General features: G+C 42.4%; 51 protein-coding genes and 1 tRNA gene (1 of these 52 running past the window's edge). 28 read left to right on the top strand and 24 right to left on the bottom strand.

What is annotated here, in order from left to right:
• A protein-coding gene (locus AK822_RS09760) for a hypothetical protein (RefSeq protein ID WP_060491498.1) crosses the window boundary here: on the bottom strand, positions 1–151 show its start. 1706 nt of this gene lie to the left of the window's left edge; 151 of the gene's 1857 nt are visible here — the first part of the coding sequence; the start codon lies at positions 149–151; its stop codon lies off the left edge, out of view.
• A gap of 415 nt (positions 152–566) precedes the next feature.
• Between AK822_RS09760 and AK822_RS14695 the strand changes: the two genes are divergently transcribed.
• The 4 genes from AK822_RS14695 (at position 567) to icmH (ending at position 4617) form a co-directional block, all read left to right on the top strand.
• The gene (locus tag AK822_RS14695; protein ID WP_228139009.1) at positions 567–1616 is read left to right on the top strand and encodes a M15 family metallopeptidase; all 1050 of its coding nucleotides are present in this window, start codon (positions 567–569) and stop codon (positions 1614–1616) included.
• 31 nt (positions 1617–1647) lie between these two features.
• Positions 1648–2334, top strand: a complete 687-nt coding sequence (locus AK822_RS09750) for a hypothetical protein (RefSeq protein ID WP_060491497.1) — start codon at positions 1648–1650, stop codon at positions 2332–2334.
• A 9-nt stretch (positions 2335–2343) separates the two neighbouring features.
• Positions 2344–3690, top strand: a complete 1347-nt coding sequence (gene tssK, locus AK822_RS09745; RefSeq protein WP_157292391.1) for a type VI secretion system baseplate subunit TssK — start codon at positions 2344–2346, stop codon at positions 3688–3690.
• A gap of 114 nt (positions 3691–3804) precedes the next feature.
• Positions 3805–4617, top strand: coding sequence for a type IVB secretion system protein IcmH/DotU (gene icmH / locus AK822_RS09740; protein ID WP_060491495.1), 813 nt, complete (start codon positions 3805–3807; stop codon positions 4615–4617).
• A gap of 254 nt (positions 4618–4871) precedes the next feature.
• On the opposite strand, the gene AK822_RS09735 is transcribed toward icmH, so the two are convergent.
• Positions 4872–4947: transfer RNA gene (locus AK822_RS09735), tRNA-Asn, on the bottom strand.
• Positions 4948–5247: 300 nt separating this feature from the next.
• The gene (locus AK822_RS09730) at positions 5248–6450 is read right to left on the bottom strand and encodes a pyridoxal phosphate-dependent aminotransferase (RefSeq protein ID WP_060491494.1); all 1203 of its coding nucleotides are present in this window, start codon (positions 6448–6450) and stop codon (positions 5248–5250) included.
• A 541-nt stretch (positions 6451–6991) separates the two neighbouring features.
• Here AK822_RS09730 and AK822_RS09725 point away from each other — a divergent pair.
• The 8 genes from AK822_RS09725 (at position 6992) to AK822_RS09690 (ending at position 15272) form a co-directional block, all read left to right on the top strand.
• Entirely contained in the window at positions 6992–7729 is a 738-nt protein-coding gene (locus AK822_RS09725; RefSeq protein ID WP_060491493.1) for an SDR family NAD(P)-dependent oxidoreductase, read from the top strand.
• Positions 7730–7786: 57 nt separating this feature from the next.
• Positions 7787–9538 carry an NAD(P)/FAD-dependent oxidoreductase gene (locus AK822_RS09720; protein ID WP_060491492.1) on the top strand — a complete coding sequence of 584 codons (1752 nt, stop codon included), beginning with the start codon at positions 7787–7789 and terminating at the stop codon, positions 9536–9538.
• A gap of 41 nt (positions 9539–9579) precedes the next feature.
• On the top strand, positions 9580–10560 hold the full coding sequence (locus tag AK822_RS09715) for a DUF1365 domain-containing protein (RefSeq protein ID WP_060491491.1): 981 nt from the start codon (positions 9580–9582) through the stop codon (positions 10558–10560).
• An 83-nt stretch (positions 10561–10643) separates the two neighbouring features.
• Complete coding sequence (locus AK822_RS09710; RefSeq protein WP_087945621.1) at positions 10644–12137, top strand: SAM-dependent methyltransferase; 1494 nt, start codon at positions 10644–10646, stop codon at positions 12135–12137.
• Between the two features lie 101 nt (positions 12138–12238).
• On the top strand, positions 12239–12649 hold the full coding sequence (locus tag AK822_RS09705) for a DUF2177 family protein (protein ID WP_060491490.1): 411 nt from the start codon (positions 12239–12241) through the stop codon (positions 12647–12649).
• A 126-nt stretch (positions 12650–12775) separates the two neighbouring features.
• Positions 12776–13321: an acyl-CoA thioesterase gene (locus AK822_RS09700; protein ID WP_060491489.1), complete on the top strand. Its 546-nt coding sequence runs from the start codon at positions 12776–12778 to the stop codon at positions 13319–13321.
• Between the two features lie 106 nt (positions 13322–13427).
• A complete protein-coding gene (locus AK822_RS09695; protein ID WP_060491488.1) occupies positions 13428–14549 on the top strand; it encodes a cation diffusion facilitator family transporter in 1122 nt (373 codons plus the stop codon).
• A 15-nt stretch (positions 14550–14564) separates the two neighbouring features.
• A complete protein-coding gene (locus AK822_RS09690; RefSeq protein ID WP_060491487.1) occupies positions 14565–15272 on the top strand; it encodes a DUF2059 domain-containing protein in 708 nt (235 codons plus the stop codon).
• Positions 15273–15453: 181 nt separating this feature from the next.
• Here AK822_RS09690 and dps read toward each other — a convergent pair whose 3' ends face one another.
• A complete protein-coding gene (gene dps / locus AK822_RS09685) occupies positions 15454–15936 on the bottom strand; it encodes a DNA starvation/stationary phase protection protein Dps (RefSeq protein ID WP_060491486.1) in 483 nt (160 codons plus the stop codon).
• A gap of 371 nt (positions 15937–16307) precedes the next feature.
• On the opposite strand from dps, the gene uvrB reads away from it, so the two are divergent.
• The gene (gene uvrB, locus AK822_RS09680) at positions 16308–18419 is read left to right on the top strand and encodes an excinuclease ABC subunit UvrB (RefSeq protein ID WP_055123841.1); all 2112 of its coding nucleotides are present in this window, start codon (positions 16308–16310) and stop codon (positions 18417–18419) included.
• Positions 18420–18495: 76 nt separating this feature from the next.
• Here the strand turns inward: uvrB and AK822_RS09675 are convergent, their stop codons facing one another.
• Entirely contained in the window at positions 18496–19050 is a 555-nt protein-coding gene (locus tag AK822_RS09675; RefSeq protein ID WP_060491485.1) for a hypothetical protein, read from the bottom strand.
• 397 nt (positions 19051–19447) lie between these two features.
• Here AK822_RS09675 and AK822_RS09670 point away from each other — a divergent pair, with 397 nt between their 5' ends.
• From AK822_RS09670 to AK822_RS09660, 3 genes are all read left to right on the top strand, one after another.
• Positions 19448–20500, top strand: coding sequence for a pyridoxal phosphate-dependent aminotransferase (locus tag AK822_RS09670; protein WP_060491484.1), 1053 nt, complete (start codon positions 19448–19450; stop codon positions 20498–20500).
• Positions 20501–21046: 546 nt separating this feature from the next.
• On the top strand, positions 21047–22099 hold the full coding sequence (locus tag AK822_RS09665; protein WP_228139008.1) for a pyridoxal phosphate-dependent aminotransferase: 1053 nt from the start codon (positions 21047–21049) through the stop codon (positions 22097–22099).
• Positions 22100–22376: 277 nt separating this feature from the next.
• On the top strand, positions 22377–22754 hold the full coding sequence (locus AK822_RS09660; RefSeq protein WP_045445293.1) for a hypothetical protein: 378 nt from the start codon (positions 22377–22379) through the stop codon (positions 22752–22754).
• A gap of 153 nt (positions 22755–22907) precedes the next feature.
• On the opposite strand, the gene AK822_RS09655 is transcribed toward AK822_RS09660, so the two are convergent.
• The 3 genes from AK822_RS09655 to AK822_RS09645 form a co-directional block, all read right to left on the bottom strand.
• A complete protein-coding gene (locus AK822_RS09655; RefSeq protein WP_060491483.1) occupies positions 22908–23297 on the bottom strand; it encodes a hypothetical protein in 390 nt (129 codons plus the stop codon).
• Between the two features lie 196 nt (positions 23298–23493).
• The gene (locus AK822_RS09650; protein ID WP_060491482.1) at positions 23494–23727 is read right to left on the bottom strand and encodes a hypothetical protein; all 234 of its coding nucleotides are present in this window, start codon (positions 23725–23727) and stop codon (positions 23494–23496) included.
• A gap of 257 nt (positions 23728–23984) precedes the next feature.
• Positions 23985–24500 carry a hypothetical protein gene (locus AK822_RS09645; protein WP_055123847.1) on the bottom strand — a complete coding sequence of 172 codons (516 nt, stop codon included), beginning with the start codon at positions 24498–24500 and terminating at the stop codon, positions 23985–23987.
• 320 nt (positions 24501–24820) lie between these two features.
• On the opposite strand from AK822_RS09645, the gene recJ reads away from it, so the two are divergent.
• Complete coding sequence (gene recJ / locus AK822_RS09640; protein ID WP_060492261.1) at positions 24821–26650, top strand: single-stranded-DNA-specific exonuclease RecJ; 1830 nt, start codon at positions 24821–24823, stop codon at positions 26648–26650.
• A 73-nt stretch (positions 26651–26723) separates the two neighbouring features.
• On the opposite strand, the gene AK822_RS09635 is transcribed toward recJ, so the two are convergent.
• The 7 genes from AK822_RS09635 to AK822_RS09600 all read right to left on the bottom strand — a co-directional run bounded on the left by AK822_RS09635 (position 26724) and on the right by AK822_RS09600 (position 34238).
• The gene (locus AK822_RS09635; RefSeq protein WP_060491481.1) at positions 26724–27389 is read right to left on the bottom strand and encodes a trimeric intracellular cation channel family protein; all 666 of its coding nucleotides are present in this window, start codon (positions 27387–27389) and stop codon (positions 26724–26726) included.
• Positions 27390–27501: 112 nt separating this feature from the next.
• On the bottom strand, positions 27502–28137 hold the full coding sequence (locus tag AK822_RS09630) for a trimeric intracellular cation channel family protein (protein ID WP_060491480.1): 636 nt from the start codon (positions 28135–28137) through the stop codon (positions 27502–27504).
• A 121-nt stretch (positions 28138–28258) separates the two neighbouring features.
• On the bottom strand, positions 28259–29413 hold the full coding sequence (locus AK822_RS09625; RefSeq protein ID WP_060491479.1) for a multidrug resistance efflux transporter family protein: 1155 nt from the start codon (positions 29411–29413) through the stop codon (positions 28259–28261).
• Positions 29414–29474: 61 nt separating this feature from the next.
• Entirely contained in the window at positions 29475–30206 is a 732-nt protein-coding gene (gene queE, locus AK822_RS09620) for a 7-carboxy-7-deazaguanine synthase QueE (protein ID WP_060491478.1), read from the bottom strand.
• A gap of 241 nt (positions 30207–30447) precedes the next feature.
• The gene (dapD, locus tag AK822_RS09610) at positions 30448–31269 is read right to left on the bottom strand and encodes a 2,3,4,5-tetrahydropyridine-2,6-dicarboxylate N-succinyltransferase (protein ID WP_060491477.1); all 822 of its coding nucleotides are present in this window, start codon (positions 31267–31269) and stop codon (positions 30448–30450) included.
• Between the two features lie 143 nt (positions 31270–31412).
• Positions 31413–32369: an alpha/beta fold hydrolase gene (locus tag AK822_RS09605; protein WP_060491476.1), complete on the bottom strand. Its 957-nt coding sequence runs from the start codon at positions 32367–32369 to the stop codon at positions 31413–31415.
• A 135-nt stretch (positions 32370–32504) separates the two neighbouring features.
• Positions 32505–34238, bottom strand: coding sequence for an amidohydrolase (locus tag AK822_RS09600; protein WP_060492260.1), 1734 nt, complete (start codon positions 34236–34238; stop codon positions 32505–32507).
• Between the two features lie 535 nt (positions 34239–34773).
• Here AK822_RS09600 and arsS point away from each other — a divergent pair.
• From arsS to AK822_RS09580, 4 genes are read left to right on the top strand one after another with little or no spacing between them, the layout of a single operon-like run.
• A complete protein-coding gene (gene arsS, locus AK822_RS09595; RefSeq protein ID WP_060491475.1) occupies positions 34774–35772 on the top strand; it encodes an arsenosugar biosynthesis radical SAM (seleno)protein ArsS in 999 nt (332 codons plus the stop codon).
• Positions 35773–35784: 12 nt separating this feature from the next.
• Positions 35785–36633, top strand: a complete 849-nt coding sequence (locus AK822_RS09590) for a DUF547 domain-containing protein (protein ID WP_060491474.1) — start codon at positions 35785–35787, stop codon at positions 36631–36633.
• A gap of 39 nt (positions 36634–36672) precedes the next feature.
• Entirely contained in the window at positions 36673–37383 is a 711-nt protein-coding gene (locus AK822_RS09585) for a TIGR04283 family arsenosugar biosynthesis glycosyltransferase (protein ID WP_228139007.1), read from the top strand.
• A 17-nt stretch (positions 37384–37400) separates the two neighbouring features.
• A complete protein-coding gene (locus tag AK822_RS09580) occupies positions 37401–38039 on the top strand; it encodes a TIGR04282 family arsenosugar biosynthesis glycosyltransferase (protein ID WP_060491472.1) in 639 nt (212 codons plus the stop codon).
• 113 nt (positions 38040–38152) lie between these two features.
• Here the strand turns inward: AK822_RS09580 and mtnP are convergent, their stop codons facing one another.
• Positions 38153–39058, bottom strand: coding sequence for an S-methyl-5'-thioadenosine phosphorylase (gene mtnP / locus AK822_RS09575; protein ID WP_060491471.1), 906 nt, complete (start codon positions 39056–39058; stop codon positions 38153–38155).
• Positions 39059–39568: 510 nt separating this feature from the next.
• Between mtnP and AK822_RS09570 the strand changes: the two genes are divergently transcribed.
• From AK822_RS09570 to AK822_RS09560, 3 genes are read left to right on the top strand one after another with little or no spacing between them, the layout of a single operon-like run.
• Complete coding sequence (locus tag AK822_RS09570) at positions 39569–40588, top strand: TAXI family TRAP transporter solute-binding subunit (RefSeq protein WP_060491470.1); 1020 nt, start codon at positions 39569–39571, stop codon at positions 40586–40588.
• The gene (locus AK822_RS09565) at positions 40569–41129 is read left to right on the top strand and encodes a DUF1850 domain-containing protein (protein ID WP_227690234.1); all 561 of its coding nucleotides are present in this window, start codon (positions 40569–40571) and stop codon (positions 41127–41129) included. Before AK822_RS09570 ends, AK822_RS09565 begins: the two co-directional genes overlap by 20 nt.
• 10 nt (positions 41130–41139) lie before the next feature.
• Positions 41140–43191, top strand: coding sequence for a TRAP transporter permease (locus AK822_RS09560; RefSeq protein WP_372886586.1), 2052 nt, complete (start codon positions 41140–41142; stop codon positions 43189–43191).
• Positions 43192–43318: 127 nt separating this feature from the next.
• Here AK822_RS09560 and lipA read toward each other — a convergent pair whose 3' ends face one another.
• The gene (lipA, locus tag AK822_RS09555; protein WP_060491468.1) at positions 43319–44362 is read right to left on the bottom strand and encodes a lipoyl synthase; all 1044 of its coding nucleotides are present in this window, start codon (positions 44360–44362) and stop codon (positions 43319–43321) included.
• 174 nt (positions 44363–44536) lie between these two features.
• Positions 44537–44947, bottom strand: a complete 411-nt coding sequence (locus AK822_RS09550) for a carboxymuconolactone decarboxylase family protein (protein ID WP_060492258.1) — start codon at positions 44945–44947, stop codon at positions 44537–44539.
• Positions 44948–45432: 485 nt separating this feature from the next.
• Here AK822_RS09550 and acnB point away from each other — a divergent pair, with 485 nt between their 5' ends.
• The 3 genes from acnB to AK822_RS09535 all read left to right on the top strand — a co-directional run bounded on the left by acnB (position 45433) and on the right by AK822_RS09535 (position 49288).
• On the top strand, positions 45433–48036 hold the full coding sequence (acnB, locus tag AK822_RS09545; RefSeq protein ID WP_060491467.1) for a bifunctional aconitate hydratase 2/2-methylisocitrate dehydratase: 2604 nt from the start codon (positions 45433–45435) through the stop codon (positions 48034–48036).
• A 177-nt stretch (positions 48037–48213) separates the two neighbouring features.
• On the top strand, positions 48214–48666 hold the full coding sequence (locus AK822_RS09540) for a DUF805 domain-containing protein (protein ID WP_227681782.1): 453 nt from the start codon (positions 48214–48216) through the stop codon (positions 48664–48666).
• Between the two features lie 178 nt (positions 48667–48844).
• Complete coding sequence (locus tag AK822_RS09535; RefSeq protein ID WP_205628045.1) at positions 48845–49288, top strand: PACE efflux transporter; 444 nt, start codon at positions 48845–48847, stop codon at positions 49286–49288.
• A 124-nt stretch (positions 49289–49412) separates the two neighbouring features.
• Here AK822_RS09535 and AK822_RS09530 read toward each other — a convergent pair whose 3' ends face one another.
• Positions 49413–50210: an enoyl-CoA hydratase/isomerase family protein gene (locus AK822_RS09530; protein ID WP_060491465.1), complete on the bottom strand. Its 798-nt coding sequence runs from the start codon at positions 50208–50210 to the stop codon at positions 49413–49415.
• A 471-nt stretch (positions 50211–50681) separates the two neighbouring features.
• On the opposite strand from AK822_RS09530, the gene AK822_RS09525 reads away from it, so the two are divergent.
• On the top strand, positions 50682–51494 hold the full coding sequence (locus AK822_RS09525) for an alpha/beta fold hydrolase (protein WP_060491464.1): 813 nt from the start codon (positions 50682–50684) through the stop codon (positions 51492–51494).
• A gap of 197 nt (positions 51495–51691) precedes the next feature.
• On the opposite strand, the gene AK822_RS09520 is transcribed toward AK822_RS09525, so the two are convergent.
• The 5 genes from AK822_RS09520 to AK822_RS09500 all read right to left on the bottom strand — a co-directional run bounded on the left by AK822_RS09520 (position 51692) and on the right by AK822_RS09500 (position 57578).
• Positions 51692–52756, bottom strand: a complete 1065-nt coding sequence (locus AK822_RS09520; protein WP_087945620.1) for an HpcH/HpaI aldolase/citrate lyase family protein — start codon at positions 52754–52756, stop codon at positions 51692–51694.
• Between the two features lie 224 nt (positions 52757–52980).
• The gene (locus AK822_RS09515) at positions 52981–54177 is read right to left on the bottom strand and encodes a cysteine protease StiP domain-containing protein (protein WP_060491463.1); all 1197 of its coding nucleotides are present in this window, start codon (positions 54175–54177) and stop codon (positions 52981–52983) included.
• A gap of 63 nt (positions 54178–54240) precedes the next feature.
• Positions 54241–55068 carry an HAD hydrolase family protein gene (locus AK822_RS09510; RefSeq protein WP_060491462.1) on the bottom strand — a complete coding sequence of 276 codons (828 nt, stop codon included), beginning with the start codon at positions 55066–55068 and terminating at the stop codon, positions 54241–54243.
• An 82-nt stretch (positions 55069–55150) separates the two neighbouring features.
• The gene (locus AK822_RS09505; RefSeq protein ID WP_060491461.1) at positions 55151–56458 is read right to left on the bottom strand and encodes a phosphoribosyltransferase domain-containing protein; all 1308 of its coding nucleotides are present in this window, start codon (positions 56456–56458) and stop codon (positions 55151–55153) included.
• Positions 56459–56504: 46 nt separating this feature from the next.
• Positions 56505–57578 carry a J domain-containing protein gene (locus AK822_RS09500; RefSeq protein ID WP_060491460.1) on the bottom strand — a complete coding sequence of 358 codons (1074 nt, stop codon included), beginning with the start codon at positions 57576–57578 and terminating at the stop codon, positions 56505–56507.
• Positions 57579–57671: the final 93 nt, after the last annotated feature.

The raw sequence follows: 57671 nt of genomic DNA, 5'->3' as shown, positions 1-57671 counted from the left end.
ATAAAGGGATGGTAACAAACCATAGTAATAAACCAGATGAGGTCAGCTGTCGCGCATTGTCTTTAAAGTACATCCAGACCAAAATGAGATACAACACCAAAAGCATGACTAAAACAGATCGGCCGTATGACAGTATTTTTTTTGCGCCCACTTATTTAAACTCCCTATTTGTTGGGTTTTATTATGATTATTACCATGTAGACAAGCTTTTCGATCCAAATTTGTGATATCTATAAGCTTATTTTTACTATAATAGTTAACTTTATTTGTCTTTTTTATGATTCGGTTGTAATGATAGGAATCACTTTGAAAATGTTGTTAAACTATAAATTCGATAACCAGTGAGGTTTTTAGGCATTATTAAGTAAATTTTTATAATGAAATGGTATTTTCAAGCTGTCTATAAATAAGCTAACGGATAGGAATAAATAAAAATTAGTGTAATTAAGTTAGCTTTATTTTAAAAGGAGATGATTTGTCTATATAATACTGACGAAATCGTAATTATCAACGCCTGTTTATTATTATTTTGTTTTTATCGTCTCAACTGTCGCTGACTCTTGCCTATGATTTACTTGACTGTATCGGTCTTTACATTGCTCTCTATCCTCATGATGGTCATGCTTTTTGATCGGCAGCTATGTGGGCGACTATTAGATAAGGTAATGGTGTTTTTTCATCGATTGTCTAGCCTAAAATTCAAGCGTCCATCAATAAAGACACCAAAGAAAGCATTTCATTATCGTATCAAGCAGTTTATTCGTTTTATTTCGGACATAGATGTTTCTCGTATTCCAGTGATATCGGCATTGTCTTTTTTGATTGTCATGGCAACGGTTGGATTGTGTTATGCCCTGATTACTAATCATTCTCTGGAGGTTTATCATGCCAACGATACCGTGGCTAGCACGACAAATCTGCAAATCAGCCAACTACTCATAGGAGAGCGTCTGCGTCCGCCGTCGCCTCCGCCAGAGGAGCTGTTTGCTGAACTAGAAGCTGAGATTGCAAGCTATCAAGCTGACAAGACAGAGGAAGGGTATTGGCCGGATAATCAGACAAATATACCTCAGATTGATAGGCCGCTAATGCTCCCTGAGCCTGACTTGTCTGACTTAGACACGCAAGATCATAGCACTGGCTATTCAGGTGACATGTTGGCTGCACATCTAAACAATGGTCATATCAATATCAAAAATGCTGACCGTAATTGGCAAAAAATGAACTCGGATTTCGTCCAACGGCTGTTGACTGTGTATAAAGTAATGAGTGATCAATATGGCTATGACATGGTGCTGTTAGAAGGCTATCGTAGCCCTGCAAGGCAAGCAAGACTATTGAAAAAAGGGACTCATGTAACGAAGGCAGGATCATACAAGAGCTATCATCAGTTTGGTTTAGCGGGCGATAGCGCCTTTATCAGAAATGGTAAAATTGTCATAAGCGAAAAGGATCCTTGGGCAATGCGGGGCTATAAATTATATGGTAAAGTAGCCAAATCTGCCGGACTTGTGTGGGGTGGTGATTGGCGTATGATGGATCTTGGGCATGTCGAGCTGCGCAAAAAAGGCGTGCTCGGTCGCCCAGAAATGGCTGAGATTTTGACCAGTCAATAATGATAATAAAAAGCTAAGGTAAACTGAAAGTATGAATAAATGTATGACATTGCCAGTATCATTAATCGCCGCCACTTGCTTGCTAACTGGTGCGATCGCCGGATGCAGCACTGATAAATTGAGCAAGTCAAATGACAAGGTATCAGCATTGGCAGGCGAGACTCCTACTATAGATGCCATGAGCCATATCGTTGATAATGGCAAAAATAGTGCCGATTTGCAAAGTCTAAAAGCACAGCTAGAACTGCAGCAACAGCAGCTAGCGACCATGAGTGCTGAGCAGCAAGCATTGCAAGAAAAATTAAAGCGTCAGCAGATTACCCTAAATATCAAACCCACCACTAATGCCAATGCAGGGCGTACCAAAGTAGGCACAGCAAGTACTGCCTATATCGCATTTTTGGAGGAGGAGAGTCAGTTTACGGATATTGAAGCACTGGCTGCCAAAGAGATCAGTATTATCCCAAATCGTGAGAGCAGTCTGACTGTGAACATTCCACAAGACGCGCGCTTTATCGCTATTAAAGTGGGGCTGAGATATACCAAAAAGCGCTCACAGTTTCTTATCCCACTTGGCAGTCTCAATTTTGATACGCCACTGGCGATCAATATTGGTGGATGCGATGTCAGCATTACTGAAGGTGTTGACCCAGCACTGGCACCTACATTTACCACCAAACTTAAATATTATCAGCAGCCACTAGTCAGCTGTTCTTAGGAGATTGTCTTGAGTAAACACAGGGTATTATGGGGAGAAGGGTTGTTTTTGCGACCCCAACATTTTCAGATTCAAGACACTTATCATGACTCGCAACGCGCTTTGAGTATGATGCTGGTGCATCCTTATGCTTATGGCGTATCTGATGTTCAGATTGATAAGCAACTTTTGGAAAGCAATTTACTAAGCTTTCAAAGTATTTATGCGGTATTGCCCGATGGTACGATATATCATGCGCCTCGTACCGACACCTTACCGAAAGCCATTACCTTAGATACCCAAGACAATGGCGATGAAATTTTCGTATTTTTGAGTTTAGAGATTGTCCATAGTGGCGGCAGCAATATACAGACGGATCGTAGTGACAACCCAGCACGCTATGCAAGGGGTGCTATTGAGGCACAAGATCTATATAGCCAAGCGGCTGAAGCAGTCATTGACGTGATTAAGCTGTCGCCAAGTTTGCAATTAAGCCATTCTGCGCAAGCGCCTAGCCAAGATACCGTGTCCTTATTGGTAGCCAAGCTCGTGCGTACCACTCAAGGCGTCTATCAAGTCGATGATGATTATATTGTCCCAAGTGTGCATATTACGAGTAACCCTGCGCTTATTGGTCACGTATATCGTTTGATGACGATGATTAATACCAAGTCCACGTCACTGTATGACCATCATCGTCAGTCTAACAATGACTTACTGGAATTTCGCTCCTCAGATATTGCCTCTTTTTGGCTATTACATACGCTAAATACCGCATACTCTCAGCTCAGTCATCTATATAATAATGCCAAACTACATCCAGAACGCCTTTATGAAGCATTATTAAATGTCGCCAGCCAATTGGCTACTTTTAGCTCATTATATAAGGTGGGCGACTTACCTTCTTATCATCACGATAATGCCAATGACTCATTTGTTAGTATCATTTTGATTATTCGTGAGCTACTCAATACCGTCATTGCCAGTAACTTTATCTCGATTCCATTACGTCAAAATAAGCCATCTTATTATACAGGCGAGCTAAGTAGTGACAAGATCACGCGTGGCTCACAGCTGTATCTGTCTGTTAGCTCATCATTGCCGATGCACGAGCTCATCGATATCGTACCACGCCGATTTAAAATTGCGACGCCTGACTCAGTAGAGAAACGTGTGTTGTCAGCGCTGCCAGGCTCTTCTATTTCACATGTCAGCCAAGTACCCAGTGCGATACCAGTGAGACCAGGCTTTAGCTACTTCACCATCGAACCGGTAGGCGAGCTATATGACGAAATGCTCAAATCTGAATCTATCTGTATTTATGTGCCAAATGGCTTTGATGATTTAAAAATAGAGCTGATGGCTATCGTACAGTAGTTCTTTTTGTCTCTAGAGGTGCTGAGGTTACAAGATGAGTATGCACTAGGGCGCGCTCTCATTTTGAGGATACGCCCTCAATAGTATTTGAAATAATAAGCATTAGGAATAATCATGTCAGGGAATAATTCAATGGGTTCTGCACCTTCGTTGTTAGATTCAGGCGAGGTGGCTTCAAAGGTCTCAGCAACTGGTCTAGATAAGCGTATCAGTAGTCAGTCGCTGGTAGACATCATGTATGACGGCTTTTACTTGGTGTTTTTATTGCGTAATCATTATTTCAGTACAGAGCCGCGACAATTTCGTCAAAAAATATATGATTTTTTAGATAAGTTCGAGATGAATGCGCGCAAAAAAGGATTTCTGTCAGAAGATATCCATGAAGCCAAGTATGCGTATTGTGCGTTGATTGATGAGACCATCATGACCTCGCAAGAGCCCGAGTTTCAAACTCTCAAAGATGCTTGGGAGCTAAATCCTTTGCAGTTAGATTTATTTGGCTCACAAATTGCTGGTAATGAGTTCTTTGAGCGTTTAGATGGGCTACGCGAGCAAGGAGAGAGGCGTCTACCTGCTCTGGAGGTCTATCACTATGCGATGCTACTTGGTTTTCAAGGGAAGTATCGTTTAGAGGCGCCAGAGAAAATTCGTTATCTTATCTCACGCTTAGGGGATGAAATTGAGCATCTACGGGGTAATAAGAACGAGTTTTCGCCTTTTTGGGCGATACCCGACCAAATCAAACACACGCTCACGAGCGAAACGCCATTATGGGTCATACTCACGGTCATGGCAGTGTTGTTGACCGCGATATTTGCTACCATGTGGCAGTTTACCAATAGTTTCTCGAATGAGCAGCTGTCAGCATACGACAATGTGATTCAAGAAAACAAAGAGCAAGCACATATCTCAATTTTCCTACCTTAATTATTTTCCTTACTTTAAATGCTAACTTCTTTAACAGTTTTTATTTCAGCTGCATACGTTGTGCTGAAATAGAAACTGTTAGGACAGCCCCGATTGTTATATCGTTGGCTACTTATTTTTCTACTGAGTTTTATATAAATTTCTTCATGCCAATAAAAACAATAGCCATAAAAAAACCCTCATCAAAGAGATGAGGGTTTTGGCAAATGCCATAATTGAATTAAAGATAATTCAAGAAACTTACAACTAAAATGTGGCTCTCCAACCTGGGCTCGAACCAGGGACACACGGATTAACAGTCCGTTGCTCTACCAACTGAGCTATTGGAGAATAAGCTGCAAGTATTTAAAACCTTACAACGAGCCTTAGAAGCCTCTAACGAGTTCTTGCTAAGTGGGGCGTATTCTAGCAAAAATAAAAAATACGTCAAGCCTTTTTTGCATAATTATCAAAGATAATTATTTTAATAAGGGGATAAGGCGTTTTTCGACGTTTTTTGCCAAAAAATCCATCAATCACGAGATAAATAAAAAAGACGCCACATAGAGGATAGGTGGCGTCTTCGTTTATAAGCACATGTTTAAGCACATACTTAAGCGTAGTAATTTTAAGACAGTGGCTGTTTATTTATTATTCAGCAATGTCTAAATCAGCTACCGCTTTTTCGATACGTGATAAGGCGTCTTTTAGCGTTGCTTCATCAGTCGCGTAAGAGATGCGCATATAGCCACCAAGACCAAAGGCGTCACCAGGCACCACTGCTACGCCAACCTTCTCTAACAGCCATGCTGAAAATTCAGTACATGATGACAGACCAGCGGCTTTGATGAGTGGTTTGATGTCAGGATATACGTAGAAAGCGCCATCAGGACGCAGGCAGGTAATACCTTTAATCTCGTTCAAACCATCAACGACTAGATCACAACGCTTTTCAAAGGCTTCTACCATCGGCGTGAGCACGCTTTGATCACCACTGATAGCGGCTTCGGCAGCCACTTGGCTGATCGATGTTGGGCATGAGGTTGACTGTGATTGTACTTTTTTCATCGCCCCAATCAGCTTGGCAGGGCCACCAGCGTAACCAATACGCCAGCCAGTCATCGCATATGCTTTTGACACGCCATTTAAAATAATCGCCCGCTCTTTTAGCTCAGGTGCGGCATTCAGAATATTGTAGAACTTATCACCCGTCCAGCGGATGTGCTCATACATATCATCTGAAACGACATAAACTTGTGGGTGCTTTTTCAGCACGTCAGCGATTGCTGTTAGCTCATCCAACGTGTAAATCATACCGGTTGGGTTAGAGGGGCTGTTCAATACCAGCATTTTAGTTTTGTCAGTGATGGCGTCTTCTAACTGCTCAGCGGTGATTTTGAAATCTTGCTCAGCGGGGCATTTGACGATGACTGGCACACCTTCTGCAATGATGACCATGTCAGGATAGCTGACCCAGTAAGGTGCTGGAATGATGACTTCATCACCTGGATTGATAAAGGCTTGCGCAAGATTAAAAAATGATTGTTTACCACCGACCGATACTAGGATTTCATTGGGCTCATAGCTGATGTTGTTATCACGTTTGAACTTCTCAATGATGGCTTTTTTGAGCTCTGGCGTACCATCGACAGCGGTGTATTTGGTAAAACCGTCATTAATGGCATCGATTGCTGCTTTTTTGATGTGCTCTGGCGTATCAAAATCAGGTTCACCCGCACCCAGACCGATTATGTCTTTACCAGCTGCTTTTAGCTCTTTGGCTTTATTGGTAATCGCTAGCGTAGGCGATGGCTTGATGTTGTTGACGCGGTCAGAGAGTTGCAATTCGCTCATGAGAGATCCTTTTTATAGTGGAATGGGATTGGTGAAGCACTATCATTAATTGTATAACGTTTGAGATGTTATTAGGACACGATATCAGGCAGCTTCAAAAACTGTCGCAATGGAAGTTGATTTTTGAAAATAAATAACCGTTAATAAAGACAAGCGCTTTTAACAGGTTGGATATTTTCATGATAAATACGCTGACTAATCAGCCCTTTAATGTAAAGCTATTTTTGATTTTTAGTATTGTAGCATGCCGTAATTAGGCTGTCTTATAAGGCTAGTAACATAAAACGACAGACCTAAGAGCAATTTTTCCAGTGCGCGAGAGTAGACAGGTTCAGTCAATTGAGAGACGCATTGATTGCGAAACCACAACAATAAATTGATAGCCTTGCGCTATGATTGTTTAGATTTAATAAATAAAATGGATGATACCTTAATAAAAAAAGGTTAATGCCATCAGCTGACTAAAGATGATAAGCAAGTATTTGACACCTGAATGCATGGTAAGTTTTGTACTATCAGCACACATAAAAGGACGTTTACGATGACTGATTCTACTAAGAAATTACATATACTTATTACTGGCGCGACGTCTGGTATTGGCAATCAATTGGCAAAAGACTATCTACTAGAAGGTCATCATGTCTATGCCGTTGGTCGAGACGATAGCGCATTGGCTGAGCTTGAATCGTTAGGCGCAGAAACGGTTGACTTAGATCTCATGGATCGGGATAAAGTTATCGACGCTTTTGGAAAAATTGAAGAGGTTGATTTGGCGATTTGTGGCGCTGGCATGTGCGAATATTTGGACATGCCAAACTTCGATAGCGCCTCGTTTATGAAAGTGATGTCGGTAAATATGGGTACGTTGTCACATGCTATCGAAGGGATATTGCCAAAACTAATCGCCTCAAAAGGTCGCTTGGTTGGCATTGGTTCAGCATCTGCTTATGTGCCATTTGCTCGTGCCGAAGCTTATGGCAGCTCAAAGGCTGCCATCCATTATCTAATGAAAACTTTGCAAATTAGCCTTGCACCGCATGATGTGTCGGTAAGCTTGGTCGTACCTGGTTTTGTCGAGACGCCAATGACTAAGCAAAACGATTTTCCCATGCCCTTTATCCAAACAACAGCGCAGGCAAGCCAAGCTATTCGTGATGGTATCGCGAGTGGTCACGATGTGATTGAATTTCCCAAGAAGCTCACATTACCGCTAAAGGTATTGGGTACGTTGCCAGATTTGGTGTGGCAGCAAGTCAGTGAAAAAATTAATAAAAAATAGCTTATATTGAAAAACGGCTAAGAACAAATTACTAAAAATATGGAAAGGAACGCATCAATGCTGTTTAACTGCCGTAAACGTAAGAACCTAGAGACAGTCTCTCATGAAGCCAGCAGCCTCTCAAAACAGACGACTAACGCTCAAGCTAAAAAACGTATTGCTATCATTGGCTCAGGTGTATCAGGATTGACTTGCGCTCATTATCTGGTAGCGCAACATGAAGTGACAGTGTTTGAGGCTAATGATTATATTGGCGGTCATGTAAATACCATCGATGTGGCGCTACAAGACGGCAAAAAAGCAAAGAGCAGCAATGTGGAAAACAGTGCCATAGATACTGGCTTTATCGTCTTCAATGAGCGTACTTATCCCAATTTCTTTCGTCTACTGCATGAGCTGCAAGTGCCGTTTCAATCGACTGACATGAGCTTTTCGGTAAAGAATACGGCGCGCCATTTTGAATACAATGGTCACACGCTCAATACTTTATTATCGCAGCGTAAGAATGTTTTCAATCCAAAGTTTTGGCAATTTATCAAAGATATTCTACAGTTCAATAAACATATCAAGCAGCTACGCCAAGACTACGAAATAGCACGTGTTAAAGGGCAAGATGTTAGCATTTTTACTGAGCAAACACTGGGCAGCTATCTCACAGAAAAAAGCTATGGCAAGCTGTTTATAGGCAACTATCTGCTGCCAATGGTTTCTGCCATTTGGTCAACCAGTCTGCATGAAGTACAAGACTTCCCACTGGTGTTTTTTGCACAGTTCTTTGACAATCATGGCTTGCTCGATGTGGTTAATCGTCCGCAGTGGTTTACGATCAAAGGTGGCTCAAAACAGTACGTCAATAAGTTGATTCCACGCTTCATCAAAGCGGGCGGTAAGGTGAGAGTAAACAGTCCCGTACAGTCTGTGGTTCGCGATGGTGAGCAAGTATTATTGACGGTTCAAAATAAAGGTGTTACTGATAATAATATCGAAAGCTTGAACGAAAAATTGGTATTTGACGAAGTTATCTTTGCTTGTCATGCAGACACCGCGCTCAAAATTTTAACAGACGCCAGTAAGGATGAATATGAGGTACTCAGTCATTTTCGCTTTACCAAAAATACCGCCGTATTGCATACCGATATCAGTGTCCTACCGAACAAGCCATTGGCATGGGCCAGCTGGAATTATCTGATAGATGAGAATCTCGTAAATAAAACTGCGCGACAATCAGCTGCTGAAAACCATACTAAAAAAGCACAAACATCAGCAAAACCAGTGCTGACTTATCACATGAATATTCTGCAACGCCTGACCAAAAAGCACAATTATTTGGTTACGCTGAATCCAGAAACCGCTCATGAAAATGTTGATGATAAGCACGTCATCAAGCGCATCGACTATAGCCATCCTGTGTTTGATAAAGCGATGATTAAGGCGCAAAGCAAATGGTCGAGTATCTCTGGTAACGGCATGCACACACATTTTTGCGGTGCCTATTGGTTTAATGGTTTTCATGAAGATGGTGTACGTAGCGGTCTACGTGTCTGCCAGGCACTTGGCCATGATATTGCCATAAAAGACGAGGTTGATCCGACTCATCTGCCTGATGCCGAGAGCGCACGTACGCCGTTTCGTTATAAGGACCTGCCGGTAAAGGCAGATAGCAAATTGCGCACACTTAATAAGCGTGAGGTGGTCACGGCGCTCACCAATCAAGAGCTGATTGAGTACATTGAACGTTTACAATCGCCTGTTAAAAGTGATGAACCAAAGCGAAAGCGTCGCTTATTCGGTCGTCATAACGTGCAGTGATTTTGGCCGTGAGATCAACGAACACTATTGAAGAGAATGCTATGTCTATTGAAACCGACACGCCTAATAAGCTGTTACCCCATCAGTTGTTTCATGGGACGACTTGGCACAGTCGGTTACTGCCAAGTGTACATAAATTTGCGTATCCATATCGTTATTGGGGCATCAATATCAGCGCATTGACTAAAGGGCTGGAGCTTCCTGAAATAAGTACAGGTATTAGTAGCAGAAATAAGCTTTTAAAAAAGTTGCTTTCAAAAGGACGGCTGGTCAAAGGATTGCCATTATTTTCAGCAAAGAAAAAAGCCTTGCAGCAGTTTTGTCCTGATGATTACTTACAAGGTCTACCTTTACAAGAGTCAAATAGCCTAAGTAATTTATCAATGAATAATAAGCAGGATAATTGTCGTTCAAATTCTGTTCAAGCACTTAACCATCGCTTAAACCAATCGTTTACTGAGCAAACGGGTAGTGCGCCAACAGGCGATATTATTGGGATGCTCGTTTGCCGCAATGCGGGCATATATTTTAGTCCAGTCAATTTTTACTTAGGTTTCGATGAGCAGCAGATACCATCCCATTTATTGGCTGAAGTCTCTAATACACCGTGGGATAAGCGCCATTATTATGGGTTTACACTCAATGGTGGGAATACTGAATTTTGTCATAATAAAGATTTTCATGTCTCACCTTTTAACCCGATCGATCAGCTATATCGTTGGCAAGTTAAGGTAAAAAAGCAGCCGGATAATTGCTTGCAAGTTCGTATTGCTATCGATATCAGCGATGAGCGCGGTGAGGTATTAAAAACGGGTATAAAAATGGCTGGCGTTCCAATGACTGCCACAACGATTCGCAACAGTTTGCGAAAAAATCCGCTAATGAACATGACCTCTGTAACCCGTATTTATTGGCATGCTTTCAAGCTTTATGCGATTAAAAAAGTGCCTTATATTCATTATGATGAAAAACTGGCCGATAGCCAACAGAACAAAGCACCGACTCCAAAAGATATTCTTTGATAGTTGAAGGGCTAACGATCAGCCAAAGAAATTTATCAGCTTAACGCTTAAGCATAGAGCATTTAAACAAGGATGAATATACGATGTCAGCACGACCAACCGACCGAGCACCCGTTTCGACATTAGGAAAATTGACCGCACAGATGAGTAAGGTCGTCAATGAGAGCGCCATTTTTCAGCCCGTCAGTGCGGGAATGAATCAATTGGCAAGAAAATTCATCTTTCGCGCATTAGCGCATATCCAGTTTGGTAGCTTGACTATAGTCGAAGTATTCGATGAGCAAGCACCTAATACCGTCAGCTTTGGTAAAGTATCCGATAGTGTCGCGAGCAGTTCGGCAGTGGGTCGCCATTCACTACACGTTACCTTGATGATTCATGATCCTACTGTCTATCGGCAGCTGTTGCTTGGCGGCTCTATTGCGCTAGCAGACAGCTATATCAATGGTGAGTGGGATACGGACGATTTGACAGGGCTGATTCGGTTGGCAGCGCGTAACTTGGCGGTGTTGAATAAGTTAGAAAATCGCTTTGCAGGTGTGAGTAAGGCGTTTGAAAAAGCGAAGCATCGGCTACGTAGCAATGATCAGTCTGGTGCCAAGTCCAATATTTTAGCGCATTATGACTTGGGCAATGATATGTATCAGCGGTTTTTGGACGATACGATGATGTATTCAGCAGCAGTCTATCGTACGCCTGATGTATCACTGAGCGCAGCGCAGCAGCATAAACTGGCGCTCATTTGCCAGCGATTACAATTGACGCCTGATGATCATGTGATAGAAATTGGCACAGGGTGGGGTGGTTTTGCTATTTATGCCGCCACACATTATGGCTGTCACATAACGACGACGACCATCTCTGACGCCCAGTATGATGAGGCGCAGCGCCGAGTCGATGCGGCAGGACTGTCTGATAAAATCACCCTGCTGAAGCAAGACTATCGTGAGCTGACAGGGCAGTATGACAAGCTAGTCAGTATCGAGATGATTGAAGCCGTTGGGCACGAGTACTTACCGACGTTTTTTGCCAAATGTAATAGCTTGCTCAAACCCACAGGGCTGATGGTGCTGCAAGCGATTACTTTTAACGATCAAAACTACCAAGATTATGTTAATTCAGTTGATTTTATCCAGACGCACATTTTCCCTGGTGGTTGTTTGCTGTCTAATCAAGAGCTGAATACACAGTTTACGGAACAAACCGACATGGTCATCAAGCAGCTACATGATTATGGTTTTGACTATGCTCATACCTTGCGCGACTGGCGTGCAGCGTTCATGGCACAGCGTGAAGAAATTAAGGGGCTTGGTTATGATGATGCCTTTATTCGCTTGTGGGATTTTTACTTTTGCTACTGTGAAGGTGGGTTTTTAGAGCGCACCATCGGCGTGGTACAGTTGACTGCAGTGAAGCCGGATAATATTGATGTGATGCATTTCTCTGATTTGTCTTCTCATGACACTCTCACCGATGAGCAAAGCAGCCGCCTGATTCACGATATTATGAATTCTAATGAAAGCGGTAATGCCAACAGTGATGGCCAAGACGCCTCCAAACGACATATAGCGTCTTAACAAGTTGCGTTTCAACAGGTAGTGTCTTAACAAGCACTGACTTAACAAGCGCTGATGAAAATAAGCTGAGATCAAAAAACGCTAATTAAAAGGATGTGGTTATGGGTTATGTATTTATATATCTGGCTGCTGTGCTTATATTTTTGGGTATTGACGCAGTTTGGCTCAAGACTATGACTGGCTTATTTTATGAAAAGCGTATCGGGCATCTGCTTGCCGATGAGCCAAACATGATTGCTGCTGGTGTGTTCTATATGTTTTATCTACTGGCTCTCTGTGTCTTAATTTTATATCCACAAATCAAAGCAGGCGCTTCGATTGGTCATATATTCTTGCTTGGTGGCCTAATAGGGCTGATGGCTTACGGTACTTATGACTTTACCAGTTTAGCGTTGTACAAAGGTTTTACACTGGATACAGCGTTGGTTGATTTTGCTTGGGGCGGTATCTTGACAGGTTCAGTGAGCGCCATTGTTGCTTGGCTTGCTTATCGTTTTCATTGGTTGAGCTAAAGTTAAATAGCTTAAGATTTACATAACCTAGACCATTCAATGACAGAGTGCCGTTTGTGCTCTATTGTGAGCTGCTGTATAAATGATACTTACTATCAACACGCCCTAAATCATTCAAGGATTTTTATGCCGCAATACAATACCAGCTCGACTGCCAAAAAAGCCCCATTAAATCATGAGCTATATATGTCGATACTTATGACGCCTGATATGGCGAATTTTATTGGCAATGTGCATGGTGGTGATTTGCTTAAGATGCTGGATCAAGTCGCTTACGCTTGCGCCAGTCGCTATAGCGGCAATTATGTGGTGACGCTGTCTGTCGACCAAGTGATGTTTCGTGAACCTATATATGTTGGCGAATTGGTCACCTTTGCGGCAAGTGTTAATTATGTAGGGAATACTTCAATGGAGGTCGGTATTCGCGTCGAAGCAGAAGACGTTCGAGCCCGTACTGTACGCCATACCAACAGCTGCTATTTTACGATGGTCGCTATCGATGATAATGGCAAGCCCACACCTGCGCCGCCACTTGATATCAAAAATCCCATGCAGCAATGCCGCTCTGATGCCGCACTAGAGCGTAAAAACCTGCGTCTGGAAAGCTCACATCGACCCAGTTGTGATATCGGGGATATGGTTGGTGAGCTGGCTAGTCCTCATGATCGTTAAGACAAATAGACCCTGTAGAGTCAGTTAAAATGCTTTCAATATATGGTCTATTGATCTGGTTAAATATGTAAATATCTGCGTTCAAAAAGCCTATATCGAGATTATTATGAGCTTAAAACCATCGGAAGCCGAGTCACACGCTCCTATTTCTCATCAGCCAGCGCCGCATAATAGTCGTGCTCGAGGCGCTGGCAAGCTCATTACAGACGCCACTTCTAATGGTAATTCTCATTCTGTATTAGACGATTCTGCTAAGTCGACAACCAATAAAGACCAGCAGCATTCCGCTTCATTGGTAACGGTATTAATTGCCGTTGGAGCCAACATTATCATTGCGATTGCCAAAACGGTAGCAGCATTTATGACGGGTTCTGCTTCTATGATCGCAGAGTCAGCGCATTCGTGGGCAGATGCAGGTAACGGTACTTTATTAATTGTCGCCGAGAAAAAGGCGATCAAACCTGCTGATGAAAGCCATCCCCTCGGCTATGGCAAAGAAGCTTATGTCTGGTCGATGATTGCCGCTTTTGGTGTCTTTATGGCAGGTTCGATTGTCTCCATTTATACCGGTATCACCGAGTGGAATGCTGCGGAAAGCGAGACCAACTATACCATCGGTTTTATTGTATTGGCGATTGCGTTTGTGCTCGAAGGGTTTTCGTTAGGGCAAGCTTATTTACAAAGCAAAAAGCATGGTGAAGCGATAAATGTTAGTGCCATTGGTTATGTGGTCGATACGTCAAACCCAACTTTACGTGGTGTATTCTTTGAAGACTTGGCAGCTGTCATCGGCTTGGTTGTCGCTGCTGCTGCCATGGGTATGCATGCTTATACGGGACAGCCGTTTTGGGATGCGCTCGGCTCCATTATTGTCGGAATATTATTGGGTGCGGTAGCCATCTTTTTAATTAGCCGTAACCGTGACTTTTTGGTCGGTTATAAAGTATCAGAGAGGATACATGGCTATGCATTGAGCGAATTACTCAATCATCCAGATATCGATAGTGTGTCGTACTTACATTTGGAGTGGGTGGGACCCAAAAAGATATTTATGGTGGCAGCAGTCGATATTGCTGGCAATCAAAAAGAAAAAGAGATTGCCCAAAAATTCGAAATTATTGAAAGTCAGTTCCGTGCGAATCCTTTATTTCAGGAAGCTATCCTGACATTATCTGTACCCAATGCTAAAACTTTGAGCTTACCCAATAGTTATAATCAAGATGCCTGATAAAGAGAAACCAATATGAAACTAAGTCTTCAGTCTGCTATAGAGAGCCCTGTTGGGCGTTCAATCATGGTTCGCTCATTAAGTATGGCCGTTGTCACTATTAGCGCATTAGCCAGTCTGACTCAAGCACATGCTGAGCTGGTAATTCATAGTGAGCCTGCTCAACAGCAGACAGTAAGTATCAATAGAATAAGTGCGAATAGCGCTTCTATTAACAATACCGCTTTTATGAATAATAATATCTCCCCAACAGATACGTCTATCGTTAAGCTGATGGAAGTGATGCACATTGATGAGCAAATAGAATCTATCGTTAACGGGCAACAAGCGGCTATTAATGCTATCAATGTACAAACGCAAAATCGTACTGAGTCAGTAGGTAATGGTAACTTAAATAAACGCCAACAGGCGCTACAAGAGCAGATTCAAAAAGTTCTGGGTCAATATGCCAAGATAATGACCAATACTATCGGCGATACCACTGACAGGCAGACGTTGACGCAAGCTTATATCAGCGCAGCGAAGACTTACTATACGCAAGCAGAAGTTGATGCCCAAATTGATTTTTATGATACGGTGATGGGTCAAAGTATCTTATCGAAACAACCACAGATTACAGCGGCATTTCTAAAGCAATCCTTGCCTGATGATACCAGTGAAACTGAGGCACAGCTGGATGAGCTTTTACCGCAGATGCAACAAATAATCCAAGGTGTTTTTTAACTGACAGCTAATAACTGATAATTTAACTATTTTAAAGCCCGCTTCTGAGCGTGAATCTTAAAGTTATTACACATAAATCATTACACATAAGTTAGTACATATAAAAAAGGTCACTATAAAAGTGACCTTTTTTGCTGATATAGACTGTCTTATTGATATACCTAGTTTGAGTACAAAGATATTATTTCTTTGGCGCGTTGGCACCGATGAACCATGCATCTTTATCGACAGTACGGCTTATTTCCGTTAATAAGTCAGCGGTGTCTTCGTCACCCGCGTCACCAGCAGTATTAATCCCTTCACGCAATGATGCCGCAATGGTCTTATAACGATTGGTAAGCTCACGGACATGCTGATCGACTTCAGTGATATCAGTAGGGTAAGTCTCTAGGATAGAGTCCTCAACGACACGTTTAGAGATACCATTGGCTTTACCGCCAAGGATAACAATACGCTCAGCAACCGTATCATAAGCTTCAGTTAAGCGACCGTAAGTATCATCTAATAACTGATGAACACCGATAAAGCCAGTACCTTGCAAATTCCAATGACATTGCTTACTGTCCATACTCAAATCAATGAGATTCGCTAGATTAGCGTTCAATAAGTCGATCATTTTCTTTGCGGTAGCATCATCTATCCCACTTGCGTAACGTTCTCTCATGTTCTACTCCGTTATGTGTATTATTTTAATGAAAATCTCATTTGTTGTTATTGGTATCTTAGTAATCAACTACTTGTTGATTCGTTATAAATAATAGCAGCTTAAATGAAGATTGAAAGCCTCAAGCGTTAGGCTTTATTAGGTGGTCGTGTAATGAGTTTGTTAATCATGAAAAGCTTTGTAAATTTAGTAGTTGCTGTGTGCGTTTTTTATAACGAAGGTACTATTTATTCGTTATAAATAGGGCGCGTGACGTCATGTCTAGATGCTAATATTGTAAGAGAAGATGACAAGATAAAACCCTTAATTACCTTTAAAAACCCTAGCTTAGACCCCACATTGTTATAAACCTTCAGAAGAAGAAAGCCATTATGCGAATGCCTGAACCGCGCTCGTCGCGTCAGTTAAATCAATTGGCCACTCAGCTACAGGGCGAAGCTGAAATTAGTGGTGTCAATGCGTCTGGGACGCAAATATCAAGTCGTGCTTTTGAGATGGTCACCGAATTTGAGCCAGCAGGAGATCAACCCCAAGCGATTAAAAAGCTCGTCAACGGTATTAATTCTGGTATGGATGAGCAGTTACTTCTGGGAGTGACGGGCTCTGGTAAGACCTATACTATGGCAAAGGTCATCTCTGAGACGCAGCGTCCAACTATTATTATGGCTCATAACAAAACGCTTGCCGCGCAGTTATATGGTGAATTTAAATCGTTCTTTCCAAATAACGCGGTTGAGTATTTCGTCAGCTATTATGACTATTATCAGCCGGAAGCCTATGTCGCGGCAAGTGATACCTTTATCGAAAAAGACAGTGCCATCAACGATCATATCGATCAGATGCGTCTGTCAGCGACGCGAGCACTATTAGAGCGCCGTGACGCGATTATTGTTGCCTCGGTATCGTGCATTTATGGTTTGGGTGATCCAGAAAGTTATTTAAAAATGCTGCTGCACGTCGTCGTTGGGGACAAAATCGATCGCACTGCTACCATTAAACGTCTCGTTGAAATGCAATATACGCGCAATGAGCTAGACTTTGGACGCGGTACGTATCGGCTGCGTGGCGAGCTGTTAGATATTTATCCTGCTGAGTCTGAGCAGCTGGCGGTACGTGTGCATTTATTTGATAATGAAGTGGAGAAAATTACTTGGTTTGATCCATTAACAGGTAAGACGGTACGTAGCGTGCCACGTATTACTATCTATCCAAAATCACACTATGTGACGCCGCGTAATAAACTAGAAGCGGCTAGTCATACGATTCGCGCTGAGCTTGAGCCGCGCTTAGAATATTTCCGCGATAATAATAAATTGATTGAAGCACAGCGTCTCAAAGAGCGTACCCAGTATGACCTTGAGATGATTCAACAGCTTGGCTACTGTAACGGTATCGAAAACTATTCGCAGCATCTCTCTGGTCGTCCATCAGGGGAAGCGCCACCGACCTTGTTTGATTATATTCCAGAAGATGCGCTACTGTTCCTCGATGAGTCGCACGTCACCGTATCACAAATTGGCGCGATGTATAAAGGCGATAGATCGCGCAAAGAAAACTTGGTCAATTACGGCTTTCGTCTGCCAAGTGCCATGAATAATCGCCCGATGAAGTTTGAAGAGTGGGAGCGTATCAAGCCTAAGACTATTTATGTGAGTGCCACGCCTGCATTGTATGAGCTTGAGCACAGCGAGCAAGTCGTCGAGCAAGTCGTGCGTCCAACGGGTTTGATTGACCCTGAGATTGAGATTCGTCCTGTATTGACGCAGGTCGATGATGTGTTATCAGAGATTACCAAGCGCCGAGAAAAAGATGAGCGCGTGCTGATTACCACGTTGACTAAGCGCATGTCAGAGGATTTGACCAGTTATCTAAAAGAGTACGATGTCAAAGTGGCCTATCTGCATTCAGACATCGATACCGTTGAGCGGATGCAGATTATTCATGAATTGCGGACTGGCGTGCATGATGTATTGGTCGGTATCAACCTATTGCGTGAAGGGTTAGATATGCCCGAAGTGTCATTGGTTGCGATATTTGATGCTGATAAAGAAGGTTTCTTGCGGTCTGAGCGCGCACTTATTCAGACCATTGGTCGTGCTGCGCGTCATATTAATGGTAAAGCCATTCTGTATGCGGATCGTATTACCAACAGTATGCAAAAGGCGATAGACGAGACCGATCGTCGCCGTGAAAAACAAGTGGCATTTAACCTTGAACACAACATCACGCCAAAAGGGGCACGTCGCAGTATCACCGATAAAATCGATACGGGTGACGATCAGAATGCCAATGACAATCAAGTGATTCCAATCAAGAGCAATCTGCCTGATGTTGATATTAGCATCTTACGCAGTCCTGATTTGCTGGCGAAAGAAATCAACCGTCTTGAAAAGCTGATGAAGCAAATGTCACGTGATTTGAAGTTTGAAGATGCGGCGAAAACGCGTGATAAAGTGCTAGAGTTAAAAGCGCATTTGATTTAGATGGTAAGATTTAGAATATAAAAACAGTAGGCGGGTTAACAGATAGTTAGCTCGCTTTTTTTACTTAATAAATATATTAGATCTGATTTGATTTTCTAAATAGTTCTTTTCTGAATTTACCTAGCTGTACTGTCCATTCACAACACAAATCATGAAGTTGGTGCGCTAATGGACGACAACATTCAGGGGTAAAGAATTCAGGATTTGTATATTCCAAAAAATTACCATGGCAAAGATTGTGTCTTATCCGCACTATTTCCACATCAGTTTTATTTGGTTTTTTAGAGTTTAAATTGTCCAAAAACAGACTTTCTTCTGGAAAGGCTAGGGCTTCTATAGGCAGCCCATTATTTTGAGCTGCTAGTAACAGGCTATTGCTTAAAGTAGGTATGTTATCAAGTTCAGTTACTATATATGGCTTTTTAATTTGAGACATAGTTATTCTGAGAGAAGCTTCAATGCCATTTATAAAGCTTGTGCAAGCTGGTAAATAGAGCTCGGAGTCCAATGCCGAAAGTGCTTGAGTAAATAACCAGTGAACTTCAGCACCTAAATTATGATTCAAGAAGAAGAATTTTCTTTCATGTTCTATGCGTATTTTTTGCAAGTAAGACTCTTCTTCGCTCATCATTTCATATGCTCCCTTCATACTTATATATTTCAAAAAATTCATGTGGTCATAACAAATTATAACTATTATATACTCGCTAGTATTAAACGTAGCTTTAAATTTGCTAACTTAAGGCAGGTAGCTGCTCTATATATAAAATCAAAAGGCTGAACGATCATAGCTTGAAAGCATTTTTTTGGTAATTTGCGTCCTATTTTTCATAGCAGTATAGGTGACAACAAATGACTGTCTGTTGTGTTGGACTAATATTAGGATTAAAAGGAAGTGCTTTATAGGTATGGATTAATAACTAATAATTGGTTGTATCAAAACTTGTGTTTATACCAAATGCCCCTTAATATGATATCAATGAGCAATATGAACTTATAACAACGGACGTTGAGGCACATAATCCATCATGCAAAATAACAAATTCTTAGAATTAAATGCGAATGAAAACTCACTAGGCATGGCAGATTCTGCCAAACAAGCCATTATAGAGTCTTTAGGTGAGGGCTTTCGTTATCCAGATAATCCACGCGCGGCGCTCATTAGCAAAATTGCCACCATCCATGGTGTGGCAGAAAACCAAATCTCCTTAGGCAATGGCTCGACTGAAAATATTCGAGCTACCTTACAAATGTTGCAAAACAAAGCATTAAAAGAGGGCAAGCAGTTTCAAATGGTGATTCCTGTGCCAACGTTTGATTGTGCAGAGATGTATGCAAATTCCATTGGCGTGCCTGTGGTCAAGATACCATTAACCGCTGAAAACTATGATTATGATTTTGATGAACTGCAAAAAGCAGCTGACGATTTTGATGGCATCAGCCTACTTTATATTTGCAATCCGAACAATCCAACTGGCATCATTACATCAACTTCAAGGCTTAAAACTTGGATAAGTAATGCACCAGATAGCCATTACTTTTTATTAGATCAAGCTTACTTAGAGTACGTATCAGATCCAAGCTTTGAGAGCGGTATTGAGTGGGTGAAACAAGGGTTATCCGACAATCTTATTGTTATCCATACTTTCTCAAAGTTATGTGCCTTAGCAGGTATGCGAGTGGGCTACGCAGTTTCTAACCCGCAAGCAATCGAGGCTGTCGAAGCGTTTATGTCTATGGACAACACCAACTTGTCAGGTGCGGTTGCTGCTATTGCGACGTTAAATGATGCCAAGTTTTTAGCGCTAAGTTTGCGCAATACCAATCAGTCGCGCCAGATGATTGAGGCAGTATTAAATGATCTTGGATTGCGTTATTTACCTTCACAGACCAATTTTATTTTTCATGAAATAAAAGGTGATTTAAAAACTTATATCGATAGAATGCGCGACCATGGCATCAAGGTTGGTCGCGAGTTCCTACCTGTTACAGGGTTCAATCGCTTGACGCTTGGCACGCCTGACGAGATGGCAGAATTTATTAAAGTATTAAAGCTGTTCCGTGAAAAAGGCTGGGTCTAAGTAGTGCATTACAAAATTGCTAATTTGAAATATCGATAAACTAGCAAGACTAGGGCGTGTCCTCAATTCAATCGATTACTTGCTAAATGGGCTAAAAATGGCTAAATTTTGCCAAACATCGTCAAATAGCTTTTTAATATCTCGATATTATTTGCGCTACTTTCCTTGTTTGACGGCAATTTATCTCATGTTTATCACCATTTTTAAAATGAGGACACGCCCTAGTATTAGCAAAAATGCTAAGAATTTTACAAAGTGAGCTGCCTATAGGGTGGCTCTTTTTTATTTAATAGATACTATCAATAAATGAGCATCTTACTCATAACAGCTGCTAACGAGTTTCATCGCTCAGAGCGCTTATAATCAGGGTAGATGCCACTTACCATAACCATTATTATCAGAAGGCATCTCACCATCCATATATAAACCTTACTAAATAATCAGAGTAGCAAAAAGACGAGCACAAGTGCTACGTCCGCTGGCTGAGCGAGTTTGATATTATTCATCGCATATTTGGTATGGGTATCAATTAGGCGTATTACTATTGTGCTTACCAATCCATTAATAGAATTAAACTCTAACGAAAACTCACTGGGTATGGCAGACTCTGCCAAAAAAGCGGTTATCGATGCTTTAGACATCGGCTTTCGTTATCCAGATGACCAGCGTGCAGCCTTAATCACTAAAGTTGCGAAAATTAATGACGTGACTGAAAGTCAAATATCTCTAGGCAGTGGCTCCAGTGAGAATATCCGCACCGTCGTACAAATGCTGCAAAACAAAGCGTTAAGGGAAGGCAGAAATTTTCAAGTAATTGTGCCGCACCCAACCTTTGCTTATGCGGAACTATATGCAACCTCTATCAATGTGCCCGTGGTAAAAGTAGCACTGATGCCTGAAAGCTATTCTTTTGATTTACAAAATATGCAAAAAGTGGCTAATGATTTTGATGGTATAAGCTTGTTTTATCTCTGCAATCCCAACAATCCTACAGCGACGATTACTAACACAGATGAGTTAAAAGCGTGGGTAGGAACGGCACCAGACCATCATTATTTCTTGCTAGATGAAGCCTACTCAGAATATGTCACTGACCCAAGTTTTGAGAGTGGGATTGCGTGGATAAGAGAGCAGCGCTCAGACAATATTATCGTGGTTCGGACTTTCTCCAAACTGTGTGCGCTAGCGGGTATGCGTGTCGGCTATGCCGTTGCCAGTCCGCAAATGATCACTGAGCTAGAGGCGTTTATCTCAGTAGATAATACCAATCTGTCTGGTGCTGTCGCTGCGATAGCAACCTTGGATGATGAGGCATTTTTGGCGTTGAGTTTGCATACTGCCAATCAATCGCGTCAGCTGGTTGAGCAGACGTTGGATGAGCTTGGACTACGCTACTTACCATCACAAGCCAGCTTTATATTTCACGAAATCAAGGGCGATGTACAAACCTATATCGATAGAATGTGCGACCATGGCATCGCTGTTGGTCGCGAGTTTGCGCCTATCACTGGCTTTAATCGCTTGACGCTTGGCAGAGCTGATGAGATGGCAGTGTTTGTTGAGGTGTTGAAATCGTTTCGTGAGAAAAGCTGGGTGTGATTAAGCCAGATAGAGTAGTTTCATCATTAGAAAAGGGGAGTTGCCTAGTTTGCCACTTCCTTTGTTTATTGCAATAGGATTAAGGAGCTACAGCTAACATTCTATTTTTACCAACATCAAACGCAGTTTTACATATCCTGTCTTAAAAAATATCACGTCATCTTATAGTATTGATTCATAAAGCACGAATGAACAAGCATGCAGTCGAATGCCTGGTAATAGTCATAAAATCAGGCGTGCTAACGTATATTATAATTTTAAGGTCAGGGATATATCCATGTTTGATATCAAATCATTTTTTAAGAGAGAAGTAGAAAAAAAACTCATCAATGTAGACGATTATATTTTTATGCCTGAGCGAGTAGAGATGGAGCTAGAGGGCGGAGTATTAAATTGTGTACTCAACAGTGATGGTCGAGTCGATATTTTTTATAGTAAGCAAGGCGTGACAGAGGTCGGCTCGGCATCACGTAAGCATCCCTTTACGGCATTCGAAACTGAATTATATCATGGCGTTTATGATGACGTTATTAATGATTTGATCAAAGAAGTAGACAAGATTATTGATAGCTCTTCTAAGTATTTTAGTCGCAGCAAAATACTGCCTTTTACAGCAGCGCTGTCACAGAGTCCAGTTGACAAAAACAAGTTCTAAGCCAAGTTAATAAGATAAGTGGATGGTACAAAGACTTAGCAATAAAAAGGGTGCGTTATTTATAACGCACCCTTTTTATGGTTTTATTTTAATGTCTTAAAACTTGAATGTTGTACAACTATATCTACTGTACATCAGTAGATATATCATATTTTATTTCATAAAACTGGTATAGCAGCTTTGTAGAGATTTTGCGACGACTTTCGTGACCAGCTGTGTGCGATATTGCGAATCGATAGCAGCATTGCCCAATTCAACGAGTGTCACTTGCTGCGGCGCTTGCTCACTAACGCAGCCACAGACGTTGGTTTTAACAGTTTCTTCCTGAGCATCAGTCATCGCAATACTAGCAACCTGCCATGCAGTTTGCTTTTCAATCTGACTGCGGCATTGGTTATCAATCGCTGATTTAAAGACATTCATACCAATCTCATTTGCAGTACCGATAGCAGTACCTGCATTATTATTCATGCCACCAGTCGTTGTGCATCCAGATAGAGCGAGGGTAGCGAGCATAGCCGTTGATATTAAGATTTTTTTCATGGGTCTGATCCTTTAATATTTTCATTGGTTTTAAGGTTTATGCTTAATAGAAACTGGCATTTGGTACGAGTTGATGTTTGCTAGTTGACATGTATTTTCTCCAAGCAGGTCGTATATTATCAGCAAAATCAGTGCATGACATTATTAACCACTACTAGCACAGAATGAAGCCATTTTTTATAGAGGATCGATATTATCAATCCAGCCACGCATAAGGGTGATAATATGCATAGGCTTTATAAACAATATAACCAGCAATCATCAATAAACCACCGACGATAAATAACCAAGTGGTGAGGTGTTCCCACGAACAACCATCAAAACGGTGATTAAACGCCGCAGAAATACTGGCGATGAAAAGAATGATGCAACCCAATAGCAATATCAGTGTTGACGTGAGCTCATAACTATCTACGCTAAAGTGCAGCATACAAGAATCCATGAATAAAATTTATCTTACTTTAACGAGTTCATTAACCGAGAGAGGTGAAATATTCATGAAGTATTGCTATATTTGGTGGTGATTTTTGCCATTTTCCACTGTTAATGCTATTTAGCTTAATAGCATTCTGCGCAAAGCAGCCGATTCAAACCCATATATACGTAACTCAGCACAAAAAAACCAGCTAAGGCAATGGCTCTTAGCTGGTTTTATTTTATAAAGTTGATGTCAGTTTTTTAACTGTTTTAGACATTTTTACCGTGTTGCTTTTGCTGAATATCTTTTGCAAGCTTGTAACACTCATTGATGTGGTCATTGGCGATTTTTTTGAAAATCATATAGCCCATTGTAGCAGCAACCATTTGACCCCCTAGTGGGATAAATTTCGTTACTTGTTTAGCAGCGATACGACCACCGAAGCCTTGTACGGTCTTTTTAACAATACCACGTGTCGCCATCAACCCTGCAAAATCGACAGTACGATCTTTTAATGCGCCCCAATGAATGGCTCGTGATTCTAAATCAACTGCTGCCTTACGGTCTTCAAGTAAGCCAAATCGTTCGCTAATGTCAGGTAATAGTTGAGTAAGCATACCTGCATCTACTGCAACATCAAAAAATGGCACAGGAACGATGGCAACACCAGCAGAATATTTGGCGCGTTTTTTAACCAACTTTTGACATTCCTTTTTTACTTGTTCGAGATCCAAGCTAGGGTCAATGGTATTTGGTAGTTTTTCAGCCAGTGGTGTGGTTTTCATAAAACATCCTTATAAATGGTTAAAATAAAAAATCAAATAAAAAATCTCAATAGATAGCAAGTATCTCAGTTGTTTACCATTTTATGGATTTCTGAGCGGCATACAATCATTGCTTTGTAGCAAAATGCAGAAAAATGCAGTCGCTATGCACCGTTTTTGTAAATGAAATATTATGCGTATAATATGCACAGAGTATGAATTATTTGCTCCATGCTAGTATTAAAATATGGCTTATCACAATGTACTGCAACAAAAAACGATAAACCAAGCCACCAAAAATTGTCATTGTGACCCTCTGCCAAAGCCAGTAGAATATGCACATGCTAAATTTAACCCCCCGTTATACCAGCACTCGCATCGACGAGTTGCCCGCCGCGCTGCAACCACTTGCCGCCCAATCATTGACGCTTGCCCGCTTATACGCAGGTCGCGGCATTACTCAGCCTGATGAGCTAGAGACGCAACTTTCTGCGCTATTGCCAGCTGAAATGCTACATGGTGTCACAGGAGCAGTGCGTCTGTTAGACGTCGCCATCGATGACGGTCAGCGTATCCTTATCGTGGGCGATTTTGACTGTGATGGTGCGACCAGTACCGCATTGATGATGCGCGCGCTCACAAAAATGGGCGCAGTCGTTGACTTTTTAGTGCCCGACCGTTTTAAGTACGGCTATGGTTTGACACCAGAAATTGTCGAATTGGGTATTGAGAAATATCATCCTGAGGTGATAGTGACCGTCGATAACGGTATCTCAAGCCATGAAGGCGTGGCACGTGCGCAAGCCGATGGCATCACCGTGATTATTACTGATCATCATTTGACGACTAAAGAAACACCGCCTGCGGAGGCTGTGGTTAATCCCAATCAGCTCGATTGTCACTTTAGCAGTAAAGCGCTCGTAGGGGTGGGTGTGGCATTTTATGTGCTTGGACGCTTAGCCAAGCTGCGCCGCGAAGCCGGTAAATCTACCGTGCAAGTGAGTCAATATTTGGATTTGGTGGCATTAGGGACGATTGCTGACGTTGGGGTGCTTGATAAAAACAATCGCATTTTAGTGCATCATGGACTGGCGGCTATCCGCCAAGGGCGCTGCTCGCTCGGTATCTTGGCACTCCTTGAACAAGCAGGGCGGGATTCTAAGCAGTTGCAGGCACAGGATTTTGGGTTTGTCTTAGGACCTCGTATCAACGCCGCTGGTCGTATGGACAATATGCGCATCGGTATTGAGTGTTTGTTGACGGATGACTGGAGTACGGCGCAGCGTTTGGCGCAAGAGCTTGAGCAGTTAAACCGGACGCGTCGACAGGTAGAAGGTGAGATGCGCGCGCAAGCGGATAGCATCGTACAGACATTAGCCGCTGCTGATACAGACGTGGACGATGAGGCTACGGCGGATAACAATGAAAGCGGCGATATTATTGTTCAAAATAGATCTGAGAAAAAGACGAATAATAATCATAAACGCAGTATCGTTTTATACCAAGATGATTGGCATCAAGGCGTCATCGGCATCGTCGCTGGACGGTTAAAAGAAAGTCATTATTTGCCAAGTATCGTTTTTGCACCCGCGAATACAGAGCGTACTGCTGAAGATGACCTTATCAAAGGCTCGGCGCGTTCTATCGCTGGCGTGCACATTCGTGATGCGATTGAGCAGGTTGCCGAGCGCCATCCTGATTTAATCAGTCATTTTGGTGGTCATGCGATGGCAGCAGGCTTAACGATCAAACGTCGTAACTTTGATGGGTTTGTTATGGCTTTTAATGACGTCATGGCACAGATGGATAATGAGGTGTTTGCTGAGCAAAAATTCACTGATGGCGCGTTGCAGGCGAGTGACTTTAGCTTGTGGTTTGCTGAACACTTAGCTGATGCCAATATTTGGGGTCATGGCTTTGCACCGCCAATATTTGACGGGGTCTTTGAAGTGTTAAGCTTTAAGATATTAAAAGACAAGCACCTTAAACTGTCGCTGCGTTACCCTGATGTGCAATATCCGATTGAAGCAATTTATTTTAACTTTGATAGCGAGATATGGGATTATCGTGCAGAAAAAGTGCATGTATTATTTCAGCTAGACATCAACGAGTGGAACGGCAAACAAAGTCTACAATTGATGATAAGGGATTTAGCAGTCGTACAGGAATGATGGCATTATCTTATTATAAGATACTCAACCAGTAGCAAATATAGCGTCGACTTTGTTTAAGGTTGACGCTTTTTTAGTATTTCCATTCGATGGTTGGAAACTGCCAGTCATAACGAATAGCGAGCATGCGTAAGGTAAAAATCGTACCCATAGTAGCGATGTCAGCAATCCAAGCTGTCACACCCAGATTGTGTAGTGCAAAATAGAGGATGCCGCCAACCAAGGCTGCCGAAATATAAATCTCTTGCTGCAACACCAGCGGAATCTCATTGCAGATCATATCGCGGATGATACCGCCGACAATAATGGTGATCACCCCAAGTAATAATGCCACGGGCACATTTGCACCCATACTATCGGCAACCTTGATACCGATTAAGGTAAAAACTGACAGTCCAATAGTATCTGAGAGTTTGAGGAACTTATTAACGCGTTTAGAGTTGGGGTGAAAGAATATTTGCATCACTAATGAAGAGATGGTGATAACAGTCAGGTAGCTCATATCCACCATCCAAAATAGGGGATGGCGATCTAAAATGACATCACGCACAGTGCCGCCACCGATAGCGGTGACAATAGACACCAGTAAACAACCAAAAACATCGAAATTTTTATGTTTTGCCAGTATCGTGCCTGAAATACTACAAGCGATAATACCAATCATATCAAAAAGATAAATGAGAGAGCGTGGGTCAAACGTAGTGATTAGTGCTGAAGGGTTCAATGCGATAGCCAGCATGAGCAAGTCTCACTAAGTTTGTATGATGATTGTCTGATTATTTTTAGCCCATTTAGAAAGTAAACGATAGAATTGAGGACACGCCCTAGTGTTTAAACCATATGAATCGGTCTTATTTTACCAAACGTATAGAAGGCAGGTGCCAATCAAAACGCAATGCTAGCATCCGTACAGCAAAGATAACGCCCAGCATAATAAATTCATTCAATCCAGCATCTACACCCAAACGGTCAAGCAGCAGATAATTGATCGAACCTACAATACTAGCAGAGATATAAATCTCGCGTTGAAGTAACAGTGGTATCTCATTACAGATGATATCGCGTAGCAGACCACCAATAATAGCCGTCCAAACCCCCATCATAATAGCGATAATAGCTGACATATCTTGTGTCAATGCTATCTTAAAACCAATCACGCTAAAAGCCGCTAACCCAATGGCATCAAACAGCTTCAATGCCTTATCAATCTTATGATACAGATGAAAGAATATTTGTAAAATAAGCGATGTCACTGTGATGACGATCACATAATTGAGGTCAGTCATCCAAAAGAGCGGATGACGGTCTAGCGCCATATCACGTAGTGTACCGCCGCCGATAGCATTGACCATCGCAACCAAGATACAGCCAGCAATATCAAAGCCTTTGTGCTGTGCCAGCAGTGTACCTGCGATCGCACAAGCAATCACACCAACCATATCTAATAAATATAATAAAATATCAGGAAAAATTAAATCATTAACCATGATTATATTACCAATATAATGGCCATCAAAATAGATTGGCTGGGCTGGGCTGGACTAGTTTGGTTTTGAAGTTGTTTATATCAATAATTTAAATAGAGTTAACCTAACTTTAGGTAGTAGTTTAGCCATCTTTTGCAAATAGAATAAGCCCAACGATAATCAGAGCAATACCTATTAAGCCCATAGCTGATGGCAGGGTATTATTGAGCAATAGCATACCGCCAATTAAGGCAAATATCACTTCACTTGCCTGAGTGGCATCAACCCCAGCCACTTCGCTTGAAGTTTCCGCTTTTTCACGGGCATATAAAAAGATACTGGTTGCCGCCACACCTGCCAATAAAGCCACAAGTAAGGTATTGAATACCTGTTTAGTATCAGGCAAATCCGGATGAACGACAAGACCCAAAACCAACCAAAATGGCAGACTGCCCAAGGTCATTAACCATACTTTGTTAAAGGCATTTTGTAGGAGGGTGGTTTTGATAGCAGGTATACGTGCGATTAAAGTTTGCAGCAAAGAGCTCGGCAAGGTTTGAGTGGGGTGGTTAAGGTTTAAGGAATCGACCGCGTCCGCCGTATAACTCATATCGGCTGACAACGCAGGTGCTTCTGTAATAAGTGAGGTTGTTTTTTTACTAATCTCGTTGGCTTGGATATCAATTTTTTGAGTGCTAGTAGGCGCGGCATTACGCTTGCGAGCGTTGTAAGATACCTGCCAAACCAACTGGTTACCAATGGGATAGCTAAAGGCAGCTACTAGGGCAGGCACGGCACCATAAAGCAGCATATCTTTCATAGGCACTGCATCAGCATCTAGCAAAGAAGCAGCATGCAGTCCTTCACTGATATTGACCAGTACCACGCCAGCAAATACTAATAACGCATATGCAATGAATTTTTTATCAAAACGTTGTCCGAATGCTAGCAAAACGAGTAGGCTTGCGACCACTGTAAACATAAAGGTCGCGGCGACTACCCAGCCTGCGACATGATCAGCCGCGTAGCATATTCCTGTATAAAAAATTCCAAAACCAATACTGCCCGTAATACACCAAAAGCCCCAATGTTGACGGAATATAGTCATCAGCTCTGTAATACGCCCAAAACCATGCTGCATAATTATAATAGCCGTGAGTATTAGCCACATAAATGCATAGCGAAGGCTAGCTGACCAAAACCAATGCCCACCAGCCGCACTCATAACTTCGTTTAACACAAACGTCGAGCTAAAAAATGCCCCCGATAATAAGCCCAATAAAATGAGTTTGACCATACCTATATTCCTATCCTTGGGTCGCTATTTATGTTGAATATCCATTTAGATGATTGGGCTATTATTTGCCTTTAGCATCTGCCCAGATGATTTTATGCAGTTGCAATTGGAAGCGTACGGGCAGAGCGTCAGCCAACATCCACTCTGCGAGTTCGCGCGCCAACAAAGGTACATCGGGGCTGCCGTCGTCGCCGATATCCTCTGCGACATTAAACATCGGAGAGAACCAAACCGTTCCGACCAAATCGTTTAGCTCATGCTCGATCAACATAGCTTTTGCCCAGTCGTAATCAGTACGGTTCATGATGACAAACTTGATTTGGTCATGCTGAGTGAGGTGGTCGAGATTTGACCATAGATTCTTATCGACTTCGCCTGAGCTTGGCGTTTTGAGATCCATGACTTTACTGACCGCTTTTGGCACGTTTGCTACCGTGAGCGCGCCTGCGGTTTCAAGCGAGATTTCATAACCGTCGCTCAGTAAGCGCTTCATTAGTTCAATGGCGTTCGGCTGAGCTAAAGGCTCTCCGCCAGTCAGACAAATACGCTTGCAAGGATAGCTTTTGATGGTCTCTATAATGGTTTCTAGCGACTGCCGCTCGCCGCCAGTAAAGGCGTATTCAGTATCGCAATAGACACAGCGAAGTGGACAGCCAGTCAAGCGTACAAATATCGTTGGCAAGCCTGAGGTCAGCGCTTCACCTTGCAAAGAATAAAAGATTTCTGTCAAACGTAGACCCGCTTCAGGATCAGTGACAGGAATGGCGGCGGTGCGTAATAGTGATTCACTCATAATATGTCAAATACAGTTAAAGATTGCTAATGGGATGAGGCATTTATCAATGGTAATAAAAAGGCAAGTTCTGGTATGGGCGTTTTGCGTTTGGATAAAGCCAAACCAAAAAAAGGGATTATAACGCACCACCCTCTATTAAGCTGCAAAAAAGACGCTGAAGTTTTCTTCAGCGTCTTTAATAAAGAGGATCTGTCGCTGTCCGTACGGTTTGGGTACGAAACTCTAAGTATCAAAAATACTAAGCTAAACGTAATAACTCATTGACTGATGTTTTAGCGCGGGTTTGTGCATCGACTTTTTTGACGATGATAGCAGCATATAAGCTATGCGTACCATCTTCTGATGGCAAGCTACCCGGTACGACAACAGAGCCTGCTGGTACACGGCCACGATGAATTTCACCCGTTTCGCGATCATAAATGCGCGTTGATTGACCAATAAATACACCCATCGAGATAACAGCGCCTTCTTCGACGATTACGCCTTCAACGATTTCAGAACGTGCACCGATGAAGCAATTGTCTTCGATGATAGTTGGATTCGCTTGTAATGGCTCTAATACGCCGCCGATACCAACGCCACCTGATAAATGGACGTTTTTGCCAATTTGGGCACATGAACCCACGGTCGCCCACGTATCTACCATCGCGCCTTGATCGACATACGCGCCGATGTTGACATACGACGGCATCAATACCGCGCCTGCTGCGATGAACGAGCCTTTACGAGCAACAGCGGGTGGTACAACACGTACGCCTGATTCTTTGAACTGTGCTTCGGTCCAGTTGGCAAACTTAGTCGGAACTTTGTCATAGAATTGCACATGTTCGCCCGCTGCCTGAACATAGTTGTCGTTTAAGCGAAAAGAGAGCAAAACGGCTTTTTTTGCCCATTGATTGACGACCCATTCGCCATCCTTTTTTTCTGCAACGCGCAATGTGCCGTTATCTAGTTGCTCAAGCACTTGATTAATAGCATCACGCACGTCTTGTGGCATCGTGCTTGGGCTGTATTCATTGCGTTTTTCAAAGGCTTGTTCGATGGTTTGTTGTAATGACATAAAGGTTCCTAAAGTTAGTGGAAGGTAAAGCATATATTATCGTTAAATAACTCGCATGACTTGGCGTAAAAACTTGCTTACCGTATTGTCGCTAATTTGGCGACTTTTAGCAAACGAGTTAACCGCCAAGATGAGCGCTGCTGTTAATTGTCTGAGCTATGGCTTTCTATCCATTCTAAGATATCTTCATAAACGGTTTGGTGGTCTTTTTCATGCAAAGGCTCATGACGCATGTTTGGGTAGAGTTGGATATCTACTTGACTGAAATTTTGCTTGTTTAAGCGCGTGACAATTTTGCGGATGCCGTTACCCATATCTCCAATAGGATCATCTTCGCCGCTGATAAATAGCATCGGGAAGTTTTTTGGAATAGTCATTGCCCAGCCTTTGTTTAAGCCAGTTTCCATCAGAAAGAATAATGTCATAAAGCCATTATTGGTGAAATCAAAGCCCGTTAAGGGATCTGCTTCATAGGCTTCAATGGCGGCAGGATTTTCAGTTAACCATGCAAATTCTGATGAAGAGATGCGATCTTCAAGCTTACTATTCAAGACTTTATTCATCACCTTGGCAAACATTGCATTTGGTTTTTTGGGTGCTACTTTTGCCAGTACTTTATTGACTGGGAGTAGTACTTTAGTCAAGGGGTTGGCATCTGCTGTACCCATCAAAATAGCACCTGTAAAATTGTGTGCATGGTGCTTTAGGACATTACGCACAATAAACGAGCCCATAGAGTGACCCATTACAAAGTGTGGCACGTCAGGATGGCGGTTTTTTAAGCTATCTGCCATGACAATGACGTCTTTTAGCAGGGACTGTACTGGATGCTCTTCACCAAAAAAACCTAAATCTGCTGATGTTTTGACGGTCTTTCCATGTCCCAAATGGTCATAAGTTGCCACTGCGATACCATTATCCGCTAAAAACTGAGCGAAGTCTGCGTAACGTCCGCTATGCTCTGCCATACCGTGGACAATCAGTAACGTGGCTTTTACCGCTGTGTTTTCATGGCTTGGTTCAAAAAAATCATGATGCAAGTAATGAATATTATCGGAAGAGAGAATGTGGTCGTTACCTGTATCGGTGTTGGTACTCATATAGGGTTCCTTAAACAGTTTTAATGAATGTTTTTAATAAATAGTTTCAATGGTTCATCATCTTAATAAATAGCAGGCATGACAATTTGAAATCGCCTGCTAAAATTTGGCTTATTATACGGCGCTTACCATGAACTATTGTACTGGACGTTGGTAAATCGTTTGACCTTCTTTAATGGTTGTGATGACTTTGATGTCTTTGAGCTTGCTTGCCTCTATGGTTAATGGGTTGGCATCTAAGATAACCAAATCAGCCAGTTTCCCTGGCGTCAAGGTGCCTTTGCTGTCTTCTTCAAAATACTCATAAGCGGCATTGCTGGTAATGGCCTTTAACGCTTGATACGGCGTCGCTCGCTCATTTTTACCAATGATTTTACCTGAGCGCGAAGTGCGATTGACTGCTGACCAGACTGAAAATAGCGGATCGACAGGTGTCACTGTGTCATCAGAGTGATTGGTATATTTAAGTCCCATTCTATCAGCAGTGGCAATCGGGCTTGAAAAGTCGGCACGTTTTTTACCTAAGTTTTTAACGTGTACATCACCCCAAAAGTAAGTATGGTTGGTAAAGAAGGACGGCAGCATATTGTATTTTTTGAATGCGGCTAGCTGATCAGGTCGGGCAAATTGAGCATGAATGGGCACAGTACGGCGATCTTTATCAGCTGCTTGACCAGTCTTTTTGACCGCATACTCGTGTGCCTTGATGAGCATATCGGTTGCGCCATCACCATTATTATGGATAAAGAGCTGATTGTCACGCGCATAGGCTTTGACAAACATCTCGTTCAGCTCATCTTGGCTGACACTTGGTAGACCGCGGCAGTCCTTTTCACAATCTGGAACTGGCGTGAGATAAGGTTGGCTAAAATAGGCGGTCTTGCCTTGTGGCGAGCCATCTGCGACGATTTTGGTACCCTGTACTTTAAAACCGTTTTGATAGGTCTTCCAGACGAAGTTTTTATCAGCCAAATTCTCATCTAAGTCACTCACTCCTGCCAGTGCGACCAAGTCAATTTTAAGTTTGCCTGCATCGGCTTGTTTTTGAAAAAACTGAATAGTGTTTCGAGCTGTCGAACCGTTATGCGCCGTCGTTATGCCATTCTTTGCATAATACTCTTGCGTCTGCTCAAAGAATTTGCCTTGATTCGGCGCTAACACTTCTAGCATATTGCGCACGAACGGATACATCGCCGTTTCTTGTACGAGACCGTTTGGTTCATTAGAGCCTTTAATTCGAGCAATATTACCGCCTGCTGGGTTTTCACTGTTAGCAGTGATGTTCATCATGGCCAGCGCCTTACTGTTTGCGACGCCCATATGACCACTCGTGTGTTGTAAATACACTGGATTGTTTGGCAATACTTTATCAATTTCGCTTTTAGTCGGATGACGCCCCTCAGCGAGCTGAGTTTCATCATAACCCCAACCAAAGATCCAGTCGCCATCAGCAATGTTATTGTCCACTTTATAATCTTTTAGCGTTTGCATCATTTTGGGAATACTATCGACTTGACCGATAGGCGGCGGGTTGAGATTGACCTGACCCATGGTATTCGACACCATATCAAAATGACTGTGCGGATCGATAAAGCTGGGTAATAAGGTTTTATCTTGTAGATTAATCTGCGCGGCATTTTTATATTTCGATTGCGCCTCTTGTAAATTGCCCACATAGGCAATCTTGCCCGCTTGGGTGACTAAGGCTTCAGCCATTTGTGGCTGATCGCCCTCCATCGTGATGATGTTGCCATTGTAATAGACAGTTGCTGAGTTGCTCATATCCTTGGGCGCAGTCTGCATGGTAGTGCAACCTATGACACTCATTAATCCAATGCTCAGTACAGTTGGTTTTAGTAATGTGCTCATATTCATTACGTTATCCTTAAAGGTGATTTGATGCTTACATCCTTGTGTCATAAGCATTGGTACGTGGTGGGCTTTCTATATTCTAAAAGTATTCATATTTTATCAGTGCATGTTGTTTTAAAAGATATGAATGTTGCAACCAATTTAGCGATAAAGCCTTGTGCGGTCAATGCTATTTAAGAGTTTTGCACTGACAACTGTGGCATTGCTAATTGGATGAGAAGGTCGCTCTATAAAGCTGCCGAATATAGTATCTTAAAAGCCAAATTGACAATTGCTGTATGACATCCTACGAGACGTCATGCTCATTTGGCATAAAAGGTGAAAATTACGATATTAGTTGTCAATATTGTTTCACAATCAGGTATGATTAATTAGATAAAACACAAAGTGATAAGTCTAAAAATGAGATGATAATTTTATGAAATAGTCATAAGAAGCAATTGCTTGCGTGTGAATTTGTCTTTTTTTAACCTTTTATTTTTGCGTTATTCTTCTTGCTTTAGAGGTGCTACTAACAGGGTTTTATACCATTATGAAATCAACTATCGAATTACTCGAGCACACGGATTTCCCAGCGATCAAACGTCGTGAGTTAACCACGCTACAGGTCAATATGGGTTACTTATGCAATATGTCTTGTGTGCATTGTCATGTGGCTGCCAGTCCTTACCGCACAGAGATGATGTCGCGTGAGCTTGTTGAGTTGATTCTAGAAGTCTTGCAAGCACAAAATATTGAGACGCTTGATTTAACGGGCGGTGCGCCTGAGATGCATGAAGACTTTAAGTATTTGGTCACAGCCGCACGTGCCTTGGGTGTAACAGTAATTGATCGCTGTAATCTGACTATCCTGATGGAAGACGGGTATGAGGACATGGCGCAGTTTTTGGCAGACAATGAGGTCGAAGTGGTGGCTTCAATGCCCTGTTATTCATTAGAAAATGTCGATAAGCAGCGCGGAAAGGGTGCATTTGATGACAGTATATTGGGATTGCATAAGCTAAACGGCTTAGGTTATGGCAAAGTAGGTTCAAAATTAACGCTGAACCTCGTTTATAACCCGCAAGGTGCCACGCTGCCGCCCAATCAACAGCAGCTAGAAGCAGATTATAAGCGCGAGTTAAAAGAACATTTCGATATCGAATTTCATCAGTTATTTGCCTTGACCAATATGCCGATTCAGCGTTTTGGTGCGGTGTTATTGGCCAAAAACCAATTCTATCCCTATATGGATTTGCTCAAAGCCAATTATGTGGCTGCCAATTTAACCGAAGTCATGTGCCGATCGACCATCAGTGTTAATTGGTTAGGAGAGTTGTTTGATTGTGACTTTAACCAGCAATTAGAGATTCCAGTGTCCAACAAGTCCCGTCGGCATCTAAGCGATTTGTTAACGCAAAATCCTGCTGGCGATGACATTGCCATTGCAGACCATTGCTATGGCTGTACGGCAGGGCAAGGAAGTAGCTGCGGTGGTGCGCTAGAAGAAGAGACAACAGATCAGACGATAGAAAAAACATCATCGATTTAACTGGAGTCAATCATGTCAGTATTTAATAGTACAAGACTTAATAGTAAAAGCCTTTTTTTAAGCAGTGGTTTATTAATCAAAACGGCAGTGACCACTTCTATCCTGTTAGCCAGTATGGCAAGTTATGCGGATTTTAATCATAGCACTTGGGATAGTTTACTGAATAAAAACGTCACTATGACCAATGGTGGCAAAGCCTCAGTCGTTAATTATAACGGTATGAAAGCGGATCAAAGCAAGCTTGAGAGCTACATGGCAGCAACTAGCAAAGTCAGTCAATCAGAGTTTAATGGTTGGCGCAAAGATGAGCAATTGGCATTTTTGATTAATGTCTATAATGCTGGCACCGTAGAGCTGGTGTTGACCAAGTATCCTAACATCAAGTCGATTAAAGATATTGGTGGAATATTTGGTTCGCCATGGAAACAGGATTTCGTCACGCTATTAGGCAAGAAGCGATCGCTTGATGACATCGAGCACAATCTAATCCGTGGCTCTAAACGCTACAACGAACCGCGTATTCACTTTGCGGTGAACTGTGCGAGCATCGGCTGTCCTGCGCTATTAAATGATGCTTTTACAGGCAGTGAATTAGATAAACAATTAGAGCAAGTGACGAGTAAATTCCTTGCGGATAGCAGTCGCAACCGTCTCAAAGGTAATACGTTAGAGATATCGCCAATTTTTAAATGGTATAAAGAAGACTTTGAAACCAACTGGCGCGGTACTAACGATTTAAAAGGGTTTTTGGCTCGTTACAGCTCGTCTTTAGGGCTTAATAAGTCGCAAACGGCTGAGCTAAAAGCAGGAAAAATGAAGATTGGCTATACCAATTATAATTGGAGCCTTAATAAGAAATAATGGTAACAACAAGTAAGAGTACTGCTAACTATGACGGCTATGGCGACGGTTTCTATTATTATTCCAGTACTCAATGAGGCAAATAATTTGCCTTTATTGTTTGATAATATCAATAGGCTAAATCCAAACCCGCAGCAAGTGATAGTGGTCGATGGTGGTTCAAACGATGATTCTATTGGCATAATACAAAGTTTTATTAATGAGTCAAAGCCTGATAATGATCGTAAAATTGATTGGCAAATGACTGAGTCTAAAGCAGGGCGCGCGCTGCAAATGAATACAGGCGCAGCGTTAGCAACTAGCGATGTATTACTATTTTTGCACGCCGATACGAAATTGCCAATGGATGCTATAGAGAGTGTTTCTGAAGCGATGAAACGGGCAGAGTGGAGACGTTTTGATGTGCAAATAGATAGTCGTCAACCGACACTGCGATTGGTCAGTCAAATGATTAATTGGCGCTCACGGTTGAGCGGAATCGCGACAGGCGACCAATCTATTTTTATTAGCCAGTCTTTATTTAAGCAAATCGGTGGCTATCCTAGCCAAGCGTTGATGGAAGATGTCGAGCTTTGCAAACAGCTAAAAGTTATTGCTAAACCTGCTTGTTTAAAAAGTAAAGTCATCACATCGGCAAGACGTTGGCAACAGCATGGCACTTGGCGGACGATTATTTTGATGTGGCATCTACGTTTTGATTATTGGCGCGGCGTATCAGCTGATAATATCAAAGCGCGTTATTATAAATAAAAGAATAAGCTCTTACCATGAATCAAAACCAACAAACTTGTATTATTCTCTTTGCCAAATTCCCCGCACAGGGTATGGCAAAAACGCGCTTGCAGCCGGCTCTTGGCATTGAAGGTGCCGCGCAAATGGCACGTAAACTACTATTGCATAGTATAGAACAAGCCATTGCTACTGGCTTTACGGTTGAGCTATGTGTCAGTCCTGCGCCGACAGATCCATGCTGGCAAGCGCTTAATTTGCCTGACTCGCTGCAATGGTCAGCACAAGCAGATGGTGATTTGGGTTTGCGTATGTTAATCGCCAGTCAGCAAGCATTAGCACGTTTCGAGCACGTTATCTTGATAGGTACAGACTGTCCTAGTCTTACAACCATTCGTATTCGACAGGCTGCACAGCAATTAGAAACACAAGATAGCGTCATGATTCCTGCTTTTGATGGTGGTTATGTACTGTTTGGTTTTAAGCAAGTTGCTGCTCGTTTATTTAGTAATATCGAATGGAGTACGGCGAGCGTCGCAAAGGTTACTCAACAGCGCTTGGCAGAATTGAGCTGGTCTGTAGCGTTGTTAGCGCCTTTGCCTGATATCGATGAGCCTGAAGATTTACCGTATTTACCTGAAGATTGGCTTGATGGTTATAAAGTTATTAAGAATTGAGAATGCCTTATCATTCGAGGTTTTTAGGTATGAAAAAGCCATCGAGCTATTTTGTTGACCCTATTAGGTTGATTATAGTTCGATGGCTTTTTGACAATCATAAACTGGTATGGCTAAGGCAGTAATGCTGAAAGTCTGGTTTTAGTCTCTTCACTCATCGCCTCTACTGGCGTGACTAACGCTTGTGCTAAAGCATTATGAGCAATAGAGTCAGGCTGTTCTGCTGCTAGTAGGGCGACCGCTTGCTTAATAACGTGCTGCGCATTATCGGCGTTTTTCATCAAATTCTGAATAGCATAATCGGCACTAACGGCTTCCTCCGTCGGATGCCAACAATCAAAATCTGTGACCAATGCTAGCGTTGCGTAAGCCATACTTGCTTCACGAGCAAGCTTAGCCTCTGGCATATTGGTCATACCGATGATGTCCGCTTGCATCTGCCGATACCAGTGTGACTCTGCACGAGTGGAAAACTGCGGCCCTTCGATACAGACATACGTGGCTTTTGCATGACATTGACCTTCGGCTATCTGCGCCTGAGTATAAGCACGCGTTAGAATATCCGCGACTTTAGGACATAAAGGATCAGCCATCGCGACGTGTGCTACTGCACCTTCCCCAAAGAAACTGCTGTTTCGATGCTTAGTCATATCGATCATTTGATCGGGAATGACCATATCTAAGGGCTTAAGCGCTTCTCTTAGCGACCCCACTGCCGATACCGAAATGACGTAGCGTACGCCCAAAGTTTTGAGGGCATAAATATTGGCACGATAAGGCACTTCGGAAGGGGTGAATTTGTGACCTTGACCATGACGAGTTAGAAAGGCGACCTTTATGCCATTTAATTCACCTAAGACAATATCATCAGAGGGTTTGCCGTAAGGCGTCGATATGCTGACACTACGTTTATTGGTTAAATCTTGCATCTGATAAAGACCACTACCGCCAATGATGGCGATATCAGCGGATACCGATACTGATACTGCCGCTGACTTTTCTACACTAGATATTGTCATAAAGGTTTTCCATATTTTTAGAGTAATAGATAACGTTGCCAAGATATGTGGTGACGAATTTGCAAATCTAGACGGTATCTACTTTAAGTAAGCTGCCTTATGAGACAACTGCTTAGGGTTTATATATAAAATATAATCAAGCCTACAGTATGATGAAAATGCATTAAGAACGACCATTTAGTCATTTTATATCAGTATTTTTTGGTCAAATGATCTCGTTTGTATTTAGATGATTATAAAGGTTTACAATAGACACAGACTTTGGTTAAATGAATTGTCTAATGAAACATTGTTCCGCATAGCAAAACTATATTTGGCTATTGATTCATTACAAGAACTGCTGCGCCTTCACTTAAATAGCTTCGCATATAAAGTGTGAGTGTAGAGGGAATCTGGAGGGCAGTTTATTTATAGCAAGAATTGCTATATTATTACAGGTCTGTAACGCATCACTATTGATATATTGATGCTGTTAAGTGTATTAACTCGATTATTTCAAGGATGAATTCAATGCTCAACTCTCTAAAATCCCCGTTACTTTTATCAGCAATGTTAAGCGCCACTTTAGGTCTGACGGCATGCTCATCACCAAGTTCAGAAAGTACTGACAGTACAGCAACAGATAGCGCTGCCACGGACACTGCCGCCGACAAGCTTGATACCAAGTTTCTGACCATCGCCACTGGCGGAGCATCTGGCCCTTATAACATCATCGGCACTTCATTATCAGAGGTCTATGTCAAAACCTTTGGGGTCAACTCAAAAACGCAAACCACTGGCGCTTCAGTCGAAAACGTCAACCTATTAACCCAAGGTAAAGTCGATATGGTGTTGGCGCTCAGTGATGTCGTCACCGACGCGGTCGAAGGCAAAAACAACTTTGATAAGCCGATAACCAACATCCAACAGATTGCGGTTTTATACCCTAATGTGGTGCAAATTGTCACTACCAAAAAATCTGGCATCAAAAATATTGAAGACCTACGTGGTAAGCGCATCGCTGTGGGCGATCAAGGCTCTGGCACAGAAGTAAATGCTCGGACGCTATTAGAAGGGTTTGGTATCACATATGATGATGTTACCGTTGACTATTTAGGCTTTGCGGAAGCAGCGGACGGTATGAAAGCGGGTAAAATCGAAGCGGCTTTCTTTAGTAGTGGTCTGCCAAACTCTTCATTGATGGAGTTAGAGCAGGGTTTAGACTTACAGTTGATCACCATCAATCAAGACAAGCTAAAAGAAATCATCGCAACCAAGCCTTACTTTAAGACTTTTGAGATTCCTGCTGGCACTTATGGCAATGACGCCGCGATTCCAACCGCAGCAATCATGAATGCTCTATTGGTTAGCTCTGATTTGTCTGAAGCAGATGGTTACAAGCTGACCAAAGCGTTATTTGACAATTTAGACGGTCTAAAAACAGCGCACCAAGCGGCCAATGATATTAGCTTAGCAACCGCTCGTGAAGGTATGGTCGCACCTATCCATCCTGGCGCTAAAAAGTACTATGATGAGCAAGCAGCTAAATAAGCGATTAGGGTTATTAATTGGCGTGGCAGGCATTGCTGCGCTGGTTTTTTTTACGCTATGGCATCTCTTTGTTCGTCAGCCTGTGGTGGAAGTGCGTGTTGCAGGCGTTGATGGTGCTAATGATAAAGTTTGCTATTTTGTCGAGCCAAATTTTCAATTGCGCTGGATACACTCTGTAGAAAAACAATGGTGGGAAGAGCAATACCAACGTATAGACAGCAGCAGTACAGAAGACGCTGAATTGCTGCTGACCACCACTTATTTTGAAGCTTTTGGGGCGGGCACACCCTCAACCGAAGCGCTTGCTACGATACAAAAACCTGGCTATCTGGGTTATCAAATCAATGAGAAATTGCCTAAGCTTAATTGGGTGGTCTCACGGCTTACCAAAGGTGAGATTGACTATGGTAATTACCAGATGCTCATTCATCGCTGGGTGCCAGACTATTCTGAAGTAACGATCATGCCGAAAACGTATGGTTTCATTGATAGATTTAACAAGGATTTGTGTCATGAACTCCCAAGTGATGGATCACAATAATGTGACAACAATGTCAGATAACCATATCAATAACGACTTGCCTATACATTCCAACACGGATGCTGATACTCATGTCGACGCTGAACTTGAGGCGCAAGCCCACAATAAAGCCATATTAGAAAAGTATGATAGAGAATCCATCACACGGCACATCACTCAAGGTCCAGTGAAGTATTTTATCGCTGGACTTTGCATTTTATATTCACTGTTTCATTTATATATCACCTTTAATCCCATGCCAGCGCTGCTACAGCGCTCTGTACACGTGGGTATTGGTTTTGCATTAATTTTCTTAATTTTTCCAGCGAGCAAAAAAAGCAGCCGTCAGCGCGTTGCATGGTATGACTGGATTTGGTTTGCCCTGTCATTGTCTGGCATGGCTTATCTGATATATGAATATCAAGATATCGTGACCTCACGTGGCGGTATGGCCAATCAGATGGATGTGATATTTTCGCTGATTACAGTGGTCTGCGTATTAGAAGGCAGTCGCCGTATCACAGGTTGGATTTTACCGATATTGGCAGGGATATTTTTGGCGTATCCGTTTTTCAGCCATTTGGATTTTATGCCTGACCGGTTACTGACGCGTCCTTATGACATGGGTGATATCTTTGGTCAATTATTCCTAAAAACCGAAGGCTTATACTCTGTTGCGATTGGTGCATCGGTCACTTTTATCTTCTTATTCATTCTTTTTGGTGCATTCTTAGCGCGCTCGGGAATGGGGCAGCTGTTTAATGATTTGGCATTGGCAATTGCGGGTCATAAAAAAGGCGGGCCTGCAAAAGTAGCGGTGATTTCTAGTGGTTTTATGGGCAGTATTAATGGCTCTGCTTTGTCAAACGTAGTCAGTACTGGTGCCTTTACCATTCCGCTCATGAAAAAGGTTGGTTACCACAAAGATTTTGCGGGTGCCGTTGAGGCAAGTGCCTCTGTGGGCGGGCAGATATTGCCACCGATTATGGGTGCTAGTGCATTTATTATGGCAGAAACAACAGGCTTGCCGTACAGCACGATTGCGTTGGCAGCATTATTACCCGCGATATTGTATTATCTGGGCGTCATTGCGCAGGTGCATTTTCGCGCTGGTCGTCGCGATCTAAAAGGTATCGCTAAAGAAAGCTTACCAGCCGTGAAAGAAGTGTTAAAAGCCCGCGGTCATATGCTGCTACCGATTGTATTTTTGATTTTCTTATTAATTAGAAATGTGCCCGTTGGTTATGCAGCGGCTTATACCATTGGTTTTACTGTCGTGGTTAGTATGCTGAGAAAAGAGACTAGAATGGGTTTCTCTGACATTCTGGGTGCATTAGAAGATGGCGCACGCCAGTCGCTCGCGGTAATGGCTGCCTGTGCAGTTGTCGGTATTATCATCGGAGTCGTGAGTCTAACCAGCTTTGGAACGGTGATGACCTCATCAATTGTCACACTTGGTGCAGGGTCATTATTTTTCACGCTCATTTTGACCATGCTTGCCTCGATGGTATTGGGCATGGGACTACCGTCTATTCCTGCCTATATTATTACAGCAACGATGGCAGCACCAGCCTTAGCTGGCTTTGATATTCCAATTTTATCAGCGCATATGTTTGTTTTTTACTTTGGTATTTTTGCCAATATTACACCGCCTGTGTGTCTAGCCGCCTTTGCTGGTGCGGGTATATCTGGTGGCGATCCGATGAAGACAGGATTTTTATCGCTGAAACTAGCTTTGGCTGGATTCATCGTGCCGTTTATGTTTATCTATAGTCCAGCGATGTTAATGATTGATCCTACTGGGCTTGCGGTAACTGCTAAGGACTTCCCGCTACCACCTATTATCGATATTATCACGGTAGTATTGACGTCAATTACGGGTGTTCTCGCACTTAGTGCAGCATTAGAGGGTTATTTTAAAAGCGATATGAGCCCAGTAACACGCGTTATTTTGGCAATCGGAGCTTTGCTATTAATCTATCCTGGAATAACGACTGGTCTAGTGGGTGGCATGATCGTTATTGCTATCGCCATCCTTAATACTAGAAACAGTGGCGAGCCAACGCCAACTTTAACCATTTAAGGCGTTTCGGTTGAAGGTTTTAATAATTTATTAAAGTCATAAAAAAGGGTGAATAACAGTTTATGTTATTCACCCTTTTTACATGCTCAACTTAATTTTTAAGCATTAGCTCATTAAACCCCGACACTTAGCAGCCAAGTTTGCCTTCTGCTGCCAATGCTTTTTTACTACGGATTGGCGCTGGGCAGTCTTCGCCGTAATATTGACGATCGGCAAAGTAGCTTGAGCGTACCATTGGGCCTGCCCAAATGTTAAAGAAGCCAATTTTTTTACCATAATCCATATAACGCTGGAACTCGTCTGGATGGACATAACGATCGACAGGCGCGTGGTTTTTACTAGGTTGCAGATACTGACCAACCGTAATCATATCCACATTGTGCGCTTTTAGGTCATCAAGCAGCGCATAAATCTCTTCTTCGGTCTCACCAAGGCCAACCATAAAGCCGCACTTGGTTGCGATATCAGGGCGACGCTCTTTATAGAGTTTGAGCAAATCTAACGAATGCTGATAGTCAGAACCTGGGCGGAAGGCTTTATATAAACGAGGCACGGTTTCGATGTTATGGTTAAAGACATCTGGCGGTGTTTCAGTCAACAAGTCTAATGCTACTTCCATACGACCACGGAAATCTGGTACCAATATTTCAATGAGGCAATTCGGGCTAAGTGCGCGAGATTCATTGAGCACTTCGACGAAATGCGCCGCGCCGCCATCTTTTAGATCGTCACGATCCACAGAGGTGATTACCGCATACTTAAGCTGCAAACCTAAAATAGTCTCGGCAGTGTGGCGCGGTTCATCTGCATCTAGCTCATTCGGACGACCATGACCGACGTCACAGAACGGACAGCGACGCGTACAGATATCACCCATAATCATAAAGGTCGCGGTACCATCAGCGAAGCACTGCGGCAGGTTAGGGCAGGCCGCTTCCTCACAAACGGTATAGAGCTTTTGCTCACGCAAGGTGGCTTTGATACGAGCTACTTCAGCGGGCGAGGACATTTTAACCCGAATCCAATCTGGCTTTTTCTTTGCCTCGATGGTCGGAATCACTTTAATTGGGATACGGGCAACTTTATCATAGCCACGTAGTTTTTCGCCTTGAATGGCTTTTTTAGGTTTGACCTTAGCAGCAGGCACATGTGTTTGTACGGCAGTTGTCATAATAAAGTATCTCTTAACCCTTTATAGCATAAGGGTTTATGGAATTATTAGAATGTGTTGTGAGTGAGGACATTATAGCAGAAACTTAGGGGCTAATTTTCAATGAATAATGTTTAACTGATCATTTTGAGGTGGATCATTAAGGCTACTATGGTTTGTCTCGCAACCATAGTTTTAAATATCTATATCAATATTCAACTCATTCAGGGTTTCTATGGCAGCACGAAATGCTTCTTGGGTGGCAGGCGCACCGCAGTAGGGTAAACTGTGCATTAATACTTCTCGAATCTCAGCGACAGTTGCGCCATTATTGATGGCACCTCGAATGTGTCCTTTTAGCTCAGTTGGGCTTTTTTGCGCAATTAAAAAAGCAATGGTGATTAATGAGCGATATTTGCGCGGCAATACTGAGTCATCTTGCCATGTGCTGCCCCAAGCGTGTTCGATAATCCAATCCTGTAATGGCTGAGTGAACCCAGTCGCGCTGTCAAGCGAGCGTTTGACGTGCTCTGCACCCATGACCTCGGTGCGAACTTTGAGACCGTTTTGATAATTAGCGTTACTCTTTATATGGCTGTTTTCCATATCGCTGTTTTCTCTATTTTTGTTTTCCATTGCACTACTATCCATATCATCATCCTTAATGTTTATTCGTTTAGTATATGGTTAATAAAAGCTGTTTTTTCAAGCGTTATTTTTCTAAGTGATATTTTCTCTAAGCTATCGTATCAAGATGACATTTTATCAAATAATATCCTACAAAGCGTCTAGCAGTCACAGCGTATTTATTTACTCATAAATCGAGCGGTGCTTGACTAAAATGACAAGCTGTATATCGATTGTGCAAGGCTGCTCAATCATATTGTTGATGGTACTATTTATATAATAAATGTTCAATATGAGCCCTTTATAACCGCTTTATGAGCCTTTTAAAGGCTGAGCCATTAACATTCAGGGCGTTTTAAGCTATGATTGCACCAATAATTATTCCATCTAGTATATAGACGCAGGCGGTCATGCTGACTACCCACGTAATGTACTAATACTCCCAACTGACGAGGACGACTATTGTGTTAGAAGCTTATCGTAAACATGTCGAAGAACGTGCTGAGCTAGGAACGGTTCCGCTACCACTGAATGAAAAACAAGTAGCAGAGTTGGTTGAACTACTAAAGAATCCACCAGCAGGCGAAGATGCGTTCTTGATGAACCTGCTAGAAAACCGTATTCCTGCTGGCGTTGACCAAGCGGCATACGTTAAAGCGGCGTTTTTAGCAGCGATCCTTAAGGGTGAAACCTCTTCACCACTTATTAGCAAGCAAAAAGCGGTTCAAATCCTAGGCACGATGCAAGGTGGCTACAACGTTCAACCATTGGTTGCGGCACTGGATGACAGCGAAGTTGCACAAGACGCTGCTGAAGCGTTGAAAAAGACGTTACTGGTGTTTGACGCGTTCAATGACGTGACTGAAAAAGCAGAAGCGGGCAATGCTATCGCTAAAGAAGTGGTTCAATCTTGGGCTGACGCTGAATGGTTCTTGAACCGTGATGCTGTACCAGCAAAGACGACTTATACAACGTTTAAAGTGACTGGCGAAACCAACACCGATGACTTGTCGCCTGCGCAAGATGCGTGGAGCCGCCCTGATATCCCATTGCATTCATTAGCCATGCACAAAAACTCTCGCGACGGTATCACTGCTGACGAAGAGGGCGTTGTTGGTCCAATGAAGCAAATCGAAGCACTAAAAGAAAAAGGTCATCCACTTGCTTATGTTGGTGATGTGGTTGGTACGGGTTCTAGCCGTAAGTCTGCGACCAACTCAGTATTGTGGCTCATGGGCGATGATATCCCTAACGTGCCGAACAAACGTGGCGGCGGTCTCGTATTAGGTAACAATATCGCTCCTATCTTCTTTAACACCATGGAAGATTCTGGCGCATTGCCAATCGAAAAAGTAGCGGTTGATAACCTAAACATGGGTGATGTGTTTGACATCTATCCGTATGAAGGCAAAATCACTAAGCATGATTCAGATGAAGTGTTGTCTACGTTCAAATTGAACTCACCAACATTGCTTGATGAAGTTCGTGCTGGCGGTCGTATTCCATTGATCGTTGGTCGTGGTTTGACCAATCGTGCCCGCGCGTACATGGGTCTTGGACATTCAGATATCTTTGCTAAGCCAGAAGAGCCAGTTGATACGGGTAAGGGTTTTACCCTAGCACAAAAAATGGTTGGTAAAGCTTGTGGTCTAGAAGGCGTACGTCCGGGCATGTACTGTGAGCCTAAAATGACGACAGTTGGCTCTCAGGATACGACTGGTCCGATGACTCGTGATGAGCTAAAAGATTTGGCTTGCCTAGGTTTCCAAGCAGACTTAGTAATGCAGTCATTCTGTCACACTGCCGCTTATCCAAAGCCAGTTGACGTTGAGACTCAGCACACACTACCTGACTTTATCATGAACCGTGGCGGCGTAAGCTTACGTCCAGGTGATGGTATCATTCATAGCTGGTTGAACCGTATGCTACTTCCAGATACCGTCGGTACTGGTGGTGACTCGCATACTCGTTTCCCAATGGGTATCTCATTCCCAGCAGGTTCTGGTCTAGTAGCATTCGCAGCAGCGACTGGTGTTATGCCACTTGATATGCCTGAATCTGTCCGTGTCCGCTTCGTTGGCGAACGTCAGGCTGGTATCACGTTGCGTGACTTGGTTCATGCGATCCCTTATCAAGCGATCAAAGAAGGTCTATTGACCGTTGATAAGAAAGGCAAAATCAACGAGTTCAATGGTCGTATCTTAGAGATCGAAGGTCTAGAAGACTTGACCGCTGAGCAAGCATTTGAGCTATCTGATGCCTCAGCTGAGCGTAGTGCTGCTGGTTGTACCATCACTTTGTCTGAAGCATCAGTGACTGAGTATTTAAACTCAAACATCACGCTTCTAAAGTGGATGATCTCAGAAGGCTATGGCGATGCACGTACTATCAGCCGTCGTATCGAGCAGATGCAAGAATGGCTAGCGAACCCAAGCCTATTGCGTGCTGATGCTGATGCAGAATACGCTATCGACATGACTATCGATATGAGCACTATCAAAGAGCCTATCCTTTGCTGCCCGAACGATCCAGACGATGCAAAAACATTGGCTGATGTCGCTGGCGATACCATTGATGAAGTATTCATTGGTTCATGTATGACCAACATTGGTCATTTCCGCGCTGCTGGTAAATTGCTACAAGATGTCCCAGCAGGTAGTTTGAAAACTCGTCTATGGATTGCACCACCTACTAAGATGGATGCGCGTCAGTTGATGGAAGAAGGTTACTACAACATCTACGCTCAAGCCGGCGCTCGTACTGAGATGCCAGGTTGTTCACTATGTATGGGTAACCAAGCACGTATCGCACCGAAGTCTACGGCGGTATCGACGTCAACTCGTAACTTCCCGAACCGTCTCGGTCAAGGCGCTAACGTATACCTAGCTTCTGCAGAGCTTGCAGCCGTAGCAGCGGTACTTGGTAAGTTGCCAACCAACGAAGAATATCAGCAGTACGCTGGTATGCTTGATAGCATGGGCGAGGAAGTGTATCAGTACATGAACTTCGATCGTATGGATTCTTATACTGAAGAAGCCGACAAAATTAACGTTGCTCAGTTGACCTAGTTTTGGTTTGAAAATTTAGATTATTTAAAACGAACCTCGTGTCTTATGATGCGAGGTTTTTTGTTAAGGATAAAAGTTCAAAAATATCAATAAGTCTTTGCAAACTTTTATTGAGTAATTATAATGCAAGCTGCTCATTAATTCTTAATCAGCGACTTTCACCTTTAGAGACTAAAAATGACAAATCCGATAGAAAGTAGAAGTATGCTTGATAAAGCGACGCCGCCACCTTTGAACAACTCTGTAATGGCTAATAATCATAGCGCTGAAGCAAACTATGGCATCATCGACTGGTTCAAGAAAGGCTTGAGAAATTATACCAATTTCTCTGGGCGCGCTCGCCGTAAAGAGTACTGGTATTTCTTGCTTATACAAACAGGGTTAATGATTATTGCTATGATCCTAGATACGATCATCTTTGATACGGGCGTAGGGTTGTTTTATATACTAGTTGCACTCGGTTTGTTCATACCAAACTTAGCGGTTACTATACGTAGATTGCACGATACCAATCGCTCAGGATGGTGGATTTTAATATCACTTATTCCATTATTAGGTATTTTATTGATTATATTTCTTGCAAGCGACACTAAGCATGAAACAAATCAATGGGGTCAACCAGCAAAATAAGCGATTTTTGATGTCTGATTTTGACATAAGCACTAACTGATTTTCCCGGTTATATTAGGTATAATATAGCAGCAGGCGGAAACCGTGGCTCTGTAATGAATCTATCTTTTCTATCTCGGGACGGACCGATACTTTGATAGGCACTTTTTGTTTACGCTCAAGTGCTTTGGAGTCTTGGTTGATTACTTTATCCCCACTCAAACGTCGTATCGTCTATGTGACTATTTTCGAGCTTATCGCTATCATTTCTTCTACTTTCGTATTGATGAAACTCAGCGATAGCGACGCGGCAGAGTCTTTACCGGTCGCTGTGATGGTGTCATTGGCAGCAGTGATTTGGAACTTCTTATACAATACAGCTTTTGAAGCGTGGGAACGTCGCAAGCAGGTGGCAAAGCGTACCTTACTCATTCGCAGTGCGCATGCATTAGGATTTGAAGGCGGATTGGTGTTGATTTGCTTACCACTTTATATGATCTGGTATGATGTTGGTTTAATCAAAGCCTTTATGATGGAAGCAGCGTTACTGCTATTTTTCTTGGTTTATACCTTTATCTTTACCTTGGGTTTTGACAAGATATTTACTTTACCGCATCACTATAAAATAGCCTCTGATTCTTAAGAGTTAAAAGTGTTACTTAAAGATATGTTTAATACAGAATTTTCTTGATATCGTATGACCTAAAAAAAGGCTGCCATTAGGCAGCCTTTTTGATGATAGCGCAAAACAAAGTGTGATCAGGTTATTATTTACCTTGATAAACAGGCTTACGTTTTTCCATAAATGCGGTAATACCTTCTTTAAAATCATCCGTTTTAGCAAGCATGGTCTGTTGATCCACTTCCATATCGAGCGCTTCATTGAGACCCATATAAGCGTGTGTATTAATCATATGCTTCATTGATGCCAATGCTTTTCCGGGCAGATTGCTCAGGCGCGTTGCCAATGCCAGTACGCTAGCATCCAGCTCGTCGCTACTGACCACATCATTAACCAAGTTTAAGCGTGCCATATCTTCCGCTTTGAGTTTATCGCCAAGCATGACCATCTCAGTGGTTTTTGCCACACCGATCAATTGATTCAGTAAATAAATGCCGCCAGCATCTGGTATTAGACCGATATTGACAAAGGCTTGCACAAATTTGGCATTATCAGCGGCTATGCGAAAATCACAAGTCAGTGCCAAGTTCATGCCAGCACCTGCCACTGCGCCTTCTAATTTAGCGATAATAGGCTTATGAATATTACGCAACTTTAAGCTAATCTCAGCGACTTCGCCAACCATAAAGTTTAGCTTATTCGACAGCGCCTCGCTTTCCATGCCGTTTTCTAACATCTCACCGATATGCCCGCCACTTGAAAAGTTATTGCCTGCGCCTTGCAGGATGATGACTCTGACGTCTTTATCTTCATCTGCGTTCGTCAGTGAATTCATCATGGCATCTTTGAGCACTGTGCTAAAGGCATTCAGTGTTTTGGGATCGTTCATCGTGATGGTTGCGATATGGTTTTCTACTTGATATTCGACGAGAGGGTGTGACATGGCTGATATCCTTAATTGAGTTTTCTATAAAACATTTTTGGTAACACTAGCTATTGGCAGTAAATGTGACAAATAATGCAATGCCAAATACTATAGCAGTTTGAGCTTATTATAAAAGCAGGATGTGTGCGCGCTTAAGACATGATTCAGGTATGGTGTTTTTTGCTGCTATCATATTGCTAAAATTATGAAACCTACCATTCAAAAATAAGGCTACTATCTGTAGAAAGGTTGAATTATGCTAGGGTATGTCCTCAATTCAATCGAGCATTCTCTACATGGGCTAAAAATGGCTAAATTTTGCCAAACTGCGTCAGCTAGCTGATGAATATCTCGATATTATTTGTGCTGTTTTCTTTGTTTGGCGGCAATTTATCTCATTTTTTTCACCATTTTTAAAATGAAGAGACGCCCTAGAAGGCAGGTTTTAAAGACTGATTTTTTATTTATTAAACCAACAAGGAAGTGGTTATGCCAATTATTCATGTCAATAATGTTGAACTTTATTATGAAGACAGCGCGCCAAACGATAAGCAAAAACCCGTCATGGTATTTGCCCACGGTCTGCTGTGGAATACACACCTATTTGACAAGCAAGTTGAGTATTTCAAAGCCGGTTATCGCTGTATTACGTTCGATTTTCGGGGACAAGGTCAGTCTGAAATAACCAAGTCTGGCTATGATATGGAAACCTTAACCGAGGATACATTGGCATTATTAAAGGCACTAGATATTCATAAATGCCATTTGTTAGGGTTGTCGATGGGTGGATTTGTCGCCCAGCGTGTCGCACTCAAACGCCCTGAGCTATTGCTGTCGCTTACCCTGTTAGAGACTTCTGCTGATCCTGAAGATGCCAAAAACGTGCCGCAGTATCGTAAGCTGGTCAAAGCCATTCGTTGGCTGGGTCTCAAACGCGTGAGTAACAAGGTCATGCCTATTATGTTTGGCAATACTTTTTTAACAGATAAGTTGCGTAAGTCTGATCGTAAGCAGTGGTTAACGATGCTACAAGGCAATCGCAAAGGCGGAGTCATTAAGGCAACGATGGGCGTCATTGAGCGGTCAGGCACCTACGATCAGCTAGGAAGTATTACGGTGCCGACATTAATTGTGGTCGGTGATGAGGACACAGCAACCCCTTATTCAAAGGCTGAACGTATGCATTTTGCGATAGCAGGGTCTAAATTGGCAGTGATAAAGGGCGCTGGTCATACCGCAACCGTAGAAGAGCCTGAGCAGGTCAATCGAGTGATTAACACCTTTTTAGCGGACTGTGTCTAATTTTGAGTTGGTCTTGAAATAGCCTTAAATAAGGCATCGTTTTAATAATAATAGAGTGATGGAACCTTTGTGCTAAAAAAGCCGTTATCTTGAATGTGATAACGGCTTTTTTATTGAGCGCATGTAAAATATTGATTTGAAACTTAGGCGCTTTCGTTCAGATTGAGGGCATGCCCTATTAACCTTAAGATTCTTATTTATAACCGTGCCGTATAGTCATTATTACCGTCATCAAGGGTGCCACATGCCTCGGCACGATTGACAATTTCGGTTGCCCAAGCGCGATGGGTAGCAGGCTCTAGCATAGTATTGTTATATTTAAACACCGCTTTTGCCTCGCTATGCAAGATTGCTTGCGCCTCATCTAAAATGCTCAATGGTACGCAATAGGCTTGTTGCACCAGCGCAATTTGGCTTGGATGAATGACTGTTTTGCCGACCAATCCTAAGCTAACATCGCGGGTTAGCTCTTGCATAAATAGCGTTGGCTGATCCAAATATTCAAAGACAGGCGCTGTTAAATAAAAGCCATGCGGCACAAAGCAGCCGAGCAGCTGATAGGCAAGGGTGCCGATAGGGGTATCATAAACGATGCTGTTTTTGGGACGTCGCAAACGCAATGCTGCAAACAAATCATTGCCACCGATACGCAAGGCAAATACAGGCTGGCTAAAAGCTTCTTTAAAACCAATGGCCAATTCCTGATTATGATGTGGATTAAATAGCGCTGCGGTTTCAAGCGTCGGCATCAATAGTTGCTCAGTACTCAGATTTTGACAAGCCATACGCCAATTAGACAGACTATACATATCGACTTTTGGCATGACAAAGCCATCAATCAAATCGATATGGGCAAAACCTGAGAGCTGCTCTAACATCGCTGGATGACGCGGACGTATAAATACCAGCGGGCGTGTTGGTTGCTCAATCTGAATGTCGGCATGTTTTGATGGGTCATTGATGCTATCGACATGCGTCGCCCATGTATGCAGCAACGTTTGCAAGCGCTCAAGTGCCAGCTCAACATCACTATGGCTGACGGCATCTTCTAGGCAGATGATAATACTATTAATCGTTGGTAATTTATCACGCTTAATGACTTGCCAAATATCTTGGCGAGTTGCTGGCATGTATAGGCTAGCCCCCAACTGATACGGGTGATGCGCATGTGGTTTTAGCATCGCATGACGCTCAGTAATAAGGTGAGCGTAAGACTGGGTGTTTTGATAAAGAGTAGACTCGTTGTTTTGCATATCTGACATAATTGGCATCATCAATAGTGATAAGTGAATGGTTATAAAATCTAAGAAGTATCATCAAGTAATATGGCTTAGCAGCAATGACCGCAAACCCAAAAATACGTTTGGTAATGTCAAATTCGTTTAGCCGACAAGAAGGAGTAGTTTTACCTTTTTCTTTCGCTTTTCTTTCGCTGCTTTGAGTTTGAGACGGGTCTGGTTTATAAAAACCGCGAGTGTAGCAATGATTAGTGGTCTTCGCTACGTTGCTTGATAAGCGTGATGGCTTGATAGGGATGTATTTTATCACCTAATACACTAATAATGATATTTCGCTGGGCACATAAATGTCTTAGCAGTATGGTATCAGGATGATCAGCGCTGGCTAATAATATGCGTTCAGGGTCACGGCGTAATATCGCCCGTGTTGCCTCTGCAATCGTTGGCTTAATGCGGTTACGATTGGCGATATCGTAGTCTGCTGCCAGCTTGTCGATTAAAGCAGCTGTCTGATAGCGCGGCTGCTGAAACGTCGGCAAGCACTGCAAAGATGGGGCTAATGCACGGCGCGCTGTATCTATATGAGTGATGAAAGCTAAGCTATGGTCGACCTCAATTAAGCTATCATAAAACACGCTGCGGTGTAGCCCTAATGCTGGCTCGGTATATAAACTTCGCGAAATCAGTCCTGATACCGTACTATTTAATAGCCCTGAGGGAATCAGCCAGTCATCGATGCTAGCTGCAAGCCAAGCAACGCCAGCTGGATCAGCCAGCGTTAATAAGGGAATAACACCTACGCCTTGATGAAAGATATTGGCAAAGTTTACATGGCTAGGATCGCTAAATTTTTCTAAACTATGAGCAAGCTCTTGATAAATCGCGCCTTTGCCCGTCCAGCCGTCAACAAATACGATAGGACTGTCTGGATGAGCATTCAATATCATTTGTAACGCAACTGGATCAAGTCCGCGGTCGCGAATGATGCTGATTCCATAATGCACGCTCGGCAAAGCATAGCTACTATTAACGTCTGCTAACGCACGCTGCAACAAAACGCCAACTGGCAAACCTGCGCGTACCAAACTGACTAAGACTAGCGGGCGCTCATTACTAACGGTATGTTCATTTCGAGATTTTTGAAAAATGTGATGTAGCGTATAAGCCAAATTAGCAATGTCAGTGGCAGTCCTCTCAGCTCCTTGCTCTAATGCTTGCGTGTAAAGCTGCTCATGCATAGCAGTAGGCGCTTGCTCCAAGGTCAACATATCAGAATAATGACGTTGCCCACTTTGAATGAGCGCTTCTTTTTGACTGACTGGTACATCGGCGACCGCTTCTTTAGCGACTATATCGAGCAGTACGGTCACATCACTGGCAAGATAGCTGCCTGAGCCATATGCTTCTAATTTTTGAACATTAGGGTTTGTTATATGATGGGTCATAAAATAATTTCTACTTCTATAAACGGGGGCGATTATTGTTTTTATTTAGGAGAGATTAAGTGTTTAGAATGATTGAGCGCTAAGTCGTTCATGTAACTGACCATGATTGGGCATACCATACCAGTCAAGCAGCTGTAAAAATGGTAAATCTGCCAGACTGTCACCAAAGCCAAAACTTGGTCGCTGACTGTCTAAATGATTAGCTAACAAGAACTGTACCGCATGGCGCTTATGAACTGCGTGCGGCAATATAGCTAGATTATTCGCATTCACGTGCACATAAAAATCCTGCTCAAAGTCTCGTATTAACGTTGGCAGTTTTGCAGCGAGATCTACTAATGCTTGATGGTCTTTTTGCGCATGTTTGATAGCCAGATAAATGGTTAATTCTTTATTATCAGCGCCATCACTAAAGCTATCGATATGTGGTGTAAAGACCAGCTGGCTATTGTCATTTTTGCTGTGATTCGCGAATAGCTGGCTCAGCTGCTGCAATTTTTCTTGCAATGGCGCAAGCTTATTATACATATACTGTTGCCACTGGGCTTGTAACGCACCGTCTTTGTCAAGAATAATCGCGCCATGAGTCAAAATTTGCCAGCTATCAAAAGGCAGTTTAACACGCTCGATTTCACTGCGGTCGCGTGCCGTCACTACGATTAGATCAGTGCTAGCAAGTAGCCAGTTAAAAAACGCCGCTTGGCGCTGACTCATAAAGCTTAATGGCTCGCCTTGTTTGTTAACGGTTGCGCAAACTAAGTTTTCAGCTTCAGTGGTGGGTAAGTCCCATGCGTCAATTTTACGCTGAGTTTGAAATAGCGTGTCGTCCAAATCCATTAGCGCGTAAGGCTTAACGATATCAGGATTGGCTTGAAAAAATGGGCTGGTCATAAAGGTGTCCGTAAGGGTTGAATGTGAAAAGCAGAGCGGGATTTAGAGGATAGTTGTAAGAAGACAGTTCTTATAAAATAATTTACAGCGTCGGACTCACCACCAATACATTCTCCAAACCTTTCCACATAGTATCAACGCTATCAGCGGACGTTTCCACACACAAGACAATCAAATCCCAATTGCTAGGTGTAACGTTGTACGCAAAGTTGGTCATACCAAGCCCATAATTATCATTAAAACTTAGCATCGAGGTAATTGCGCCACCAAGCGCAATCGGTGAGCGGGTTAACGCACTAAAATTAACCGTATTCTTACTATTCTCTATATGCGTATTTTGCGCAAGCCATTCAGCCAATAAAAACGGTAACCAAACAAACTCATTACTGCCCAATACTAAGATACGCTGTGGCAACTGTTCTTTATCAAACGGCTCTTTCTCAGGTTGAGCTTGCTTGTTAAAAACGTTAAAGGCAGTTTGAAATCTCAAAAGATAATGATCAAACCCGTCGGTGCTATCTAGGGTTGGGAAACGTCCCCAATTGCCAGTATTACCTAGAGACTGACTGCCTGCTTCAGTTGTATCAACCGATGGCATCGTTATCGGTTCAGGATTGGGCGCATCTGTCCAAGTCCATGCACCAGACAGTAGATGATGACGTTGAAAGTGGATATTGGGCAGGCGTTTTGCGATTTGGTCAGACACAGCTTCATTGGCATCGGCTGCATTCTGATTCTGGTTTAAAGACCAATCAACCAAAGTGGTAAGATGTACTTGCTCTAGTTGGTCAAGTCCTGCGTTACGAAGGGCAGTGACGACATTGACGCAAGTATTGCCCGTCGACGCTTCATCATCCACCATAATCAAGGTCTTGCTCGCTAGTAATTGCGCTTGGGTCACTGTATCTGCACTTTGATAAATGAGATGCTGGCTGGCATGACTGTGGTCTTCGCTGAAAGTGGTTAATAAAGAGTCACTGCTACTGTCATGACTGTCATCATGTTGCGCATGACGCGTAGAGTTTAATAGTAAGGCATTGGGGTAACGCGTTTGTAGCGCTTGATGTACCCCCGCAGATAAGCCAACGGCTGTCTCTGCCATACCGATGACTAAAATCGGCTCAGGCAAATCGCTAGGAACCAAATTCGCCAAGTCAGTAAAAGCATGACGCATGATGCTAGGAGCCACTGGAATATGACGACCTAATACTTTTGAGACAAACAAAAAGGCACGTTTTGGGTTAATGCGTTGTGCAAAGCCAAGCAAGCCTTCTAATTGATAATCATTACTTGGTTCTGCCCCATTTTTCGTAGTGGCTGAATTGGTTTGATAGGTTAAATCAAGATTGCCGCGTGGTAGGGTAATGGTGCAGACATAGCTTTTTTTCATGGAAATACTGTTTGTAGTCATATAAAGGTTTCAACGTTATTGAGTGCTAAAATCGTAGTGTTTCTTTTGCAAGGTTTAGTTCTTGAGCTTTTTCTTGAAGTACCAGTTTTACAGATTCAGGTAAGTGAGTGTATTTGTCAGGATGAAAGTCTTTGATCTTTAATCTATAAGCTCTACGCATTTCTTCGATAGTAGCTCCTTCTAACAAACCAAGAACCTTTAATGCTTTTAGATTATCAGAAGCTTCTGTAGGTTTGTCTTGGTTTTTAAGGGTTTCAAAACCAGAGTAAACATCCTCTAATATTTCATTGCTAATGCCCATTAATTTGCTCAGATTTTTAATCTCTGCTAGACCTTTTTCTATATGCAACCATTTTCCTGACTCTAGGTTATTGATTATTATCCGAGCTGATGCATAGAAAATAGTATTCTTGTCATTAGTAGTATTTGCTCTATTATTGAAATCCTTAACACATTCTCTCAAATCTATTGAAGTACCTGATAAGATTTTCATTTGATTTTTTAAAAAATCTCGTTCTTCTGGATTGTTTTCTATGTGATTTGAAAAAACATTTTTGATAATTTTGATATTGTCTTTGGACCAAGATTTTGAATCATTAGAATCACCTTTTTTGATGGAGTAGTAAGCCAAAATTTTTATTGTAGGAATGAACCATTCCATAAGTAAAAAAGAGCTAGAGCTTATACGAATTTCCTCTTGAGATTTGAGTTTATCGAGAATAACGCCATCTTTTAAAAGCGTAATATTAAACTCTAAGGTGATATCTTTATTTCTAGGCAAAATTAAAGCATTGATAGGCACACTTATTGAGTAAGGACCATTATTATCGTTATTGCGAGCACCAGTTATAAAGTTGCCTTCTTCATCATTAAAAATATCATAATAACTTTTTACATTTTGTCCCTGATAAGCAAGTTCAAGAATAACAACTTCTGTTCCATAAGGAATAGTATCCATACTTAAGTGTAGATACTTGCCCTCTAGCTTCGTAGTGTAGGAATAGTTTCTAGTGGCAGTATTATCTGAAACACTTTCATCATCATTTGACAAAGCACCTATTATGAAAAAAACAGCAACTAAAATTATTATATAAATCATATCTATTTGCTTACTTTAGTTATTAATTTTTATTGGAATTTTTTCTTACATTTGTACTAAAATTTTTGCTTTGTATATATAGTTTTAAATAAA

The sequence above is a fragment of the Psychrobacter sp. P11F6 genome (assembly GCF_001435295.1).
Classification (GTDB): domain Bacteria; phylum Pseudomonadota; class Gammaproteobacteria; order Pseudomonadales; family Moraxellaceae; genus Psychrobacter.
The sequence above is the reverse complement of the archived record's forward strand: the minus strand, read 5'-3'. Positions and strand labels throughout refer to the sequence as shown.

Excerpts from the sequence above, each read along its gene's own strand:
- AK822_RS14695 (WP_228139009.1), top strand. The coding sequence starts at position 567 with ATGATTTACTTGACTGTATCGGTCTTTACATTGCTCTCTATCCTCATG.
- AK822_RS09750 (WP_060491497.1), top strand. The coding sequence starts at position 1,648 with ATGAATAAATGTATGACATTGCCAGTATCATTAATCGCCGCCACTTGC.
- icmH (WP_060491495.1), top strand. The coding sequence starts at position 3,805 with ATGTCAGGGAATAATTCAATGGGTTCTGCACCTTCGTTGTTAGATTCA.
- AK822_RS09730 (WP_060491494.1), bottom strand. The coding sequence starts at position 6,450 with ATGAGCGAATTGCAACTCTCTGACCGCGTCAACAACATCAAGCCATCG.
- AK822_RS09725 (WP_060491493.1), top strand. The coding sequence starts at position 6,992 with ATGACTGATTCTACTAAGAAATTACATATACTTATTACTGGCGCGACG.
- AK822_RS09720 (WP_060491492.1), top strand. The coding sequence starts at position 7,787 with ATGCTGTTTAACTGCCGTAAACGTAAGAACCTAGAGACAGTCTCTCAT.
- AK822_RS09715 (WP_060491491.1), top strand. The coding sequence starts at position 9,580 with ATGTCTATTGAAACCGACACGCCTAATAAGCTGTTACCCCATCAGTTG.
- AK822_RS09710 (WP_087945621.1), top strand. The coding sequence starts at position 10,644 with ATGTCAGCACGACCAACCGACCGAGCACCCGTTTCGACATTAGGAAAA.
- AK822_RS09705 (WP_060491490.1), top strand. The coding sequence starts at position 12,239 with ATGGGTTATGTATTTATATATCTGGCTGCTGTGCTTATATTTTTGGGT.
- AK822_RS09700 (WP_060491489.1), top strand. The coding sequence starts at position 12,776 with ATGCCGCAATACAATACCAGCTCGACTGCCAAAAAAGCCCCATTAAAT.
- AK822_RS09695 (WP_060491488.1), top strand. The coding sequence starts at position 13,428 with ATGAGCTTAAAACCATCGGAAGCCGAGTCACACGCTCCTATTTCTCAT.
- AK822_RS09690 (WP_060491487.1), top strand. The coding sequence starts at position 14,565 with ATGAAACTAAGTCTTCAGTCTGCTATAGAGAGCCCTGTTGGGCGTTCA.
- dps (WP_060491486.1), bottom strand. The coding sequence starts at position 15,936 with ATGAGAGAACGTTACGCAAGTGGGATAGATGATGCTACCGCAAAGAAA.
- uvrB (WP_055123841.1), top strand. The coding sequence starts at position 16,308 with ATGCGAATGCCTGAACCGCGCTCGTCGCGTCAGTTAAATCAATTGGCC.
- AK822_RS09675 (WP_060491485.1), bottom strand. The coding sequence starts at position 19,050 with ATGATGAGCGAAGAAGAGTCTTACTTGCAAAAAATACGCATAGAACAT.
- AK822_RS09670 (WP_060491484.1), top strand. The coding sequence starts at position 19,448 with ATGCAAAATAACAAATTCTTAGAATTAAATGCGAATGAAAACTCACTA.
- AK822_RS09660 (WP_045445293.1), top strand. The coding sequence starts at position 22,377 with ATGTTTGATATCAAATCATTTTTTAAGAGAGAAGTAGAAAAAAAACTC.
- AK822_RS09655 (WP_060491483.1), bottom strand. The coding sequence starts at position 23,297 with ATGAAAAAAATCTTAATATCAACGGCTATGCTCGCTACCCTCGCTCTA.
- AK822_RS09650 (WP_060491482.1), bottom strand. The coding sequence starts at position 23,727 with ATGCTGCACTTTAGCGTAGATAGTTATGAGCTCACGTCAACACTGATA.
- AK822_RS09645 (WP_055123847.1), bottom strand. The coding sequence starts at position 24,500 with ATGAAAACCACACCACTGGCTGAAAAACTACCAAATACCATTGACCCT.
- recJ (WP_060492261.1), top strand. The coding sequence starts at position 24,821 with ATGCTAAATTTAACCCCCCGTTATACCAGCACTCGCATCGACGAGTTG.
- AK822_RS09635 (WP_060491481.1), bottom strand. The coding sequence starts at position 27,389 with ATGCTGGCTATCGCATTGAACCCTTCAGCACTAATCACTACGTTTGAC.
- AK822_RS09630 (WP_060491480.1), bottom strand. The coding sequence starts at position 28,137 with ATGGTTAATGATTTAATTTTTCCTGATATTTTATTATATTTATTAGAT.
- AK822_RS09625 (WP_060491479.1), bottom strand. The coding sequence starts at position 29,413 with ATGGTCAAACTCATTTTATTGGGCTTATTATCGGGGGCATTTTTTAGC.
- queE (WP_060491478.1), bottom strand. The coding sequence starts at position 30,206 with ATGAGTGAATCACTATTACGCACCGCCGCCATTCCTGTCACTGATCCT.
- dapD (WP_060491477.1), bottom strand. The coding sequence starts at position 31,269 with ATGTCATTACAACAAACCATCGAACAAGCCTTTGAAAAACGCAATGAA.
- AK822_RS09605 (WP_060491476.1), bottom strand. The coding sequence starts at position 32,369 with ATGAGTACCAACACCGATACAGGTAACGACCACATTCTCTCTTCCGAT.
- AK822_RS09600 (WP_060492260.1), bottom strand. The coding sequence starts at position 34,238 with ATGAGCACATTACTAAAACCAACTGTACTGAGCATTGGATTAATGAGT.
- arsS (WP_060491475.1), top strand. The coding sequence starts at position 34,774 with ATGAAATCAACTATCGAATTACTCGAGCACACGGATTTCCCAGCGATC.
- AK822_RS09590 (WP_060491474.1), top strand. The coding sequence starts at position 35,785 with ATGTCAGTATTTAATAGTACAAGACTTAATAGTAAAAGCCTTTTTTTA.
- AK822_RS09585 (WP_228139007.1), top strand. The coding sequence starts at position 36,673 with ATGGCGACGGTTTCTATTATTATTCCAGTACTCAATGAGGCAAATAAT.
- AK822_RS09580 (WP_060491472.1), top strand. The coding sequence starts at position 37,401 with ATGAATCAAAACCAACAAACTTGTATTATTCTCTTTGCCAAATTCCCC.
- mtnP (WP_060491471.1), bottom strand. The coding sequence starts at position 39,058 with ATGACAATATCTAGTGTAGAAAAGTCAGCGGCAGTATCAGTATCGGTA.
- AK822_RS09570 (WP_060491470.1), top strand. The coding sequence starts at position 39,569 with ATGCTCAACTCTCTAAAATCCCCGTTACTTTTATCAGCAATGTTAAGC.
- AK822_RS09565 (WP_227690234.1), top strand. The coding sequence starts at position 40,569 with ATGAGCAAGCAGCTAAATAAGCGATTAGGGTTATTAATTGGCGTGGCA.
- AK822_RS09560 (WP_372886586.1), top strand. The coding sequence starts at position 41,140 with ATGTCAGATAACCATATCAATAACGACTTGCCTATACATTCCAACACG.
- lipA (WP_060491468.1), bottom strand. The coding sequence starts at position 44,362 with ATGACAACTGCCGTACAAACACATGTGCCTGCTGCTAAGGTCAAACCT.
- AK822_RS09550 (WP_060492258.1), bottom strand. The coding sequence starts at position 44,947 with ATGGAAAACAGCCATATAAAGAGTAACGCTAATTATCAAAACGGTCTC.
- AK822_RS09540 (WP_227681782.1), top strand. The coding sequence starts at position 48,214 with ATGACAAATCCGATAGAAAGTAGAAGTATGCTTGATAAAGCGACGCCG.
- AK822_RS09530 (WP_060491465.1), bottom strand. The coding sequence starts at position 50,210 with ATGTCACACCCTCTCGTCGAATATCAAGTAGAAAACCATATCGCAACC.
- AK822_RS09525 (WP_060491464.1), top strand. The coding sequence starts at position 50,682 with ATGCCAATTATTCATGTCAATAATGTTGAACTTTATTATGAAGACAGC.
- AK822_RS09520 (WP_087945620.1), bottom strand. The coding sequence starts at position 52,756 with ATGTCAGATATGCAAAACAACGAGTCTACTCTTTATCAAAACACCCAG.
- AK822_RS09515 (WP_060491463.1), bottom strand. The coding sequence starts at position 54,177 with ATGACCCATCATATAACAAACCCTAATGTTCAAAAATTAGAAGCATAT.
- AK822_RS09510 (WP_060491462.1), bottom strand. The coding sequence starts at position 55,068 with ATGACCAGCCCATTTTTTCAAGCCAATCCTGATATCGTTAAGCCTTAC.
- AK822_RS09505 (WP_060491461.1), bottom strand. The coding sequence starts at position 56,458 with ATGAAAAAAAGCTATGTCTGCACCATTACCCTACCACGCGGCAATCTT.
- AK822_RS09500 (WP_060491460.1), bottom strand. The coding sequence starts at position 57,578 with ATGATTTATATAATAATTTTAGTTGCTGTTTTTTTCATAATAGGTGCT.